We start from the raw sequence: 56,366 nt of genomic DNA, 5'->3' as shown, positions 1-56,366 counted from the left end.
CACCAACAGATACACCAGGCCGCAGCTGATCAAATGCACGGCGCCCAACGCCAGCATCTGCATCGGCACCGACCATGCGGCTCGGGCGTCGGTAAACTGCGGCAGCAGCGCCAGAAACAGCAGAAACACCTTGGGGTTCAGACCGCTGACGCACACGCCCTTGCCGGCCCAGCGCAGCCAGGAGTCGGAACGCTGATCCTCGCCGACACCCGGCACCGGCGGGTACAGCAGCATGTTGAAACCGATCCACAGCAGGTAAGCCGCCCCCAGCAAGGTGAGCGCCGTCAGCGCCAGCGGGTTGCCGACCAGCAGCGCACCAACGCCCGCCACCACGATCGCAATCATCAGCAGGTGGCCGAACAGCAAACCGGCGACGGCGGGTACCACCACCCGGCCGCGAATACCCGCCGAGATCACATAAGCCCAATCCATACCCGGCGTGATCACCAACAGAATCGACACCGCCCAAAACGCGGCGAACAACGCAAGCGTCATGCCGACACCCTCTCAAACGCGCCGCGCCACACCGAACAAAGAACCATTGCGCTTTCCTCGTGGAAGAAGAGCGGCCTCCGCCTGCCGCGGTGGCCATCAAAACCGTTCAACAGATGGCAAGAATATCCTCAAGGCGTTAAAATGTGCTTTCAATTACTTGCCTGAAATCGGTGCAAACGGGGAAATTCTTCCAAATGGATAAGATTGATCGCAAGATTCTTGCTGAACTGCAGGTTGACGGCCGTTTGTCGGTGACCGAGCTGGCCGAGCGGATCGGGTTGAGCGTCTCCCCCTGCCACCGCCGGGTGCGCGCGTTAGAGGAGTCCGGCGTGATCAGGGGTTACCGCGCCCAGCTCGATCCCGGCAGCCTGGGCTATAACTTTTCTGCTCTGGTGTTCGTCACCATGCGCGAAGGCGATCGCCGCGCCGTCGAAACCTTCGAAAATGCCATGGTGGACATTCCCCAGGTGGTACAGGCACAGCGGCTGTTCGGCGATCCGGACTATCTGCTGCACGTCATCGCCCGCGATCTCCCCGCGTTTCAGCAGCTTTACGACGAGAAGCTCTCCGCCCTGCCTGGCGTGCAGCGCCTGAGCTCGACGCTGGTGATGAAAACCGTGGTGCCGGAGCGTTCGTTCCTGCCGCTGGGCAAATGACTACGGGAGCGCTGCCGCTCCCGTTTTTACTTCCCTTTAAGGCACAATCACGAAATCCGGATTGGCGACGGCAAACAATGCCTCGCGATCCGCCGCCGGTGGGTAAATCCACTGCGTGTTGATCTCCTGCTTAATCTTTTTGCCTTCCTGGCGGGTAAAGCGCACTTGGCGCTGCCAGCCTTCGGTATAGAGCGCGCCCCAGGGCCCCAGATCCAGGCAGGTCACATACTTCGGCTGGCTGTACGGATGCGTCGGCAACCCCGCCAGCTCCGCCGCCGCATTGTGGCCGGCGACGCGGCCAAGGCTCAGCGCATGCTGGCAGGTCATCAGGTTGTGATTGCCAAGATCGTCGGTCGCCGCTTTCACCGTATCACCGGTCACGAAAATACCCGCCGCCGCCGGCGCGCGCAGGAAGGCGTCGCCGATCACCCGGCCGCTGCCGTCGCGCTCGCCGGGGATCTGCTCGGTCAGCGGATGCGCCCGCACGCCCGCCGCCAGGATCACCGTGTTGGCGGCGATGCGTTCGCCGTTCGACAGCGTGGTTCCCTCGGCGTCGATAGCCGAGACGCGCAGGCCGGCCCGCATTTCCACGCCGCACTCGGTCAGCGCCTGCCGTATCACCGCCCCCGGCTCTTCGCCCATTCCGGCGCCCACTTCCGGTGCGGTATCGACGATCACCACGCGCACCTTCTCATCTTTGCCCAGCACATCGCGCAACCTTTGCGGCATCTCCGCCGCGCTCTCCAGGCCGGTCAGCCCCGCGCCCACCACCACGGCGGTGTTGCGCGCCGGCGTCGAAGGTTTGGCCGCCAGCGCTTTGATATGGGCGTCCAAACGCTGCGCGCTTGCCAGCGTATCGACGTTGAACCCGTATTCGGCAAAGCCCGGCACCGCAGGAACGGCAAGCCGGCTGCCGGTGGCCCACACCAGGCGGTCGTAGGCCAATTCAAGGCGTTCTCCCACCACCGGCGCCACCGTGAGCGTTTTGGCGGCGGCATCGATGCTTTCGACCGTTCCGGCCAGATGCCGCACGCCAACGGCGGCGAGCTGAGTGGAAATGTCCGGGTTCATGTTTTCCAACACCGCTTCATACAGGCGCGGGCGGATGGTGACCGTTGGTGTCGGCGAGACCATGAGCACCTCGATATCGTCATGCTTACCGGCGAGAGTAATGGCGCGCATGGCGGACACGGCGGCCCAAAAACCGGCAAAACCGGAACCGGCAATCACTATTTTCTGCGTCATGGGATGACTCCTTCATACAGGGTTAACCGGGCGATAAGGCTTGCCCGCAGTTTTTTCGGATGAACGATGCCGTTCCGCTCCCGTAACAGGGTGCAGAAGGCCCGCCCGCCCCTTCCGAGGAGGCGGGAATAAGTGTGTTTGCTTTAAGGAAAGGCGGAGCTTAGGTCTTGGCGCGCGCCGTTTTGCCGCTGCGCGCGGTGCGCTCCGTCATGCGCTCGTCGAGCCAGACGTTGACTTCACCGAAGAAGCCCTGCGGCGCCTTGCGGCCAAAGCGGGCGGCGACGTCGCCGAGAGTCTGCGCCGCCAGCGCATCGCGCATCGCCTTCTCCGCCTGCAGCATCACCGCATGAATAGCGCATTTGCCGGAGACAGCCCAATCCGGCGGGGAATCATCGAACACCGCGCAGCGCCCGCGCACCTCCTGGCAATCGAACAGCGGCTTGTGCCCCTCGATGGCGTCGATGATCGCCAGAAAGCTGATCTCGTCCGCCGGACGCGCCAGCCGGTAACCGCCGCGCACCCCTTCGCTGGCGGCGACGATCCCCGCCTTTTCCAGCTTGGGGAAAATCTTGGCCAGAAAGCTGGGGGAGATGCCCTGCAGCTCAGCGAGTTCGCGGCTGCTGAGCGCGCGCTGGTTATCGCCGACCAGCCACAGCAGGCAGTGGATGCCATATTCAACGCTGGTTGTGATGTACGCCATATGTCCGTTTCGATCGTCAGTGAATCTTCAATAACGCAGACTATATGAGTCTGCGTTTATCTTGTCAATAAAACACAGATCAACTTTGTCCGCGTTTTATTGGAAATTCGTTCGGCTGACGGCGAAGAAAACGTCCTTCGAAATGAAAAATAAAACATTTTTGCCCGATTCGCGCCCGGCTAACGTTTCCTTGTCGGCGGCGGCTGACTATGATGTGATGAGCGCCGCCGCCGCGGTTTGTGAGCCGCCGCACTTTCATGCGGATTGCGCGGTGGGAATAAAGAACTCTTGTCTGCTGCTGACGTCTTAGAAATGATTATTTAAGGGAAACGCCTGACTATGACCAACCGGTTGACCAAAACCGCGTTAGCGGTGCTGCTGCTCGGCACGCTGAACGCCACCGCCCTGGCGCCAGCACAGGCGGAAAGCCAGGACCAGTTGCCGGACATGGGCACCTCCGCCGGAGGCACCCTGAGCATCGGACAAGAGCTGGCGATGGGTGATTTCTACGTGCGCCAACTGCGCGCCAGCGCCCCGCTGATCAACGATCCGCTGCTGAGTCAGTACATCAATCAGCTTGGCAACCGGCTGGTGGCCAGCGCCTATTCGGTGCGCACGCCGTTCCATTTCTATCTGGTGCGCAACGATGAGATCAACGCCTTCGCCTTCTTCGGCGGCAACGTGGTGCTGCACTCCGCGCTGTTCCGCGTCAGCGACAACGAAAGCCAGCTGGCTTCGGTGCTGGCGCACGAAATCTCGCACGTCACCCAACGCCACCTGGCGCGCGCCATGGAAGATCAGCAGCGCAACGCCCCCCTGACCTGGGTGGGTGCGCTCGGTTCCATCCTGCTGGCGATGGCCAACCCGACCATGGGCATGGCGGCGCTGAGCGGCACCCTGGCCGGCACCCAGCAAGGCATGATCAGCTTTACCCAATCGAACGAACAGGAAGCCGACCGCATCGGCATTCAGGTGCTGCAGCGCGCCGGTTTCGATCCGGAAGCGATGCCCGACTTCCTGCAGAAGCTTTCGGATCAGTCGCGCTACGCTTCCAAGCCGCCGGAAATGTTGCTGACCCACCCGTTGCCGGACAGCCGCCTCTCCGACGCGCGCAACCGCGCCAACCAGATGCCGAAACACATCGTGCAGTCTTCGCAAGACTACCTGATGGCCAAGGTGCGCTCCCTGGGCATGTACAGCTCGGAAGGTTACGGCCTGAACGAAGAGCTGCTCGGCTCGCTCAGCAGAGGCAATGTGCGTGAACAGGCAGCCGCCAAATACGGCCGCGCCATTCTGTTCTATGAAGCGAAAAAATACGACGACGCGCGCAACATCATTCAGCCGATGCTGGCGCAGGATGCGAAAAACGTCTGGCTGATCGACCTGATGACCGATATCGATCTCGGCCAGAAACGCGCACCGCAGGCCATCGCCCGCCTGCAGGCGGCCAACGCCGCCCAGAACAACAATCCGGTGCTGCAGCTCAACCTGGCCAACGCCTATGTCGAAGGCAATCAGCCGGCGCAGGCGTCGAAGATCCTGAACCGCTACACCTTTGCCCATCCGGACGATCCAAACGGATGGGATCTGCTGGCGCAGGCCAGCGCCGCTCAGGGGCTGCGCGATGAGGAGCTGTCGGCCCGCGCGGAAAGCCTGGCGCTGACCGGCCGGCTCGATCAGGCCATCGGCCTGCTCAGCAACGCCAGCTCGCTGCAGAAACTCGGCAGCCTGAAACAGGCGCGCTACGATGCGCGCATCGACCAGCTGCGCCAACTGCAACAGCGCTTCCGCCAATACCAGCGCAGCTGATTCAACAAGGAATGAACGCCATGAAAAACGTCACGATTTACCACAACCCGCGCTGCTCCAAGAGCCGTGAAACCCTGGCGCTGCTGGAGCAGCACGGCGTCGAGCCCAAGGTGGTGCTGTACCTCGATACGCCCCCTACGGTCGATGAGCTGAAAAAGCTGTTGAAGGAACTGGGCTTCGCATCGGCGCGCGATCTGATGCGTAAAAAAGAAGACCTGTACAAGGAGTTGAAGCTGGCGGACGAAAGCCTGAGCGAAGAGCAGCTGCTGGCGGCGATGACGGCGAATCCGAAACTGATCGAGCGCCCGATTGTGGTGAAAGGCAGCAAGGCGCGCATCGGCCGCCCGCCGGAGCAGGTGCTGGAGATTTTGTAATCGTCCGGCAAGTCTCTTATTGAACCGCAAAATACCAATAGCCCTGAACAGGGCTATTTTTAATTTCTTGTTATATAAATATTTTTCGTCATCATCGCCCTCTCCTGCTGCTATGCTGCGCAAACGCCAAGTCTCACGGTGAAACAAGCGTTGACAACCGTCAACACCCCATCTACCCTGATCGCATCACTGGACGAGCGATGAAAAAACACCCAGACAAGCACATCCAGGCGGCGTTAGCTTACGCCCTTTCTCAGGGCTGGCATTTTCGCCCAGGCAGGGGACATGCTTTTGGCCGGCTGCATTGTGCCTTTGCCGGGCACCAAGAACATATGATGAGCATCTGGAGCACGCCGAAAAACCCAGAGCTGCATGCCAAACAGATCCGGCGTAAAGTCGATCACTGCCTGGCGCTGCCACAGAAAAAATAGCCGGAGAATCACCATGACGCTCTATCACTTCTCATTGACGTTGAGCGGGGTCAACGCCGACACCGCCGGGCTGGAGGATGCGCTGTTTGCGGCAGGATGCGATGACGCGCTAATCTGTTTCTACGGTAAAGCCGTCTATCTGGAATTTGATCGAGAAAGCGATAACTTTGCCCACGCCATTTGCAGCGCCATCAGCGATATTGAATCGGCAAATATTGGCGCCAACGTGATATCGGTGGATTCCAGCCTGGTAGGGGTAAGCGATATTGCCGAGCTTACTGAACTGTCTCGTCAGGCAATCGCCATGTTAAAAGACGGTACTCGCGGCCCCGGCGGTTTCCCTTCCCCGGTTCAACGGCTCGGCGGTACCTCACCGCTATGGCGCTGGGCTGATGTGGCGGCCTGGTTGGCACAACAGGGGAAAATCGACCCAAGGCTCGCAGACAATGCGCAGTGTCTGGAACACATCAACCTCGCTTTGCAACTGCGCGGCGATCGGCAACGCCAGCAGGTTGAGCACTACTGCTCCCTGCTGGAACACGCAGAAAAACAGGCTTGATGGCTCGTTACAGCCCCAGAATCTCTTTAACGAACGGGATGGTCAGCTTGCGCTGGGCGGTGATCGAGGCGCGATCGAGCTGATCGAGGGTCATAAACAGCGTGCGCATCTCGCGATCCAGCCGCTTCAGCAGGAAGCGACCCACGTCTTCCGGCAGCTCGAAGCCGCGCAGCTTGCCGCGCAGCTGCAGCGCCAGCAGTTTCTCTTCGTCCGACAGCGGCTGCAGCTTGTAGATCTGCCCCCAGTCCAGACGCGAAGCCAGATCCGGCAAACGCAGGTTCAGTTGGCGCGGCGGGCGATCCCCGGTGATGAACAGACGGGTGCGGCCGGTTTCCAGAATGCGGTTATAGAGGTTGAAGATCGCCATCTCCCACTCTTCATCGCCGGCGATGCACTCGATGTTATCGATGCAGACCAGCGCCAGCTGCTCCATGCCGTCCAACACTTCAGGCACGAAGTAAGCGCGCTTGTCGAGCGGCACATAGCCCACCGCTTCCCCTTTCTGCGAAAGCTCGGCGCAGGCCGCATGCAGCAAATGGCTGCGCCCGCCGCCTTCACGCGACCAAAAATAGATATAGCTGCCATGTTCCTGACGGACGGCGGATTGGATCGCGGCTAATAGGGATGGGTTCTCGCCCGGATAAAAACTGGCGAAAGTTTCATCATCGGGAAGATAAAGTGGCAGTGAAAGCTGTGCCGGCGTATTCAGAGAAGCACCTCAACCAAAACTGGCAGAAAAACGCGGGCAGTTTAACACAGAAAACGGTCGCTGTTGAACCGGCAGGATCTTATGCCGCAATAGTGAGCAATGCCTTAGCGTCGTTTAATCGATTGCGGCTCCCTCACCGGCAAGAATAGTCTGATATCAAACCCTAACCCCATGCCTACGCAGGTTAAATTTGTAATTTAAGTAAAACCTGACCTAGTATAGGTAGGCAAAACGCAATCACCATCAACAAGGTTTCTGCAAGGATATAGACGATGAAAGTATGGAATAAAGTGCTGTTAGCCTCCTTTATCGGGTTGTTGGTTGCCGGCTGTGATGACTCCTCCAAGGTTGACGCCAACCTAGATAAAGCCAAAGACAGTGCCGAGCAGATGAAAGACGCCGCCCAGAAAAAAGCGGACGATCTGACGGACAAGGCAAAAGCGACGGCGGATGAAATCAAAAAAGAGGCCGCCACGCAGGCTGACCAGCTGAAGGACAAAGCCTCGGCGATTAAAGATGAAGCCGCCAAGCAAGCGGACGCCATCACCAACGACGCCAAGGCCAAAGCCGCCGCGCTCAAAGATGACGCCGGCAAGCAGAGCCAGCAGTTGGTGGATCAGGCCAAGGCCATCAAGAATGACGCCATCAACGGCGCCAACGATCTGACCGAGCAGGCCAAGGCGAAAACCGAAGCCATCAAGAACAGCGCCGAAAACAAAGCGCAAGAGTTGAAACAAGAGACCGATGCGGCGGTGAACGGCAATACACAGCCGGCCACCCAGCAGTAAGCCATACTCAGCCACCAAGAGAGGAGCAGTAAATGGGGATTATTTCCTGGATTATCTTCGGCCTGATCGCCGGTATTTTGGCTAAGTGGATCATGCCCGGCAAAGACGGCGGCGGCTTTATCCTGACCGTTGTGCTGGGGATCGTCGGCGCCGTGGTCGGCGGCTATATCAGCACCTTCTTCGGCTACGGCAAGGTTGACGGCTTCAACTTCGGCAGCTTCGTGGTGGCGGTCATCGGCGCCATCGTGGTGCTGTTCGTGTACCGCAAAATTCGCAGCTAAGGCGAATGACCTATCAAAAGGGCAGCCCACGGGCTGCCCTTTTCGTTACTTCTGCTCGGCCGGTTCGTCCGGCGCGTCAAGCACCTCTTCTTCCTTGCGGAACAGGCTGATGACCTTGAACAGCAGGCTCAGGCCGATGCCGACGATGGTCGCCAGCGCCATGCCTTTCAGCTCCGCCGCGCCGATATGCACCTTGGCGCCGCTCACGCCGATGATCAGGATCACCGAGGTCAAAATCAGGTTTTGCGCTTTGTTGTAATCCACTTTGGATTCGATCAGCACGCGAATGCCCGAGGCGCCGATCACGCCGTACAGCAGCAGGGAAACGCCGCCCATCACCGGCACCGGCACCGCCTGGATCGCCGCCGCCAGCTTGCCGATGCAAGACAGCAGGATAGCCAACACCGCCGCGCCGCCGATCACCCAGGTGCTGTAAACCTTGGTGATGGCCATCACGCCGATGTTCTCGCCGTAGGTGGTGTTCGGCGTGGAGCCGAAGAAACCGGAGAATACCGTCGAGATGCCGTTGGCGAACATCGAGCGGTGCAGTCCCGGATCGCGGATCAGATCTTTTTTCACAATGTTGGCGGTCACCACCAGATGCCCGACGTGCTCGGCGATCACCACCAGCGCCGCCGGGAGGATGGTGAAGATGGCGAACCACTCAAAGCGCGGGGTGTAGAAGGTCGGCAGTGCGAACCAGTGCGCCTCGCGGATCGGGGTCAAATCCACCACGCCCATGAAGAACGACAGCGCATAGCCCACCAGCACGCCGATCAGGATCGGAATAATCGCCAGGAAGCCGCGGAACAGCACCGAGCCGAGCACCGTGACCGCCAGCGTCACCAGAGAAATGGTGATGGTGGTCGAGTCGGCGCTGGCGCCTTCCGCCGGCAGCAGCCCCGCCATGTTGGCCGCCACGCCCGCCAACTCCAGGCCGATGACGGCAACGATCGCCCCCATCGCCGCTGGCGGGAACATCACGTCCAGCCAGCCGGTGCCGGCCTTTTTCACGATCAGCGCCACCAGGCAGAACAGCACGCCGCACATGATGAAACCGCCCAACGCCACTTCGTAACCGAGCGGCAACAGCAGCAGCACCGGCGAGATAAACGCGAAGCTGGAACCGAGATAGGCCGGGATCTTGCCTTTACAGATGAACAGATACAGCAGCGTGCCGATACCGTTGAACAGCAGTACGGTCGCCGGGTTGATCTTGAACAAGATAGGCACCAGCACGGTGGCGCCGAACATGGCGAACAGGTGCTGGAAGCTGAGCGGAATGGTCTGGAGCAGCGGCGGGCGCTCGCTGACGCCGATGGCGCGACGGGTCATGTGTGCTTTTCCTCTGAGTCATTAATCGTTATGCAAGCTGAATTGTCTATGCTCAATGGATTTCAGGTTACAGCCAGGCGGCCAGGGCAATAATCCCCAGGAGCTTATATCAAATAAGTGACTGGGGTTATTGCCTGCAGCCAACAACGCTGTAGCTTGAAGGACGAAGAGCATAAAAAAGCCGACTCGTTAAGTCGGCTCAAATGTTTACTTGGTACCAAATATCTTGTCGCCCGCATCGCCCAGGCCAGGCACGATGTAGCCCTTGTCGTTCAGGCACTGATCGATGGAAGCGGTGTACAGCTCAACGTCCGGGTGCGCTTTCTCCAGCGCGGCGATGCCTTCCGGCGCCGCCACCAGCACCAGCACCTTGATGCTGTGGCAGCCGGCTTTTTTCAGCAGATCGATAGTGGCGATCATCGAACCGCCGGTGGCCAGCATCGGGTCGACGACCAGCGCCATGCGCTCTTCGATGTTGGAAACCAGCTTCTGGAAGTACGGCACCGGCTCCAGGGTTTCTTCGTCGCGGTAAACGCCCACCACGCTGATGCGCGCGCTCGGCACGTGCTCCAGCACCCCTTCCATCATGCCCAGGCCTGCGCGCAGGATAGGCACCACGGTAATCTTTTTCCCTTTGATCTGTTCCACTTCAACTGGCCCGCACCAGCCTTCGATGGTGACTTTTTCCGTCTCCAGATCGGCGGTCGCTTCATAGGTCAGTAAACTACCCACTTCTGAGGCCAGCTCACGGAAGCGTTTGGTGCTGATGTCATTTTCGCGCATCAGGCCAAGCTTGTGTTTTACCAGCGGGTGTTTCACCTCAACGATCTTCATCATTTTTCTCCTATTAAGGTGGTTGCGGCCAAAAAAATCGCGGGATTATACCTCCTTTTTTTCGCCGCGCCACCCACAATAGCCCGATCGGGATCAACAAAAGTTTGAATATCAGTATAGATGACGAAAAAGCGGAGCCGGTTCACAAGCCGCTCGCAAACGTTTGCCTGCGCTGTTAGAATTGCCGCGCCTTATTCCGGAATCAACATCGGAAGCACAGTTTTCAAACCGCAAATCGTCGTGGGGAATCGCGCAGTGACCGACAAAACCTCTCTCAGCTATAAAGACGCAGGTGTCGATATCGATGCAGGCAACGCATTGGTAGACCGCATCAAAGGTGTAGTTAAACAGACCCGTCGCCCGGAAGTGATGGGCGGTCTGGGCGGGTTTGGCGCCCTGTGTGCGTTGCCGCAGAAATACCGCGAGCCGGTGCTGGTTTCCGGTACCGACGGCGTGGGCACCAAGCTGCGTCTGGCGATGGATCTGAAACGCCACGACACTATCGGCATCGATCTGGTGGCGATGTGCGTCAACGATCTGGTGGTTCAGGGCGCCGAGCCGCTGTTCTTCCTCGACTACTACGCCACCGGCAAACTGGACGTAGACACTGCGGCCAGCGTGATCACCGGCATCGCCGAAGGCTGCAAACAGTCCGGCTGTGCGTTGGTGGGCGGCGAAACCGCTGAAATGCCGGGCATGTACCACGGCGAAGACTACGACGTGGCCGGTTTCTGCGTCGGCGTGGTCGAAAAATCCGAGATCATCGACGGCAGCAAAGTGCAGTCCGGCGACGCGCTGATCGCTCTGGGCGCTTCCGGCCCGCACTCCAACGGTTACTCGCTGGTGCGCAAGATCCTGGAAGTGAGCAACACCGATCCGACCGCCACCCAGCTGGAAGGCAAGCCGCTGGCCGACCACCTGCTGGCACCGACCAAGATTTACGTGAAGTCCGTGCTGGAGCTGATCGAGAAGGCGGACGTCCACGCCATCGCTCACCTCACCGGCGGCGGCTTCTGGGAAAACATTCCGCGCGTGCTGCCGGAAGGCATGCAGGCGGTGATCGACGAAGCCAGCTGGCAGTGGCCGGCGGTGTTCACCTGGCTGCAGCAGGCCGGCAACGTCAGCCGTCATGAAATGTACCGCACCTTCAACTGCGGCGTAGGCATGGTTATCGCCCTGCCGGAAGCCGAAGTGGAAGCGGCCATCACGCTGCTGACCGCGGCAGGTGAAAAAGCGTGGAAAATCGGTAAACTGACCGCCTCTTCCGACGAACAACAAGTGGTCATCAACTGATGAAAAAGATCGTGGTGTTGGTCTCCGGCCAGGGGAGCAATCTCCAGGCGCTGATTGACGCCTGCCAGCAGGGCCGCATCGCCGCCGAAATCGTGGCGGTGTTCAGCAACAAGGCGCAGGCTTACGGCCTGCAACGCGCCGAAGCGGCGGGCATCGCCGCCCAGGCGCTGGATGCCAAGGCTTACGCCGATCGCGCGGCGTTCGACGCCGCGCTGGCGGACGCTATCGACCAACATCAGCCCGATCTGGTGGTGCTGGCCGGTTATATGCGCATCCTCAGCCCGCAGTTCGTGCAGCGTTATGCCGGCCGCATGCTGAACATCCACCCTTCCCTGCTGCCGAAATACCCAGGGCTGCATACGCATCGTCAGGCCATCGACAACGGCGACAGCGAACACGGCACCTCGGTGCACTTCGTGACCGAACAGCTCGACGGCGGCCCGGTGATCTTGCAGGCCAAGGTGCCGATTTTCGCTGACGATGAAGAGGATGACGTGGTTGAACGGGTGCAAACCCAGGAACACACGATCTATCCACTGGTAGTGAGCTGGTTCGTCGACGGCCGCCTGGCGATGCGCGATGGCGCCGCCTGGCTGGACGGCGAACGCCTGCCTGAGCAGGGTCACGCCGCCGACTGATGCGCGCAGCCTGAACCTTGCCTAAACGGCGCCCGTGCGGCGCCGTTTTTTTTCGCCTTCCCCCTTCCCGGGACGTTATACTTTGCACAATTTCACGGCACAGAGGAGCCCACATGTCCAGCACTGCCAGCGTCAGGTTACGCCCATTGGAACGGGACGATCTGTCGTTCGTCCACCAGATGGACAACAACGCCAGCGTTATGCGCTATTGGTTTGAAGAACCCTACGAAGCCTTTGTCGAGCTTTCCGATCTCTACGACAAACACATCCACGATCAGAGCGAGCGTCGCTTTATCATCGAGCACGAAGGCGCCAAGGTCGGCCTGGTGGAACTGGTGGAGATCGATCACATCCACCGCCGCGCTGAGTTCCAGATCATCATCGATCCCGCCCACCAGGGCAAAGGTTACGCCAGCACCGCCGCCCGCCTGGCAATGGACTACGGCTTCTCGGTGCTGAATCTGTACAAGCTGTACCTGATCGTCGACAAGGAGAACCCGAAGGCGATCCACATCTACAGCAAGCTGGGCTTCAACGTGGAAGGCGAGCTGATCGACGAGTTCTTCGTCAACGGCGAATACCGCACCGTGCTGCGCATGTGCATTTTCCAGCCGCAATATCTGGCGAAGTTCAAAACACCCAATGATAAGCCGCTGGTGAAGTGACGCTTAGCGAGAAAAAAGTGAAAACCCGCCCAGGTGGGTTTTTTATTGTGAAATAAGTGGCTAGTATTAAGGCATGCTATTTTATCGCCAGGAAATAGCCTGATGAATACGGAAATAAATAATATTTCCCGAGATAATTAATCGAACAATAATTAATAGTGATAGTAAGAGTTACCCTCTGCCTCTACAAAGGAAAAATACCATGACAACCGTCTCAAACCTGCTGCTTTTTATCGGCCTGACGATGCTCGCCATCGCCGCCGGTCTGAATACCTATAGCGGTTACGCCCCTGCAGATCCCAATAACACCCCGCTGTTTTCCCCGCTCTGGTGGACGCGCTGGTTCCCGCTCTATGCCTCGGGCGCTGCGTTGCTGCTGGTGGGGGTGGTGCTGCGGGTTACGGGTAAAGGTCGCCTACACTCATAATGCTGATCCTCCGAGTCCACAGCAGCCGTTCCCTACATAAACAGTAAGCTATCCATACTGTTGGTCATCACTGGCAACATAGATTGTGGTTGATAATAAATCGCAGCAAATTTATCGGATTCTGCATAATGAAAAATAAAGAAGGCAAATTCAGTGACAATAGGCTTTACGCCACATATTAATCTTTACCTCCTTAATGCGCCTGCGAGATAGAATTACAGGCGCAGTCTGGCTATATCGGTAATTCCAAGCGACGGAGATCAAAAACCTCCGTCGCTCATCCCTCACCCATACCGCCCGGTAATATAATCCTCGGTGCGGCGCTGGCGCGGCGAGGTGAAAATCGCGTCGGTGTCGTTGTACTCCACCAGCCGGCCCTGATGAATAAAGGCAGTGTAGTCGGAAACCCGCGCCGCCTGCTGCATGTTGTGCGTCACCAGCACCACGCTGTAGCGCTGTTTCAGCGCCGAAATCAGTTCCTCAATGGTCAGCGTGGAGATCGGATCCAGCGCCGAGGTCGGCTCGTCGAGCAGCAACACCTCCGGCTCGATGGCAATGGCGCGCGCGATCACCAGGCGCTGCTGCTGGCCGCTGGACAAGCGGAACGCATTTTCGCGCAGCCGGTCCTTCACCTCATGCCACAGCGCGGCGGCGCGCAGCGAACGCTCCACCGCTTCATCCAGCAAGCGCCGGTCGCGCACGCCCTGCAGCCGCAGGCCGTACACCACGTTTTCATAGATCGATTTCGGGAACGGGTTCGGCCGCTGGAACACCATGCCCACTCGCCGCCGCAGCGCCGCTACGTCGATCTGCGCGCCGGAGATCGCCGCGCCGTTCAGCTGCAGATCGCCCTCGATCCGGCAGTTGTCCACCAGATCGTTCATGCGGTTGAAACAGCGCAGCAGCGTCGATTTACCGCAGCCCGAAGGGCCGATCAGCGCCGTCACCCGGTGTTTCGGGATGCGCAGCGAAATATCGTGCAGCACCTGTTTGTCGCCATAAAACAGGTTCAGGCCGTTGACCGCCAATGCGGTCTGTTCATCGTCGAGATGCTGGACATCCAGCCGGGGCAAACTGCCTGGCGTCATCAAACCCATTACGCACTCCCCAAAAATAGCGTCATTGTTACTGCGACCATGCTCGGTACCGCTCCCTCAACGAATGGCGGATGCCCATCGCCGCCAGATTCAAACTCACCACGATCGTCACCAGCAGGAAAGCGGTGGCGAACACCAGAGGCCGCGCCGCCTCTACGCTCGGGCTCTGGAACGCCATATCGTAGATCTGGAAGCTCAGGTGCATAAACTTCCGCTCCAGGTGCAGATACGGGAAAATCTCGTCCACCGGCAGCACCGGCACCGATTTAACTACCCCCACCAGCATCAGCGGCGCCGTTTCCCCGGCGGCGCGCGCCACCGCCAGAATCAAGCCGGTCATCATCGCCGGTGCCGCCATCGGCAGCACGATGCGCCACAGCGTCTCGGCCCGGCTGGCGCCCAGCGCCATCGAGCCCTGCCGCAGCGAGGTGGGAATGCGCGACAGCCCTTCCTCGGTGGCGACGATCACCACCGGCAGCGTCAGCAGCGCCAGCGTCAGCGCCGCCCACAGCACGCCGGGCGTACCGAAGGTCGGGTTGGGCAAGGACTCAGGATAGAACAGCTGATCGAGCGTGCCGCCAATCATGTAAACAAAAAAGCCGAGGCCAAAAACGCCGTAGACGATCGAAGGTACGCCGGCCAGGTTGACCACCGCGATGCGGATCACCCGCGTCAGCAGATTGTTGCCGGCATATTCGTGAAGATATACCGCCGCAATTACGCCAAACGGCATCACCACTATCGACATCAGGATCACCATCAACACCGTGCCGAAAATGGCCGGGAACACCCCGCCTTCGGTGTTCGCCTCGCGCGGGCTGTCGGTGAGGAACTTCTTCACCTGATCGCCCCAGTGCGCCAGTTTCTCGGTGGTGCTCATGGCGTTCGGGTACCAGGCATCGCGCACCTGGCTGAGCGGAATGGTCAACGTCTGGCCGTGCATGTCGCGCAACAGCAGCGCGTCACGCTGGCGATCGCGGTTCAGCCCCGCCAGGCGTTCGGACAGCTGCTGGTACTGCCGCTGCAGCTCCAGCCGCTCGGCCTTGATGCCGTCCTGCGCGCGGGCGTCCAGCTTATCGTCGCGCTGCAAACGCTTTTCCCGCAGCCGCAGCGCGTCAAACTGTTGATTGATGCGCGCCATATCGCGGAATTGAATGTCATGCGCCTGGCGCGAGAGCGCGGCGATCTGCGGCAGCCGCTGCTGCAACGCCTGCCCCAGATTGCGGCCGGTCAGCGGTTGCCCATCCTCCAGCAGCCCCGCCAGATAGCCGTAGGCGGTGCCGTGGCTGTCGCGCTCCAGCACCAGCAGGCTGCGGGGCGTGCTCTGGCTGCGGATATCGCTGGCCAGCAAAGTGCGGAAATCTTGCCCCTCGCGCTCGCGGTTGCCGACTTTGATCAGGTAACGCTCGACGTTCTGCGCCTCGCCCGGTGGCGTCACGCCCGCCTCCGTCAGCTGGCGGCGCGAAATGCTTTGCTGCTGATACAGCTCGCCGATCACCGTCACCGGCCCGGCGCCGTTCTGATTCAGCTCAAACTGATAGACCGGGCTCGGCCAGAAATAGCGCATCCCTTGCCCGGCCAGCAGCAGCAGGATGCCGATCAGCGCCAACAGGCTGACGGCGACCGAACCGGCGGTCAGCCATATCCACGGCGACCCGCTCTTCACCCAGTTCTTCATGGCGCCTCCTGATTCGGCGTGTAGCGTTTGCGCAGCCGCAGGCGCACCGCCTCCGCCAGCGTGTTGAACACGAAGGTGAAGACAAACAGCACCAGCGCGGTCAGGAACAGCACGCGGTAATGGCTGCTGCCGGAAACCGCCTCCGGCATCTCGATGGCGATGTTGGCCGCCAGCGCCCGCAGCCCCTGGAACAGGCTGCCGTCAATGATCGGCGTGTTGCCGGTGGCCATCAGCACGATCATGGTTTCCCCCACCGCGCGGCCAAAGCCGATCATCAGCGCGGAGAAAATGCCGGCGCTGGCGGAAGGCAGCACCACCTTGATCACCGTCTGCCATTGAGTGGCGCCCAGAGCCAGCGAGCCCTGGCTCAAGGTGGCTGGCACGCTGAACAACGCGTCCTCCGCCAGCGAGAAGATGATCGGCACCAGCGCGAAGCCCATCGCCACGCCCACCACCAGCGCATTGCGCTGATCGTAATTATCTCCCAACCAGAAGTGCAGCGGCTCGCCGAACAGCGCTACCTCCAGCCACGGCCCCAGGCTGAACGCCAGCCACACCGTCAACGCCAGCAGCGGCAACAGCAGCAGCAGATCGACGCCCGGCCGACAGCGCGGCATCAGGCGATGAGTCAACGCGCCGCACAGCAGCACCGCCGCCGCCAACAGCAGCGGCAACGCCAGCACCGCCAACAGATACTGCTCGATGATCGGCGCCAGCCAAATGCCGGCCACCAGGCCGATCACCACCGTCGGCAGCGCGCCCATTACTTCGATGGCCGGTTTGATCACCCGCCGCAACCCCGGCGTCATAAAGTAAGCGGTATAGATGGCGCCGGCCAATGCCAGCGGAATGGCGAACAGCATCGCGTAAGCCGCCGCCTTGAAGGTGCCGAAGATCACCGGCATCAGGCTGAATTTGGGTTGGTAGCTGTCTTCGCCGGAGGTCGACTGCCAGACGTAGGCCGGCTGCGGGTAATTCTCATACCACACCTTGCCCCACAGCGAACGCCAGGTGACGTCCGGGTACGGGTTGTCGAGCGCATAGCGCTGCCAGCCCTTGTCGCTCTCCAGCAGCAGGCCATCGCCGCGCGGCGCGAACGCCATCTGCCGCACCTCGGCGCCCAAACGCGTATTCAGCAGCGGCTGCGGTTGAATGGTGGAAAATAGCGAGAAACCGCCATCGGGCCGCAGGGTGGCGAACACCCGGCGGTAAGGCTCGGCTACCGTCAGCTCTTGCCCGTCGGCGCCGTGGTCGAAATGCTGCACCGGCGTCAGGCGCCAGCGCCGATCTTTTTCCACCTCGAACCACTCGCGCAGATTGCCGTCGGCACCCTTGATCAGCAGCGCGCTGCCGCCGGGCAGCGCCGTCATTTGATACGGAGCATGTTCGCCCAAGGTGCGCGTTTCACGCAGCTGCAGCTGCGCGCCGTCGATTTCATAACGCGCCAACCGGTTGCCGGTCAGCAGGTATAGCTGGCGGCCATCCGGCGTCAGCACCAGTTGCTCTCCGCCTTGCTCCAGCGGGCGCTCGCTGAACTGCGGCGGCCGATCGGGGCTGAAGCGGCCGAATACCAGGCGCCGATCGTCGGTCACCCCGGCCAGCAGGTACTGCCCGCGATGCGCATCCGCCAACGATAACAGCTTCAGCGACTTACGCTGCGGATCCAGCGCCAACGGCTGTTGCCCGAGCGGGAACAGCCACTGCGGCCGACCATTTTCCGCCGTGGCGAAATCCGCGCGCGCCACCACCAACCGGCCGTCGGCCTGCGCCAGCGCAAACAGCTCGCGCTCACCGGCAGCCTGCGCGAGCAGCGCCGGTTTGGCCAGCAGAGTTTGCTGCGCCAGCGGCGTCTGAGCCTGCTCGCCCTGTCTCGGCGTCAGGCGATAAAACTGCCCCGCGCCCTGCGCGTCGATGCGATAACCCACGCGCTGCTGTACGTCCATACCCAGCGCCAACGCCGGGGCCGACACTGCGATCGGCAGCGGCTGCGCCTGGCCGAGCGAGGCCGGTTTGAACAGCGGCAGCACGGCAAACAGCAGATAAACGAAGATCAGCATCAACGTCATCAACACCATCAGCCCGCTGGCGGTCACTGCCGCCTGCACGCCACGGTCGATGCGCCCGCGCAGGCGATCTCGGGGATGTTGATTTGCCGTCGTCTGTGTCATGTCTCTCGCTGTCGCTGAAGTAATCGGGCTTGCGCCGTAAGATAACCGGGCATCTTATGTCAGTTTTATGACGTTTGCATGACAAAGTTATCCGGCACAATTCAGGTTTTTTACACTGCAAACAGACAATATGACGTTGATATATTGCTAAAAAATGACCATTAACACGCTTGATAACGCCAAAAATAAGCCAGCTAACCATCATTTCATGCTGTTCACATCGCCGTTGCGCGTCCCGCCTCAACGAAAATTTATTGCCGCCGAAAAACACCGCGCGCCAACGCAATGGATATGTTGGACTTTCCTGTCAATCTCTCGCAATAATGATGAAGGACACTAGAGCGGCATCCGGGCGCTGCGTCCCGGATCCTATTCTAAAATTGAACTGGAGTGGCAATGGGTCAGGAAAAGCTCTACATCGAAAAAGAACTAAGCTGGTTATCCTTTAATGAACGCGTGTTGCAGGAAGCCGCAGATAAGAGCAATCCCCTGATTGAACGTATGCGTTTTCTGGGCATTTACTCCAACAACCTCGACGAGTTCTATAAAGTCCGCTTCGCCGATCTCAAACGGCGCATCCTGATCAGTGAAGAGCAAGGCTCCGCCGGCGCCTCACGCCACCTGCTGAAAAAGATCCAGGCCAAGGTGCTGAAAACCGATCAGGAGTTCGATGGCCTGTATAACGATCTGCTGCTGGAAATGGCGCGCAATCAGATCTTCCTGATCAACGAACGCCAGGTGTCCGAAAACCAGCAAATCTGGCTGCGGCAATATTTCAAGCAGCATCTGCGCCAACACATCACGCCGATCCTGATCAACCACGACACCAATCTGGTGCAGTTCCTGAAAGACGATTACACCTACCTGGCGGTGGAGATCATTCGCGGGGCGCGCATCGACTATGCGCTGCTGGAAATCCCGTCCGACAAGGTGCCGCGCTTCGTCAATCTGCCGCCGGAAGCGCCGCGCCGCCGCAAGCCGATGATCCTGCTCGACAACATTCTGCGCTACTGCCTGGACGATATTTTCAAGGGCTTCTTCGACTACGACGCGCTCAACGCCTATTCGATGAAGATGACCCGCGACGCAGAGTACGATCTGGTGACCGAAATGGAATCCAGCCTGCTGGAACTGATGTCTTCCAGCCTGAAACAACGCCTGACCGCCGAGCCGGTGCGCTTCGTTTATCAGCGCGACATGCCGAATGAAATGGTGGAACTGCTGCGCGGCAAGCTGGGCATCTCCAACTACGATTCGGTGATCGCCGGCGGCCGCTACCACAATTTCAAAGATTTCATCAGTTTCCCGAACGTCGGCAAGGCCAATCTGGTCAACAAGCCGCTGCCGCGCCTGCGCCACATCTGGTTCGACGGTTTCCGCAACGGCTTCGACGCCATTCGCGAAAAGGACGTGCTGCTCTACTACCCGTATCACACCTTCGAACACGTGCTGGAGCTGCTGCGCCAGGCATCGTTCGATCCGAGCGTGTTGGCTATCAAGATCAACATCTACCGGGTGGCGAAAGATTCGCGCATCATCGAATCGATGATCCACGCCGCGCACAACGGCAAAAAGGTCACGGTGGTGGTCGAGCTGCAGGCGCGCTTCGACGAAGAGGCCAATATCCACTGGGCGAAACGCCTGACCGAAGCCGGCGTGCACGTAATCTTCTCGGCGCCGGGGCTGAAAATCCACGCCAAACTGTTCCTGATTTCGCGCCGTGAAGGCGATGAAATTGTGCGCTATGCTCATATCGGTACCGGCAACTTTAACGAAAAAACCGCGCGCATCTACACCGACTATTCGCTGTTGACCGCCGACTCACGCATCACCAACGAGGTGCGCCGGGTATTCAACTTTATCGAGAACCCCTACCGGCCGGTCACCTTCGACAACCTGATGGTGTCGCCGCAGAACTCGCGCCTGAAGCTGTATGAGCTGATCGACAACGAAATCGCCAACGCCCAGGCCGGGGAACAGGCCGGCATTATGTTGAAAATAAATAATCTGGTGGATAAAGGGCTGGTAGATCGGTTATATACCGCGTCCGGCGCCGGCGTGAAGATCCGCCTGCTGGTGCGCGGCATGTGTTCCCTGATTCCCAACCTGCCGGGGATCAGCGACAATATTCAGGTGATCAGCATCGTCGATCGCTTTTTGGAACACGATCGGGTTTACGTTTTCGACAATAAAGGTGACAAACGGGTGTATCTGTCCTCCGCCGACTGGATGACCCGCAACATAGATTACCGTATCGAAGTGGCGGTATCGCTGCTGGATCCGGCGCTGAAACAGCGCGTTCTGGACATTCTGGAGATCCTGTTCAGCGATACGGTCAAAGCCCGCTATGTGGATAAAGAACTGAGCAACCAGTACGTGCCGCGCGGCAATCGCCGCAAAGTGCGCGCCCAGGTGGCTATTTACGAGTACTTAAAAGCTCTGGAACAACCAGGACAGTAGGCCAGCAACTATGCCGCTAAAAAACACTGCAACGAACAAACCGCAGGAAATCGCCGCCATCGACCTCGGGTCGAACAGTTTCCACATGGTGATCGCCCGCGTCGTCAACGGCGCCTTACAGGTATTGGGCCGTTTAAAACAGCGGGTGCATCTCGCCGACGGATTGGACAGCAACAACGTACTCAGTGAAGAGGCGATAGAACGCGGCCTGGCCTGCCTGGCACTGTTTGCCGAGCGGCTGCAGGGCTTCCCGGCGGATAACGTCACCATCGTCGGGACCCACACCCTGCGTCAGGCGGTGAACGCCGAAGTGTTCCTCAAGCGCGCAGCCAAAGTGATCCCCTACCCGATCGAAATCATCGCCGGCCAGGAAGAGGCGCGTCTGATCTTCATGGGCGTGGAGCACACTCAGCCGGAGAAAGGCCGCAAGCTGGTAATCGACATCGGCGGCGGCTCCACCGAGCTGGTGATCGGCGAAGACTTCGAGCCGCTGCTGGCGGAAAGCCGCCGCATGGGCTGCGTCAGCTTCGCCCAGCTGTTCTTCCCGGGCGGCGAGATCAGCAAAAACAACTTCCGCCGCGCGCGCTTGGCGGCGGCGCAGAAGCTGGAAACGCTGGCCTGGCAGTACCGCATTCAGGGCTGGCAGTATGCGCTGGGCGCCTCGGGCACCATCAAGGCCGCCCATGAAGTGCTGGTCGCGATGGGGGAAAAAGACGGTCTTATCACCCTGGAGCGTCTGGAAATGCTCGCCGAGCAGGTGCTGCAGTTTAAAAGCTTCAGTTCGCTGAGCCTGCCGGGGCTGTCGGAAGATCGCCAGTCGGTATTCGTGCCGGGGCTGGCTATCCTGTGCGGCGTGTTCGACGCGCTGGCGATCCGCGATCTGCGCCTGTCCGACGGCGCGCTGCGCGAAGGCGTGCTGTATGAAATGGAAGGCCGTTTCCGCCACCAGGACATCCGCAGCCGCACCGCCAAAAGCCTGGCCGATCACTACAACATCGACCGCGAGCAGGCCAAGCGGGTGCTGGAAACCACCGAGCTGCTCTACTCGCAGTGGATGGCGCAAAACACCAAGCTGGCGCATCCACAGCTGGAGGCCCTGCTGAAATGGGCCGCCATGTTGCACGAGGTGGGGCTGAGCATCAACCACAGCGGCATGCACCGCCATTCGGCCTACATTCTGCAAAACTCCAACCTGCCTGGCTTTAACCAGGAACAGCAGCTGCTGCTGGCGGCGCTGGTGCGCTTCCACCGCAAGGCGATCAAGCTGGAAGAGCTGCCGCGCCTCAACCTGTTCAAGAAGAAACACTACCTGCCGCTGATCCAGCTGCTGCGTCTGAGCACCCTGCTCAACAACCAGCGTCAGTCGACCACCACGCCGGAAACGCTGCGTCTGACCACCGACGACAACCACTGGACGCTGCGCTTCCCGGCCGGCTACCTGGCGCAGAACAACCTGGTGCAGCTGGATTTCGAACGCGAGCAGGCCTACTGGAACGACGTCGTCGGCTGGAAGCTGCTGATCGACGAAGAAGGTTCGCAAGACGAACAGCGCTCCGCCTGATCCCCCGCCCCCTGCCAGACAGGGGGTTTTTCTTTCCGCCTTCGCCCCGCCAACCTAAACGAAACCCTAATACGCCACGCCGCACGCCGGAAAAAAATGGACAACTTTTGTCATCAGCGCCTAAAATCCGGTTACAAATTCTCGAGCGAATAACACAGGACACCGGCATACCGAGTGATATATGCGCAAGAAAACCACCGGACAGATGACGAAGATAGTGTTGTTTATCAGCTTTATCATTTTAGTCGGCCGACTGCTGTACGCCGCCGTGGTGGCGGTGCCTCATCATCAGGAAAAAAAGCAGGCCGCTGCGCAAAACGCCGCCGAAGTCAGCGCGCCGCAACAGGACGCCTCCTCTGAATAACCGCCGCGCCCCGTCCGTTTCATAAAAATGACTCCGGCACTCGCTATGCTCTATCTTTTAATGAGCCTGCGTCAGGAACGCCGAGCGCCCGTTAAGGAACACCATGTCAGCCGCAACCCATAACGTCAAAAAAGTCGCTGAACATCGCCAGCGCATTCTCACTTTGCTGTTGAACAATAAGGAATTGGTCGACGGCATCCTCGGCCGGCCAGGGGATGAACACGCCCTCAGCCAAAGCGAACTGCTGAACCAGACGGCGGAAATTACCGGCCTGCTGGACGACATGCACGCTGCCGACCTGGCGGACCTGCTGGAAGCCTTGCCGCAGGACGAGCGCATGGCGCTGTGGCGGCTGGTGGGCAACAGCAAGCGCGGCCAGACGCTGGTGGAAGTCGCCGAACCGGTCTGGGACAGCCTGATCGAGGAGATGAGCGACAAAGACCTGCTCAAAGCGATCAAAACGCTGGACGTCGACGAACAGGCCTATCTGGCGCAATACCTGCCGCGTAACCTGATGGGCCGGCTGCTGACCTCGCTGGAGCCGGAGCAGCGCGCCCAGGTGCGCGAGATGAGCCAATACGCCAAAGACAGCGTCGGCTGGATGATGGATTTCGAACTGGTGACGGTGCGGCCGGACGTTACGCTCGGCGCGGTGCACCGCTTTTTGCGCATGCGCAAAACCATTCCCGATGCCACCGATAAACTGTTCGTCACCGACCGCAAAAACACCCTGCTGGGCGAGCTGCCGCTCACTGCGGTGCTGCTGAATGACCCGGAGATCCCGGTGCGCGAGGTGATGGACAGCGATCCCGCCACCTTTCAGCCCGAAGACAAGGCCGATGAAGCGGCCGGCGCGTTCGAACGCTACGACCTGATCAGCGCCCCGGTGGTTGACGCCAAGGGCAAACTGATGGGCCGTTTGACCATCGAAGAGATCGTCGACGCCGTCAACGAAGAGAGCGATACCAATCTGCGCCGCATGGGCGGTTTGAGCCCGGAAGAAGACGTGTTCGCCCCGGTCAGCAAAGCGGTCAAGACCCGCTGGGCGTGGTTGGCGATCAACCTTTGCACCGCGTTCGTCGCCTCGCGAGTGATCGGCCTGTTCGAACACACCATTTCCCAACTGGTGGCGCTGGCGGCGCTGATGCCGATCGTCGCCGGCATCGGCGGCAACACCGGCAACCAGACCATCACCATGATCGTGCGCGCGCTGGCGCTGCACCAGATCGAAGTCGGCAACATCTCGCGCCTGATGCTCAGAGAGCTGGGGGTGGCCATCATCAACGGCGTGGTGTGGGGCGGCATCATGGGCGTGATCACCTGGTTGCTGTATGGCGACGCGGCGATGGGCGGCGTGATGACGCTGGCGATGCTGCTCAATCTGCTGCTGGCGGCGCTGATGGGCGTGGTGATCCCGATGACCATGCTCAAGATGGGCCGCGATCCGGCGGTCGGCTCGAGCGTGCTCATCACCGCGCTGACCGATACCGGCGGCTTCTTCATCTTCCTTGGCCTCGCCACCCTGTTCTTGCTGTAATACGCTAAAAGCCGGCTCCGCGCCGGCTTTTTCGCCATTCTGTCGCCGGGCTTGCGTTAACGCAGTAAAGTCGGCCTTCCCGGTAGGTTTTCCTCGCGCGCTGTACTACCCTTTGCCAATAAATCGCCTTAATTCATCCATGTGATGAATCAATTACTGACAGAGGCCCCACCGGTAGGGATGTCTATGGATATCAGCGCACCGAGCTATTTCGGCACACACAAAGGCACCATGCTGACGCATTCCCTGCTGGTGGCGCTGGCGACGTTTCTGCTCGCCTTGCTGAGCCTGTCGCTGTCCAGCGAAGCGCATCATTTTACGCCGCTGTGGTTCCCAACCGCCGCCGCCATCGCGGTGCTGTACCGGCATCCTCCCCGCCATTGGGGCCTGCCGCTGCTGGCCAGCGGTCTGGGCATCGTGCTGGCCAGCTTCGCGCTGCTCGGCATCAGTATCCTGCCCGTCAAACTGGCCGCCATCAATCTGTTGGAGGCGGCGGTTTGCGCCCAGTTGCTGCGCCGATCGCTGCCGGCGAGCGATCCGCTGAGCGATCTGAGCAGTTGGCTACGCTTCGTGGTGTGCGCGGTGATTTTTACCCCGCTGTTCAGCGCATTGCTGGCCACCGTTGCGGCGCCGGCGCCAGACCAGCCATTTTGGCAGCCTTTCGGCACCTGGTTCATTTCCGAGGCGATCGGCGTACTGTCGCTGGCGCCGCTCGGCCTCAGCTATCGCCGCCGCACGCTGGCGACGTTAAACCTCTACCCGCTATTGCTGACGCTGATGCTCACGCTGGTCTTCAGCTATCTGGCGTTAATCTACCTGCCGTTCCCGTTCACCTTCGTCATCCTGCCCCTGCTGTGGGCGGCTATCGCCCTGCCGCGCTTCGAGGCGTTTACCGTCTGCTTTTGCACTATTTTGCTGATCACCGTGATGATTTCTCTGGGGCTGGCGCATTTTCAGACCGCCAATAGCCGCCTTGGCGATCTCGGCCTCTATCTGCCAATGCTGCTGATCCTGGTGCCGGCGCATGCGATGGCGATGGTGATGCACACCTTCCGGGTGGAGAAACAGCACATCGTCGAGAGCGAAAGCCGCTTTCGCAGCGCGCTGGAGTATTCCGCCATCGGCATGGCGCTGGTGTCGCCGGAAGGGAAATGGCTGCAGGTCAATCAGGCGCTGTGCAAACTGCTCGGCTACACGCCCGAACGACTGCATCGCCTGACGTTCCAGGCGATCACCCATCCGGACGACCTCAACGCCGATCTGAGCCAGTTGCACGATCTGCTCGACGGCCATATCAGCAGCTATACCATGGAGAAACGTTATATCCGCAGCGACGGTCAGACCGTTTGGGCGCTGCTGGCGGTATCGCTGGTGCGCGACGCCGAGGGCCAGCCGCTGTACTTCATCTCCCAGGTGGAAGACATCAGCGGCCTCAAACGCAGCGAGGCGGAGAACAACCGGCTGGTGGAGCGCATTACGCTGGCCAACCAGGTGGGCGGCGTCGGCATCTGGGAATGGGTGATGAACCAGGAAAACTTCACCTGGGATCAGCGCATGTTCGAACTCTACGATCTCAGCCCTGACCAAGCGCCGACGCTGGCGCTGTGGCGCACCCTGCTGGTGCCGGAGGATCGCGATCGCACCGACCGTGAACTGGCCGAGATCCTGGCGCAGCCGCGGCCGTTCGTCATGGAATTTCGCATCATCACGCGCAGCGGCAAACTGCGCCATATTCGTGGTCAGGGCAACGTGATCCTCGACGACCAGGGCCGCCCGCTGCGCCTGATCGGCACCAATATCGACATGACCGAACTCAAGAGCCTCGCCGAGGCGCTGCACGAAGAGAAAGAGCGGCTGCACATTACCCTCGACGCCATCGGCGAAGGGGTGATCTCCACCGACAGCCACCAGCGCATCACCTTTATGAACCCGGTGGCTGAGCAGATGTGCGGCTGGCCGCTCGACCTGGCGATCGGCATGCCCGTCGCTGGCGTGGTGCGCCTGACCAACGGCAAAGAAGGCCCGGAAATCGAAAACCTCACGCAATATCCGCGCCAGTGGCCGGCGGATTACGCACTGGTGCTGCACAGCCGCGACGGACGTTATTTCGACGTGCAGCAGTCGGCCTCACCGCTCAAAACCCTCGACGGCGAAACCATGGGCGCGGTCATGGTGCTGCAGGACGTCACCGCTTCGCGCGAACTGATGAAAAAGCTCAGCTACAGCGCCTCGCACGACGCGCTGACCGGCCTGCCGAACCGCACCCGCTTCGAGAAACAGCTGAAGGCAGCGATCGTCGCCGGCGGGGAACCGTCGTCGCCGCATTCGCTGGTGTTCCTCGATCTGGATCGGTTCAAGGCGGTGAACGACACCGCCGGCCACGCGGCGGGCGATGCCTTGCTGCGGGATATCGCCCAGCTGATGCGGCACCAACTGCGCGGCAGCGACTGCCTGGCGCGTTTGGGCGGCGACGAGTTTGGTCTGATCTTGTTCGACTGCCGGCTGGAGCAGGCCAAATCGCTGATGCAGCAGGTGGTCAACCAAATCAGCCAGCACCCGTTCTATTGGGAAGGGAAGATTTATCGCGTCGGCGCCAGCGCTGGCATCACCCGCATCGACGGCGACGCCAAAAGCAGCGAACTGTTGGCGCAGGCCGATATCGCCTGCTATACCGCCAAACACCACGGGCGCGGCCAGGTTTATCTGTACGAAACGCGACAAAAACAGCTGCTGGAGCGGCAACATGAGTTGCTGAACCCGCAGGAGGTGCAGGCGATCGTCAGCGAGGGGCAGTTGCGGCTGTTGACCCGCGCGGTCGCGCCGCCGGCGACGCCGCTGTCGGCCGCGTTCCACCAGGTGAAGCTGCAGGTGATGGCGCCGGACGATCGGCCGTTGCCGCACGAGGCGTTCATCGCCGCCGCGCAGCTGTATGGTCTGATGCCGGACATCGACCGCTGGACGGTCGCACAGCTGCTGGTGAAGCACGCTGACGACATCAAACGCAAAGGGCTGTCGCTCGCGCTGCCGCTGGCCACCGACAGCCTGCTGAGCGCCGACTTCCAGCACTACCTGACGGAAACGGTGCGCGCTTCGTCGCTGCCGCCGCAGGCGCTGCTGTTTAGCGTCGATGAGGCCGTGGTGCTGGAACACGCCGCGCAGTGCCGGGCGTTTCTCCGTGGCCTGCAGCAGCGGGGCTGCCGGCTGATCGTCAACGGTTTCGGGCATAACATCAATGCCTTCGATGAGCTGAGCGATCAGAAGATCGACATCATTCGCATCGATGAACGCTTTATCACCAACGTGCACTGCAACCAGATGGATGAGCTGATGGTGTCGATGCTCAACGGCGCGGCGCATCGGATCAAGGCGCAAACGCTCGCCGGGCCGGCGCATCAGCCGGTAACGCTGCAGGCGCTGCGCGACGTCGGCGTCGATCTGGCTGACGGCGACCTGGTGGCGCTGGAGCAGCCGCTGACGGTGTTGCTCAGCGACGGCTACTTCGGCATCCGCTAACCCGTTCCCCTCTTCCACCGCCGTCTCGCGCTTCACATTCTGTTAACCGATACGAGATTAGTGATATAAATAACACCTTAAGCTTAAACGATTAAGTAAGATGAAACGCCCATGCGGACATCGGCGTATTCGTTGATTTACCTCGACATGTGATGGCTCAGAGACAAGGGACTATGGAAAAGAAATGGTTTTCCGCCAGGGAACTGATGGGTAAGGCCGGGTTGCCCTCAACCCCGCAAGGGGTCAATCTGATGGCCCGGCGCGAAGGCTGGGTCAGTCGCCGCCGCAGCGGCGTACAGGGCAAAGCGCTGGAATACCATATCGACAGCCTGCCGTTCAGCGCGCGCAGCCTGTCGGCCTTGCGCGAAGCCGACCATCCGGACTACGACGTCAAACGCCAGGATCCGGTGCGGGTCTGGATCGAGTATTACTACCACCTGACGCCGGCCGAGCGGGAAAAGCTGCTGGCGTTCCTGATGCGTGAAGGCATGAGCCGCCTGCTGCAGCTGATCGACGCCCCTCGCTAGCCCCGCCTTCAGCGCTCCCCTTCCGGCGCCCATGCGTCGTTGTGCCACAGATGCAGCGTGGCGTAAGAACGCCACGGGCGCCAGCGTTCGGCGTAACGTTCAATCTGGCGCGGCGTCATGCCGGGGAAACGCTGTTTGATCAGGTAGTCACCGGCCAGGAACACGTCAGGCCACGACCAGGCGCGCATCGCGATATAGCTGGCGGTCCAGCCGCCGATGCCCGGCAACGCGGTCAACGCCTTGATCCCCTGTTCAATATCCAGCACGTTATCGAGCTGCAACCGCCCTTCGCCCAACGCCCGAGCGATCTCGATCAGCGCCGCCGCACGCTTTAACTGTACGCCGAGCGGACGCAGCGCTTCGGGCTGCAGCTGCGCCACCCGTTCGGCGGAAGGGAAGACATGGGTGATGCCCTCATGCGGCGTGTCCAGGGCTTCTCCCCAACGCTCGGCCATTCGTCCGGCGAAGGTCGCCGCCATTTTCACGCTGACCAATTGTCCCAGCACCGCACGCACCGCCTGCTCGAAACTGTTCACGCAGCCCGGCAGACGCAGCCCCGGCGCATCGGCCGCCAGCGAGCCCAGCGCCTCATTGATGCGGTCCGGCGCGGCGTCCAGGTCGAACAGCAAGCGCACGCGGCGCAGCACCTCCGTCGTCACCAAACTGAGCGCGGGCGCGATCTCGACCCTGACCCGGTTGCGTTCTTCTTCCGGCTGCACGCTGACCCAACCGCGGTGTTCCGTGCCGCCCTGGCTGACGGCGATCGAGCGCAGATAGCGGCGCCCTGCTACCCGTTCCACGCCCTGCACGGCGCGCGCCTGCAAGAAGTTCAGCATGCGATCCCAATCATAGGGCGGCCGATAGCCCAGGTGAAACACCAGCCCGCTGGCGGCGGCCCGTTCACCGCGCGCGCCGCCGCTGCGCAGCGCCGACGGAATCAGGCGATAGCGCGCCTTGAACAGCTCATTGAAACGCCGCAGGCTGCCGAAACCGGCGGCGAACGCCACTTCGCTGAGCGGCAGGTCGGTATCCGCCAACAGGCGTTTGGCCTGCAGCAGCCGGTGCGACTGGGCGTAATCGATCGGCGAAGCGCCAAACTGTTCGGCGAAGATACGCCGCAGGTGGCGATCGGAAATACCCAGCCGCGCCGCCAGCGCTTCGCAACTGTGCTCGGACAAATAGCCCTGCTCGATGAGCTGTACCGCCACCTGCGCATAACGGTTGCCCAGATCGATCAGCGCCAGGCCGGGCGCCAGCTCTGGCCGGCATTTAAGGCAGGGGCGAAACCCCGCCAGCTCGGCCGCGGCCGCGCTCGGATAAAAGGTGCAGTTTTCCATCTTCGGTGTGCGGGCGCTGCACACCGGGCGGCAATAAATGCCGGTGGAGGAAACGCCGACAAAAAAGCGGCCGTCGAATTTTCGGTCACGCGCGCGCAGCGCGTCGTACAACGCTTGCTGTTGAGTATTCATGGCAACGCTCGGGTTCGGTTTTTTCTGCATTATGGGACTCGGCTGACGCGCTGACGTGCGGAATTCGGACATTAAGTTAAGCACGCCGCCGCCGCGCCCGCTAAATTTTTCGACACTCGCGCATCGGCGCATTGCCCGCCGGCCCCGTCTCGGGTAAAGTCGCCCCCCTTCATTGGCATGGGGACTAAAAAGAGATGTTTATTGGATTCGATTACGGGACGGCCAACTGTTCCGTTGCAGTGATGCGCGACCACGGCCCCGAGCTGCTGACGCTGGAGAACAACGCGCCGTATCTGCCTTCGATGCTGTGCGCACCGACCCGCGAAGCGGTGAGCGAATGCCTGCACCGCCATTGGCAGGTGCCGACCGGCAGCGAAGAAAACCAGCAGCTGCTGCGCCGCGCCATCAGTTACAACCGCGAAGAAGACATTCCGGTCGGCGGCGACAGCGTGCTGTTCGGCCTGCAGGCGCTGGCGCACTACATGGAAGATCCGGAAGAGGTATACTTCGTGCGCTCGCCGAAGTCCTTCCTCGGTGCCAACGGCCTGAAGCCGCAGCAGATCGCGCTGTTCGAAGATCTGGTGTGCGCCATGATGTTCCACATCAAACGCCAGGCGGAAAACGTGCTGCAAACCGGCATCGATCAGGCGGTGATCGGCCGGCCGATCAACTTCCAGGGCATCGGCGGCGAAGAGGCCAACCGGCAGGCGCAGGGCATTTTGCAGCGCGCCGCCGAACGCGCCGGTTTCAAGGAGATTGAATTCCAGTTCGAGCCGGTGGCGGCGGGATTGGACTTCGAAGCGACGCTGAGCGAAGAGCAAACCGTGCTGGTGGTGGACATCGGCGGCGGCACCACCGACTGCTCGGTGCTGCTGATGGGGCCGCAGTGGCGCGACCGCGCCGATCGCCAACAAAGCCTGCTGGGCCACAGCGGCTGCCGGGTCGGCGGTAACGATCTGGACATCATGCTGGCCTTCAAACAGCTGATGCCGCTGTTTGGCCTCGGCGGCGAAACCGGGAAAGGCATCGCCTTGCCGGCGCTGCCTTACTGGAACGCGGTGGCGACCAACGACGTGCCGGCGCAAAACGACTTCTACAGCGCCGCCAACGGCCGTGTGCTGCGCGATCTGATCCTCGACGCGGCGGAGCCGGAAAAGGTCAAACGCCTGCTGAAAGTGTACCAGCAGCGCCTGAGCTACCGACTGGTGCGTGCGGCCGAAGAGAGTAAGATAGCGTTGTCCGGCCAAACGGCCATCAGCGCGCCGCTCGGCTTCGTGCAGGCCGATCTGGCGGAAAGCATCAGCCAGGATCAGCTCGCCGACGCCATCTCGCAGCCGTTGATGCGCATTCAAGAGCAGGTCAGCGCCGCGTTGGCCAGCAGCCAGACCGCGCCGCAGGTGATCTACCTGACCGGCGGCAGCGCGCGTTCGCCGCTACTGCGCGCCGCGCTGCAACAGCAGCTGCCGGGCATTCCGATCGTCGGCGGCAACGACTTCGGCTCGGTCACCGCCGGGCTGGCACGCTGGGCGCAAACGCTGTTCCGTTGACAGCCCAAGGGCGCGGCTCGCCGCGCCCTCGTTCATTGGAGGCTATGCATCATGTCACCCCTTCTTACCCTCGACAGCGCCAGACTGCGGCTGCGCCCCTGGCGCGACGACGATCTGCCGGCCTTCGCCGCGCTGAATGCCGATCCACAAGTGATGCGCTATTTCCCGGCGACGATGACGGCCGAGGAAAGCCGCGCGCAGGCCGAGCGCATCCGCGCCGCCATGCAACAACAGGGCTGGGGGCTATGGGCGGTGGAAGTGAAAGGCGGCGCATCCTTTATCGGGTTTGTCGGCCTGGCGGTGCCGGGCGACGATCTGCCTTGCTCTCCCTGCGTGGAGATCGGCTGGCGGTTGGCGGCGGCCCACTGGGGCAACGGCTACGCCGCTGAAGCGGCGCGCGCCGCGCTGGAGTGCGCCTTCGGCACGCTGCACCTGCCGGAAGTGGTGTCCTTCACCGCCGAAGATAACCAGCCGTCGCGCCAGGTGATGACGCGCATCGGCATGCAGTTCGACGGCGAAACCTTCCTGCACCCGCGCCTGCCGGCGGGCCATCCGCTACAGAAGCATGTTTTATACCGGCTAAGCCGGCAAACATGGCGCGCACACCACGGCGATTAATACAGCGTATCCTTCAGCCGCTGCGGCAACGCGCTGTCATACTCCTCGCCGTCGAAGCGCGTTTGGCTGACCGCGGCCAAAATATGGCCGGGGCTGGGCAACGCCGAACGTTCGAGGCGGCTGCCCTCTTCCCATAATCCTGAACGCAGGATCGCCCGACTGCACTGGAAAAATACCGCTTCGACACGAATACGCAGCACCGAACGCGGCAGCTGGTTGCGGTAGGCAAAGCGCTGCAGCACCGCCGGCGCGACCACAATCTCCGCCCGCCCGTTAATCCGCAGCGTTTCGCCGATGCCGGGGATCAGCAGCAGCAGCGCCACCCGATTGTCGTGCAGGATATTGCGCAGGCTATCGATGCGGTTATTGCCGCGCCGGTCCGGCAGCAGCAGGGTATTCTCGTCTTCGATATGAATAAAACCGGCCGGATCGCCGCGCGGGGAGACATCCATGCCGTCCGGCCCAACCGTCGAGAGGGCGGCAAACGGCGCCGCCTCGATAAATGGACGGTACGCCGGGTGGATATAGCTGACTTCTTTAAAAACCGAGGGCGCGCCGGGTTTGCCGTACAGCTGTTCCAGCGTCGCGAGGTCGTTGATGGTATCACCAGTCATTGCGGTTTCCTGAATGGGCCATGTTGACCCATTCAGCATAGAGCAAAATCGCCGCCGGGTAATGCGCCTTACCAGGCGCTGGCGAGGTTCAGCGCCTGGATATCCTCCGCATCCAGCGTCAGGCGAGTGGCGCTGACCAACTCATCCAGCTGTTGCAGCGAAGTCGCGCTGACGATCGGCGCGGTGACGCTTGGGCGCGCGCTCAGCCAGGCCAACGAGACCTGCGCCGGCGAGGTGCCGTGTTTGCTCGCCACCTGATCCAGCGCCGCCAGAATGCGGAAACCACGCGGGTTAAGGTAGCGCTCGACAATGCGATCGCCGCGCTGGCTTTTACCTTCGTCCTCTTTACTGCGGTATTTGCCGGTCAGGAAACCGCTGGCCAGCGCAAAGAAGTTGATCACCCCCAGCCCGTGGCGCTGCGCCACGCCCTCCAGCTCGGCCTCATAGCCTTCGCGCGCATACAGGTTATATTCCGGCTGCAGGGTTTCATAACGTGCCAGCCCGTGGCTTTCGCTCACCCGCAGCGCTTCTTCCAGACGATCCGCCTGATAGTTGGAAGCGCCTATCGCCCGCACCTTACCGGCCTTGATCAGCGCATCGAACGCCGCCAGCGTCTCTTCCAGCGGCGTATCGCGGTCATCGTCGTGCGATTGGTAAAGGTCGATATAATCGGTTTGCAGACGGCGCAGCGAGTCTTCCACCGCCTGCCGAATATAGCGCGGCGACAGCCCCTGCTTACCCTCACCCATCGGTTTGCCCACCTTGGTGGCGATGATCACCTGGTCGCGCTTGCCGCTCTTCTTCAACCATTCGCCGATGACGGTTTCCGATTCACCGCCCCGATTGCCCGGCGCCCAGCTGGAATAGACGTCAGCGGTATCGATAAAGTTAAGCTGATTTTCCACCAGCGCATCCAACAGGCTGAAAGAGGTCGCCTGATCCGCCGTCCAGCCGAATACGTTGCCACCGAAGGTCAACGCCGGCACCTGAATGCCCGAACGGCCCAGTTGTTTCTTGCTCATGATAGAGGCTCCATGAAGTTGAATGATTTACTGGTTAATTATTAGCTTTAAAAATAGAAAGCCGTTAAAACTCATTGGCTATAAGCAAAAACCCAACGCTTATAAACATAGCAGGCGACAATCGTTAACTTATTCGGAAAATGCTGACGGTTCCTCCTTATTTCCTTCATTTTTATGCCGCTTTGACTGGCTAAACTAGTATTCTGTAAGGAGTGTCATTTTGTGGCAATGCGTGCGCACACGCTTGTCCTCTGGAGAGAATTTTCGCCGCTATGAAAGCAAAACCCCAACGTCGTTCCCTGATGCTGCGCCTGCTGGTTGCCGCCATCGCGGTCATCGCTGCCGTACTGATTTGGCGCCACTTCAACGCCGCACCGCCGGCGGCTGAAACGCCGACGGCCGCTCGCCATGCCGGTGGCGCCAAAGGAGCGGCTGCCGGTGGCAAACGGCGCGGCAATCTGTCGCCGGTTCAGGTGGCCACGGCCACCCAGCAATCGGTGCCGAGCTATCTGATCGGGCTGGGCACTGTCACCGCCGCCAACACCGTTACCGTCACCAGCCGGGTCGACGGCCAATTGATGGCCCTGCACTTCACCGAAGGGCAGCAGGTGAAGGCTGGCGATCTGCTGGCGGAGATCGATCCCCGTCCGTTCCAGGTGCAGCTGACGCAGGCCCAGGGGCAGTTGGCGAAAGACCAGGCGACGCTGGCCAACGCCCGGCGCGATCTGGCGCGCTATCAGCAACTGGTGAAAACCAACCTGGTTTCCCGCCAGGAACTGGATACCCAGGTCTCGCTGGTGCAGCAGACCGAAGGATCGATCAAGGCCGATCAGGGCGCGGTGGACAGCGCGCAGCTGCAGCTGACCTACAGCAAAATCATCGCCCCAATCTCCGGCCGCGTAGGCCTCAAGCAGGTCGATATGGGCAACTACATCACCAGCGGTTCTACGGCCATCGTGGTGATCACGCAGACGCATCCGATCGAGGTGGTGTTCACCCTGCCGGAAAGCAACATCAGCGACATCATGAAAGCGCAGAAAGCCGGGCCGGTCAGCGTCGAAGCCTGGGGGCGCACCAACAAGACCCTGCTGGCGCAGGGCAACCTGCTGAGTCTGGATAACCAGATAGACACCACCACCGGCACCATCAAGCTGAAGGCGCAGTACGCCAACCAGGACGATGCGCTGTTCCCCAACCAGTTCGTCAATGCGCGGCTGAAGGTCGCCACGCTGCAAAACGCCATCGTGGTGCCGACCGCCGCAGTGCAGATGGGCAACGAAGGCAACTTCGTCTGGACGATGGACGACGAGAATAAAGTCAGCAAACGCCTGGTCACCGTCGGCATTGAAGACAGCCAAAACGTGGTGATCGCCAGCGGCCTGAACGCCGGGCAGCGCGTGGTAACCGACGGCATCGATCAACTGACGGAGGGGATGAAGGTTGAGGTGGTGACGCCGCAAACCAAAGCGGCCGACGGCAACGCCGCGCCGCACGCCAAGCGGGAGAAAGCCTGATGCAGGTGATGACGCCGAACCCCGGCGGCGGCCCGTCCCGCCTGTTTATTCTGCGCCCGGTCGCCACCACGCTGCTGATGGTGGCGATCCTGCTGGCAGGGATTATCGGCTACCGCGCGCTGCCGGTATCCGCCCTGCCGGAAGTGGACTACCCGACCATTCAGGTGGTGACGCTGTACCCCGGCGCCAGCCCGGACGTGGTGACCTCCGCCATCACCGCGCCGTTGGAGCGCCAGTTCGGCCAGATGTCCGGCCTCAAGCAGATGCTGTCGCAAAACTCCGGCGGCGCCTCGGTGATCACCCTGCAGTTCCAACTGGCGCTGTCGCTGGATATCGCCGAGCAGGAAGTGCAGGCTGCGATCAACTCCGCCACCAACCTGCTGCCGACCGATTTGCCCTACCCGCCAATCTACAGCAAGGTTAACCCCGCCGATCCGCCGATCCTGACGCTGGCCGTCACCTCTACCGCCCTGCCGATGACGCAGGTGGAAGACATGGTGGAAACCCGCGTGGCGCAGAAAATCTCCCAGGTGACCGGCGTCGGCCTGGTCACCCTTTCCGGCGGCCAGCGCCCGGCGGTGCGCGTAAAACTCAATGCGCCGGCGATGGCGGCCAACGGGCTCGACAGCGAAACCGTGCGCACCGCCATCACGGCCGCCAACGTCAACTCCGCCAAAGGCAGCCTGGACGGCCCGACCCGTTCGGTCACCCTGTCCGCCAACGATCAGATGAAGTCCGCCGATGAGTACCGGCGGCTGATCGTCGCCTATAAAAACGGCGCGCCGATCCGCCTGCAGGACATCGCCACCGTCGAGCAAGGGGCGGAAAACACCCGGCTCGCGGCCTGGGCCAACAAGCAGCCGGCGATCGTGCTGAACATCCAACGCCAACCCGGCGTCAACGTCATCACCACCGCCGACAGCATCCGTGAGATGCTGCCGACGCTGATTAAAAGCCTGCCCAAGTCGGTCGACGTCAAGGTGTTGACCGACCGCACCACCACCATTCGTGCCTCGGTCAGCGACGTGCAGTTCGAACTGCTGCTGGCGATCGCGCTGGTGGTGATGGTGATCTATGTGTTCCTGCGCAACGTGCCGGCAACCATTATCCCCAGCGTGGCGGTGCCGCTGTCGCTGGTTGGCACCTTCGCCGCCATGTACTTCCTCGGCTTCTCGATCAACAACCTGACGCTGATGGCGCTGACCATCGCCACCGGCTTCGTGGTGGACGACGCCATCGTGGTGATCGAGAACATCTCGCGCTACATCGAGAAAGGCGAAAAACCGCTCGACGCCGCGCTGAAGGGAGCCGGCGAAATCGGCTTCACCATCATCTCGCTGACCTTCTCGCTGGTGGCGGTGCTGATCCCGCTGCTGTTCATGGGCGACATCGTTGGCCGCCTGTTCCGCGAGTTCGCCGTGACGCTGGCGGTGGCGATTCTGATCTCCGCCGTGGTGTCGCTGACGCTGACGCCGATGATGTGCGCCCGCCTGTTGAACCATGAGTCGCTGCGCAAGCAAAACCGTTTCTCCGCCGCCTCAGAACGCTTCTTCGAGCGCGTGATCGCCAGCTACGGCCGCTGGCTGAAAGTGGTGCTCGCCCACCAGTGGCTGACGCTGTGCGTAGCGTTGAGCACCCTGGCCGTCACCGTGCTGCTCTACCTGTTCATCCCCAAAGGCTTCTTCCCGATTCAGGACAACGGCCTGATCCAGGGCACGCTGGAAGCGCCGCAGTCGGTGTCGTTCAGCAAAATGGCGGTGCTGCAACAACAGGTCGCCGCCCAGGTGTTGGAGGATCCGGCGGTGGAGAGCCTGACCTCGTTTATCGGCGTCGACGGCACCAACGCCGCGCTCAACAGCGGCCGGCTGCAGATCAACCTGAAACCGCTGAGCGAACGCAGCGACAGCCTGCAAACCATCATCGATCGAATGCAAGAAAAAGCGGCGGCGCTGCCCGGCCTGAAACTCTATCTGCAGCCGGTGCAGGATCTGACCATCGATACCCAGGTCAGCCGCACGCAGTACCAGTTCACCCTGCAGGCGATGTCCCTCGAGCAGCTCAGCCAATGGGTGCCGCAACTGGTCGATGAACTGCGGCAACCCCCCGAACTGCAGGACGTCAGCAGCGACTGGCAGGATCAAGGGCTGGAAGCTTACATCAACGTCGATCGCGACTCGGCTTCGCGCCTCGGCATCCAGATGAGCGACGTGGACAGCGCGCTGTACAACGCCTTCGGCCAGCGCCTGATCTCCACCATCTACACCCAGGCCAACCAGTATCGCGTGGTGCTGGAACATGACGTGCAGGCGACGCCAGGGCTGGCGGCGCTGAACGATATCCGTCTCACCAGCAGCAGCGGCGCCGTGGTGCCGCTCAATACCATCGCCAAAATCGAGCAGCGCAACGGGCCGCTGGCGATCAATCACCTCGATCAGTTCCCGGCGACCACCGTCTCCTTCAACGTGGCGGAGGGCTACTCGCTGGAAGAAGCGGTCAACGCCATCACCCAGGTCGAGAAGACGCTGGCGATGCCGAAAGACATCACCACCAAGTTCCAGGGGGCTACCCTGGCCTTCCAGGCCGCGCTCGGCAGCACGCTGTGGCTGATCCTGGCGGCGGTGGTGGCGATGTATATCGTGCTCGGCGTGCTGTATGAAAGCTTCATCCATCCGGTCACCATTCTCTCCACCCTGCCGACCGCCGGGGTCGGCGCGCTGCTGGCGCTGATGCTGGCGGGCAGCGAGCTGGACGTGATCGCCATCATCGGCATCATCCTGCTGATCGGCATCGTGAAGAAAAACGCCATCATGATGATCGACTTCGCCCTGGCCGCCGAACGCGAGCAGGGTATGAAGCCCTATGACGCTATCTATCAGGCCTGCCTGCTGCGCTTCCGGCCGATTCTGATGACCACGCTGGCCGCCCTGCTCGGCGCGCTGCCGCTGATGCTCAGCACCGGCGTCGGCGCGGAGCTGCGCCGGCCGCTCGGCATCTGTATGGTCGGCGGCCTGATCATGAGCCAGATCCTGACGCTGTTCACCACCCCGGTAATCTACCTGCTGTTCGATAAACTGGCGCGCAATACCCACGCCAAAGAAGAAGCGCGGGAGACACCGTGAAATTCTTCTCGCTGTTTATCTTCCGGCCGGTGGCCACCACCCTGTTGACGCTGGCGATCGCGCTGGCGGGCGCGCTGGGCTTCAGCCTGCTGCCCGTCGCGCCGCTGCCGCAGGTGGATTACCCGGTGATCTCCGTCACCGCCACCCTGCCGGGCGCCGATCCGGAAACCATGGCGACCTCGGTCGCCACCCCGCTGGAGCGCGCGCTTAGCCGCATCGCCGGGGTCAACGAAATGACCTCGATGAGCTCGCTGGGCAGCACCCGGGTGATCCTGCAGTTCGATCTCAGCCGCGACATCAACGGCGCCGCGCGCGACGTGCAGGCGGCGATCAACGCCGCGCAAAGCCTGCTGCCTTCCGGCATGCCGAGCCGCCCAACCTACCGGCAGATGAACCCGTCGGACGCGCCGATCATGATCCTGACGCTCACTTCCGACACCTACAGCCAGGGCCAGCTTTACGACTTCGCCTCCACCCAGCTGGCGCAGAAGATCGCCCAGACCGAGGGCGTCGGCGACGTCACCGTCGGCGGCAGTTCGCTGCCGGCGGTGCGGGTGGAGCTGAATCCTTCCGCGCTGTTTAACCAGGGCGTGTCGCTGGACAGCGTGCGCCAGGCTATCAGCAACGCTAACCTGCGCACGCCGCTCGGCTCGACCGAAAGCCAGGACAAGCGCTGGCAGATCCAGAGCAACGATCAGATCAAAAAGGCCGAAGGCTACAAGCCGCTGATCGTGCATTACAACAACGGTTCCGCCGTCCGGCTGAGCGACGTCGCCAACGTCATCGATTCGGTGCAGGACGTGCGCAACGCCGGGATGACCAACGCCCAACCGGCGATCCTGCTGGTGGTCAGCCGTTCGCCGGACGCCAACATCATCGCCACCGTCGATCGCATCCGCGCCGAGCTGCCCGACCTGCAGGCCAGCATTCCTGCCTCGATCAAACTGAACATCGCGCAGGATCGCTCGCCGACCATTCGCGCTTCGCTGGCGGAAGTGGAGCAGTCGCTGGTCATCGCCATCGCGCTGGTGATCCTGGTGGTGTTCGCCTTCCTGCGTTCCGGCCGCGCTACGCTGATCCCCGCCGTCGCCGTGCCGGTGTCGCTGATCGGTACCTTCGCCGCCATGTACCTGTGCGGTTTCAGCCTCAACAACCTGTCGCTGATGGCGCTGACCATCGCCACCGGCTTTGTGGTGGACGACGCCATCGTGGTGCTGGAAAACATTTCCCGCCACGTGGAGGCCGGCATCAAACCGCTGCAGGCGGCGCTGCAGGGGATACGCGAGGTCGGCTTTACCGTGCTTTCGATGAGCATGTCGCTGGTAGCAGTGTTCATTCCTCTGCTGCTGATGGAGGGGCTGCCGGGGCGTTTGTTCCGCGAGTTCGCCGTCACCCTGTCGGTGTCGATCGGGCTGTCGCTGATCATCTCGCTGACGCTGACGCCGATGATGTGCGCCTACCTGCTGCGCCCGCAGCCTGAACGCGCGCAGCAGCGCGTGCGCGGCTTCGGCAAGCTGTTGATGAAACTGCAGCAGGGCTACGGCCGCTCGCTGCACTGGGTGCTCGACCACGCTCGTTGGGTGCTGGCGATCCTGCTGGCGACGGTGGCGCTCAACGTCTGGCTGTACATCAGCATCCCGAAAACGTTCTTCCCGGAGCAGGATACCGGCCGTCTGATGGGCTCCATTCAGGCCGATCAGAGCATCTCGTTCCAGGCGATGCGCCAAAAACTGCAGGACTTTATGACCATCGTGCGCGACGATCCGGCGGTGGATAACGTCACCGGCTTCACCGGCGGTTCGCGCACCAACAGCGGTTCGATGTTCATCGCGCTTAAACCGCTGTCCGAACGCAAAGAGAGCGCGCAGCAGGTGATCGCCCGCCTGCGCGCCAAGCTGGCGAAAGAGCCCGGCGCCAGCCTGTTCCTGATGGCGGTGCAGGATATCCGCGTCGGCGGCCGGCAGGCCAACGCCAGCTATCAGTACACGCTGCTGTCGGACGATTTGAGCGCCCTGCGCACCTGGGAGCCGAAAATCCGCACCGCGCTGGCCGCCCTGCCGGAGCTGGCGGACGTCAACTCGGATCAGCAGGATAAAGGCTCGGAGATGGATCTGATTTACGACCGCGACACCATGTCCCGCCTCGGCATTTCGGTGTCGGACGCCAACAACCTGTTGAACAACGCCTTCGGCCAGCGGCAGATCTCCACCATCTATCAACCGCTCAACCAATACAAGGTGGTGATGGAAGTGGCACCGCCCTATACCCAGGACGTGAGTTCGCTGGACAAAATGTTCATCATCAACAGCGAAGGCAAGGCGATACCGCTCTCCTACTTCGCACACTGGCAGCCGGCCAACACGCCGCTGGCGGTCAACCACCAGGGGCTGTCCGCCGCCTCCACCATCTCGTTCAACCTGCCGCTCGGCGCCAGCCTGGGCGACGCCACCGACGCCGTCACCCGCGCCATGACCCAGCTCGGCGTGCCGCCCACGGTGCGCGGCGCCTTCGCCGGCACCGCCCAGGTGTTCCAGGACACCCTGAAATCGCAGGTGATCCTGATCCTGGCGGCGATCGCCACGGTGTATATCGTGCTCGGCGTGCTTTACGAGAGCTATATCCACCCGCTGACCATCCTCTCCACGCTGCCTTCCGCAGGCGTGGGGGCGCTGCTGGCGCTCGAACTGTTCAGCGCGCCGTTCAGCCTGATCGCGCTGATCGGCATCATGCTGCTGATCGGCATCGTGAAGAAAAACGCCATCATGATGGTCGACTTCGCGCTCGAGGCGCAGCGCAACGGCGGCATCAGCGCCCGCGAGGCGATTTTCCAGGCCAGCCTGCTGCGTTTCCGGCCGATCATGATGACGACGCTGGCGGCGTTGTTCGGCGCGCTGCCGCTGGTGCTGGCCAGCGGTGACGGCGCGGAGCTGCGCCAGCCGCTCGGCATCACCATCGCCGGCGGCCTGGTGATGAGCCAGCTGCTGACGCTGTACACCACGCCGGTGGTCTATCTTTACTTCGACCGGCTGCAGGCGAAGTTCCGCCGTAACAAGCAACTGGCCCCGCTGCCGCACTAATGGCCGACCGATGCTGATGAAACACACCGCCACGGTACGCTGGCAACTCTGGATAGTGGCGTTCGGCTTCTTTATGCAGACGCTGGATACCACTATCGTCAACACCGCCCTGCCCTCGATGGCCGCCAGCCTGGGGGAGAACCCGCTGCGCATGCAGTCGGTGATCGTCTCCTATGTGCTGACGGTGGCGGTGACGCTGCCGGCCAGCGGCTGGCTGGCGGACAAGGTCGGCGTACAGCGGGTGTTTTTCAGCGCCATCGTGCTGTTTACCCTCGGCTCCATCCTCTGCGCCCGCTCGGAAACCCTGAACGAACTGATCGCCTCGCGCGTGATTCAGGGCGTCGGCGGCGCAATGATGGTGCCGGTCGGCCGCCTGACGGTGATGAAGATCGTACCGCGCGAGCAGTACATGGCGGCGATGACCTTCGTGACGCTGCCGGGCCAGATCGGCCCGCTGATGGGGCCGGCACTGGGCGGCTTTCTGGTGCAGTACGCCAGCTGGCACTGGATTTTCCTGATCAATATTCCGGTAGGCATCGTGGGCGCCATCGCCACGCTGCTGCTGATGCCCAACTACCAAATGCAGACCCGGCGTTTCGACCTCAGCGGCTTTATCCTGCTGGCGATCGGCATGGCGTCGCTGACGCTGGCGCTCGATGGCCACAAGGGCATGGGGCTGTCCGGCACCGCCATCGCCGGCCTGGTGGCGCTGGGCGCAGCGGCGCTGTTGGGGTATGTTTGGCATGCCTACGGCAATAGCCGCGCCCTGTTCTCGCTGCGGCTGCTGCGCACCCCGACCTACAAGATCGGGTTGCTGGCCAGCCTGTTGGGACGCATCGGCAGCGGCATGCTGCCGTTCATGACGCCGCTGTTCCTGCAGGTGGGCATGGGCTTCACGCCGTTCCACGCCGGGCTGATGATGATCCCGATGATCATCGGCAGCATGGGCATGAAGCGCATCGTGGTGCAGGTGGTCAACCGCTTCGGCTATCGCAACGTGCTGGTGGCGGCCACGCTGCTGCTGGCGCTGGTCAGCCTGAGTTTCCTGCTGGCGGCGATGCTCGGCTGGCTGTGGCTGCTGCCGGTGGTGCTGTTCTTCCAGGGGATGGTCAACTCGCTGCGCTTTTCGGCGATGAACACCCTGACGCTGAAAGACTTGCCGGACCGGCTGGCCAGCAGCGGCAACAGCCTGTTGTCGATGGTCATGCAGCTGTCGATGAGCCTTGGCGTCAGCGTCGCCGGCATCTTGATCGGCAGCTTCGCCCATCACCAGGTGGTGGCCGACAGCCCGGCCATCCACAGCGCATTTATCTACAGCTACTGCTGTATGGCGTTGATTATCGCCCTGCCCGCGCTGGCCTTCGCGCGCGTGCCGGCCGATAGCGCGCCCAACCGCACGCTGACCAAAGAGCCGGGTACCGGCTCAACGAGGTTGCAATGAAGATAGGCATTACCGGGAAACTGTTCCTGGCCATTTTCGCTACCTGCATGCTGGTGTTGATCACCATGCATTGGGGGGTGCGCGTCAGCTTTGAACGCGGCTTTATCGATTACATCAAGCACAGCAACGAGCAGCGCATCAACATGCTGAGCGAAGCGCTGGAGGAGCAGTACAGCCGCCACGGCAACTGGATATTCCTGCGCAACAACGATCAGGTTATCTACCAGATCATGCGTTCGTTCGAACAGAACAGCGACAGCAGCCACAACCTGCCGCCCAAGGGCTGGCGCACCCAGTTTTGGGTGGTGGACAGCCAGTTCAACCGGCTGGTGGGCCACTCCGGGCCGGTGCCGAAAGAGGGGCCGCGCCACCCGATCCGCTATAACAACACCATCGTCGGCTGGGTGATCACTACCCCGGTCGAACGCCTGACGCGCAACACCGATATCAACTTCGATCGCCAGCAGCGGCGCACCAGCTGGATTATCGTCGCGCTCTCCACCTTGCTGGCGGCGGCGGTGACCTGGCTGCTGTCGCGCGGCATGCTGGCGCCGGTCAAGCGCCTGGTGGCGGGCACTCATCGCCTGGCGGCGGGCGACTTCACCACCCGCGTGACGGTCAGCAGTCAGGATGAGCTGGGCAGGCTGGCGCACGACTTCAATCAGTTAGCCACCTCACTGGAGAAAAATGAGCAGATGCGCCGCGCCTTTATGGCCGACGTGTCGCATGAGCTGCGCACGCCGCTGGCGGTGCTGCGCGGCGAGCTGGAGGCGCTGCAGGACGGCGTGCGCCAGCCGACGCCGGCGTCACTCAGCTCGCTGCAGGCCGAGGTGTCCACCCTGACCAAACTGGTCGATGACCTGCACCAGCTTTCGCTTTCCGATCTCGGCGCGTTGGCCTATCGCAAGTCGTCGGTAGACTGCGTGCATCTGCTGCAGGTTGCCGTCGCCGCCTTCCGCGAACGCTTCCGCGCCAAAGGGCTGGAAATCGTCACGCATCTGCCGCCCCAGGCGCCGCTGTTCGGCGATCCCGATCGCCTGAACCAGTTGTTCAATAACCTGCTGGAAAACAGCCTGCGCTACACCGACGCCGGCGGCCGGTTGGAAATCAGCGCCGAGCTACAGCCGGGGCGGCTCTTCCTCTACTGGCAGGACAGCGCGCCGGGCATCAGCGATCAGCAACTGACGCGCATTTTCGAACGTTTCTACCGGGCGGAAGGCTCACGCAACCGCGCCAGCGGCGGTTCCGGCTTGGGTCTGGCGATCTGCCACAACATTGTGGAGGCGCACGATGGAAAAATCCGCGCCGAGCATTCGCCTTTAGGCGGCGTGCGCATTACAGTAGAATTTGCTACCCCGATAAAAAATAAGGCGCCCTGATGGACATTCAGAATCAACCTATGCAGATCATGATTGTTGAAGATGAGCCCAAGCTGGGTCAGTTGCTGGTGGATTATCTGCAGGCGGCGGGTTACGCCACCCGCTGGCTGACCAACGGCAGTGAGGTGGTGCCGACCGTGCATCAACATCCGCCGGCGCTGATTTTACTCGATCTGATGCTGCCGGGCGCCGACGGCCTGACGGTATGCCGCGAGCTGCGCCGCTTCAGCGACGTGCCGATCGTGATGGTGACGGCGAAAATCGAAGAGATCGACCGCCTGCTGGGGCTGGAGATCGGCGCCGACGATTACATCTGCAAACCCTACAGCCCGCGCGAGGTAGTGGCGCGGGTGAAAACCATCCTGCGCCGCAGCTATCGGCCGCAGGATAATGCACGGGAAGATGATCTGCTGCACATCGATGAACCGCGTTTCCAGGCCAGTTATCAGGGGCAGCTGCTGGATCTGACGCCGGCGGAGTTCCGCCTGCTGAAAACCCTGGCCAGCCAACCGGGCAACGTGTTTTCGCGCGAACAGCTGCTGAACAACCTGTATGACGACTATCGGGTAGTCACCGACCGCACCATCGACAGCCACATCAAAAATCTGCGGCGCAAGCTGGAGCTGATCGACGGGGAGAAATCCTTTATCCGCTCGGTATACGGCGTGGGCTACCGCTGGGAAGCCGACCCTTGCCGGCTGGTGAATGGGGTTTAGGGGGAAATCAGCGCGTCCAGTCCTCAACAGCCAATCCGGGCACCATGGCGAATGCGCGATCGTTGGTCACCAGCGTCGCGCCACGGCTCTGCGCATGAGCGGCGATCAGTTGATCCATCGCGCCCATGATTTTCCCCTTTCTCTCCATGTTTGCCCGCATTTCACCGTAACAGCGGGCAGCCTCGCTATCCCATGCATAGACCGTTACCGCGGCAATAAAGGCCTCGACCATGTTTTGCAACGCCTTGTTCCGCCGTTTAGCCACACCGTAAAGCAGTTCCGCCTCCGTGACGCTGGAAATACATACGGCAGAAGGCGGGAGCTTTTCCATGACGTTAAGCACCTGCGGATGCTGCCGAAACAAGTGGCTGACGGTGTTGGTATCAAACATGTACATCGCCTATTCGTCCTCTGAGAATGGATCGCGGTCTGCAACCCCTTGCTGACGATCTTCCGCGCCAAGAAACTCTTGCGGCACCGGCGTTTGGGCGATAATGCTCAGCAGCGGCGCCCAGCTGTCCGGCTTTGCTGGATATTTGGATAAAATCACGTTGCCCTCCCGATCGCGACGGATATAGACACGATCCGTATCAAATTCAAACTCCACCGGTAACCTCACCGCCTGATTTCTGCCGTTTTTAAACAGCTTTGCGATTCTTTCCATCTCGACACCTCCACAGCTGGCATAGGCCAAAGCATATGCCTGTAGCGTGTCGATGCCAAGATGTATCGCTCATTTTTCATCCACATTGACGAAACGGCCAAACACTAACGCACAATTTCACGGGTTGAAACCCTGTTCCCCTCGTTATGCGGTGCACTGCGCAATCACCGCGCCTTTCCTTAGCTTCCCGTGCGGCGGCAGCCTCACCGAATGAAAACTCCGCGCCGCCGCAAAAAAATTGCGCATTTTTTCGACTAAGCTGCGGTGAGGTTTAGCCGCCGATTTTCAAGCGATTGGCTACACTTACATCACGAATCGGAACCTACAGGAGAAGAACCATGGCAATCGGTCATTACGAGCTGAAAAAAGCAAAGAACGGACAGTACCACTTCAACCTGAAAGCCAGTAACGGCGAGATCATTCTGGCCAGCGAGATGTACGCCAGCAAAGCGTCAGCGGAGAACGGCATCGCCTCGGTGCAGACCAATTCGCCGCACGAAGCGCAGTTTGAACTGAAGCACAGCACCAGCAATCAGCCCTATTTTGTGCTGAAGGCCAAGAACCATCAGGTGATCGGCGTCAGCGAAATGTACAGCTCCGAAAGCGCGGCCAAAAACGGTATCCAGTCGGTGATAAAAAACGGCCCGACCACCGATATCCGCGATTTGAGCGCCTGATCCCTCCGTTTCGCCCGCGCGGTGGCCGCCATCGCGCGTTTTCCGTTTGACCGGGATCAATCTCCCCTGAATAAATCCGGTTAACTGCTGATTTTTTGCCGCGCCGCCGCTACAATTCCCCGCTTTTACTGCGCCATCAGGTGGCGCGGTGCTGACCTGAAATCAGACCGAGACACACTATGTTTACACCGGAACTTCTCTCCCCTGCCGGAACGCTGAAAAACATGCGTTACGCCTTCGCCTACGGCGCCGATGCGGTTTACGCCGGCCAGCCGCGCTACAGCCTGCGGGTGCGCAACAACGAATTCAACCACGAGAATCTGGCGCAGGGCATCAACGAAGCGCACGCGCTGGGCAAAAAATTCTATGTGGTGGTCAACATCGCCCCGCACAACGCCAAGTTGAAAACCTTCCTGCGCGATCTGAAGCCGGTTATCGATATGGGCCCGGATGCGCTGATCATGTCCGATCCCGGCCTTATCATGATGGTGCGCGAAGCCTTCCCGCAGATGGACATCCACCTGTCGGTTCAGGCCAACGCCGTTAACTGGGCGACGGTGAAATTCTGGAAACAAATGGGCCTGACCCGCGTGATCCTGTCGCGCGAACTGTCGCTGGAGGAGATCGCCGAGATCCGCGCCGAAGTGCCTGATATGGAGCTGGAGATCTTCGTCCACGGCGCGCTGTGCATGGCCTATTCCGGCCGCTGCCTGCTGTCCGGCTACATCAACAAGCGCGATCCCAACCAGGGCACCTGCACCAACGCCTGCCGCTGGCAATACAAGGCGGAAGAAGGCAAAGAGGACGACACCGGCAATATCGTGCACCTGCACGAGCCGATCCCGGTACAAACCGTTGAGCCGACGCTGGGCATCGGCGCGCCGACCGATAAGGTGTTCATGCTGTCTGAAGCGCAAAAGCCAGGCGAATATATGAGCGCCTTTGAGGACGAACACGGCACCTACATCATGAACTCCAAGGATCTGCGCGCCATTCAGCACGTGGAGCGTCTGACGCAGCTCGGCGTGCACTCGCTGAAGATTGAAGGCCGCACCAAGTCCTTCTACTACTGCGCGCGCACCGCCCAGGTCTACCGCCGCGCCATCGACGACGCCGCCGCCGGCAAGCCGTTCGATCCGACCCTGCTCACCACGCTGGAAGGCCTGGCGCACCGCGGTTACACCGAGGGCTTCCTGCGCCGCCATGTACACGAAGCGCAGCAGAACTACGAATACGGCTCCTCGCTCTCCGAGCGCCAGCAGTTCGTCGGCGAGTTCACCGGCGTGCGCCGCGAAGGGTGGGCGGAAGTCGACGTGAAGAATAAGTTCTCGCTCGGCGACAGCGTCGAGATGATGACGCCGGGCGGCAACGTGCTGTTTACGCTCGAAAGCATGCAAAATAAGAAAGGTGAGCCGATTGAAGTGGCGCCGGGCAACGGCCATATCGTTTATTTGCCGATCCCGCAGGATATCGATCTCAATTATGCTTTGCTGATCCGCAATTTGGCGGAAGAAAATAGCGCCCAGGCATAAAATGAATCGCCACCATACGGTGGCGATTTTTAGCAAATATTAGAATTAGATCACATCAATATGCTCGCAGCTTGGTTACTATCACGCTGCTTAAAACGAACAACGAAAATATTTGCATAGCAATACTAGGAACCACCTCCTTAGCCGGCCCAATCTCCCTTGGGCTGGCTTTTTCTTTGTGGGGCCACTCTATTTTCACCACAGCACCTATTTTCATTATCTTTTCCCGTTATCCATTTTAATAAGAATAATAACGTCACATCGATATATAAATAACGCTATAGCGATTAATCCCGCCTTCATTAAAATTTTTCTTGTTGCCCGGTAAAATTCAGATAAATTCGCACCGCTTTCATATTCACGGCGATGCGGGAAATAAGCGGAATTAGCTGAATATTCTGATGGCCTGACGGCGTCGGCTGGTTTATCTTGGGACCTTCTTGGTTTTCCGCCGGAGGATATCGGCAATGGCTCACCCCCCACATGCAACAGCCCTGCTTATTATCAACGGCAAGGGTGCCGGCAACGAAGAATTGCGCCAGGCGGTCAAACGGCTGCGCGCAGAACAGGTGACGCTGCACGTACGCGTCACCTGGGAGCACGGCGACGCCGCGCGCTACGTCGCGGAGGCCGCTCAGCTTGGCGTCGATACCGTCGTCGCCGGCGGCGGTGACGGCACCATCAACGAGGTGGCCGCCGCACTGGTGCAGTTGCCGACGCACGGCCGACCCGTGCTGGGCATTCTGCCGCTCGGCACCGCCAACGACTTCGCCATGGCCTGCAATATTCCCCCTTCGCCGGAACAGGCGCTGCAACTGGCGATCAAGGGCCGCTCGGTGCCTATCGATCTGGCCAGGGTCAACGGCGAACGCTACTTCATCAACATGGCCACCGGCGGCTTCGGCACCCGCATCACCACCGAAACGCCGGAGAAGCTGAAGGCGGCGCTGGGCGGCGTTTCCTACTTCGTCCACGGCTTACTGCGCATGGATACGCTGCAGGCCGATCGCTGTGAAATCCGCGGGCCGGACTTCCGCTGGGCCGGTGAAGCGCTGGTGATCGGCATCGGCAACGGTAAGCAGGCCGGCGGCGGTCAGGAACTGTGCCCCACTGCGCTGATCAACGACGGCCTGCTGCAGCTGCGTCTGCTGATCGCCGATGAACTGCTGCCGGCGCTGGTCGCCGCCCTGTTCAACGACGAAGAAAGCAACAGCATCCTCAGCGCGGCGCTGCCTTGGCTGGAGATCGACGCGCCGCATGAAATAACCTTCAACCTTGACGGCGAGCCGCTCAAAGGCCGCCATTTCCGCATCGAAGTGTTGCCGCAGGCCATCGAATGCCGCCTGCCGCCTAACTGCGCCCTGCTGGGCTGATTCTGTCGGGCGCAGCCGCTGCGCCCGATCGCTCTGCAGAACACCGAGTGGTTCGAGATCGAATAATCAACCGCTTGGCAAGCCGGGGGCGATCGTCCCCGCGTATTTGGCCGCGCAAATGGCATTTCTTCTCAATCGCATCTATTGTTTGTCCTTGCCGGAGCAAGTTCGGTAGCATCGCTTTACAGCTTCAATCACCGCTTTTTTACTGCGCCGGTGGTCAAAAACCCATGCATTGCCGGTGTATGAAGAAGCTTAATCGGGAGTGAATCATGACTGATATTGTGCAGTTGCTAGGAAAGGAAGCGGAAGATCTGCTGCAACACCGCTGTACCACTATCCCCGCCGAGAATCTCTACCTGCCGGGCGCCGACTTCGTCGACCGCGTAATGATCGATAACAACCGCCCGAACACGGTGTTGCGTTCGATGCAAACCCTGTTCAACCACGGCCGCCTGGCCGGCACCGGCTACCTGTCTATCCTGCCGGTCGACCAAGGCATCGAGCACTCTGCCGCCGCGTCGTTCGCCGCCAACCCGCTGTATTTCGATCCGAAGAATATCGTCGAGCTGGCGATTGAAGCCGGCTGTAACTGCGTCGCCTCCACCTACGGCGTGCTGGCGTCGGTATCGCGCCGCTACGCGCACAAGATCCCGTTCCTGGTCAAAATCAACCACAACGAAACGCTGAGCTACCCGACCCAGTACGACCAGACCCTGTACGCCAGCGTCGAGCAGGCGTTCAACATGGGTGCGGTGGCGGTCGGCGCCACCATTTACTTCGGCTCCGAGCAGTCGCGCCGCCAGATCGAAGAGATCTCTATCGCCTTTGAGCGCGCGCATGAGCTGGGCATGGTCACGGTGCTGTGGGCCTATCTGCGTAATCCGGCGTTCAACAAGGACGGCGTGGACTACCACTCCAGCGCCGATCTGACCGGCCAGGCCAACCACATCGCCGCCACCATCGGCGCCGACATCGTCAAACAGAAAATGGCGGAAAACAACGGCGGCTACCGCGCGGTGAAATTCGGCTATACCGATGACCGCGTCTACGACAAGCTGACCACCGATCACCCGATCGATCTGGTGCGCTACCAACTGGCCAACTGCTACATGGGCCGCGCTGGGCTGATCAACTCCGGCGGCGCCGCCGGTGAGAACGATCTGCAGGAATCGGTGCGCACCGCGGTGATCAACAAACGCGCCGGCGGCATGGGCCTGATCCTGGGGCGCAAGGCATTCAAGAAATCGATGAAAGACGGCGTGGCACTGATCAACGCCGTGCAAGACGCCTACCTGGACAAGAAGGTCACCATCGCCTGATGTGACAGACCACCTATCCCAAAGCCCGGCTCGCCGGGCTTTTTTGTGCCCGTCCCCCACTTTTCAAGCCGCATACCTTCTCTTTCTTTCACTTTAAACTTTCAAAATAAAATATTTATCTTTCAAATTGTGATCTGTTTAAAACAAATAGCCCAACAAAGTGACTACTGTAAGGCCCATGGCGACAGAGCCGCCGTTCGCTCCAGGCCATATAAGTCCATTACAGGAGAACATAATGATTGAGCTAATCACCCACGGCGCCGAGTGGTTTATCGGCCTGTTTCAGAAAGGCGGTGAAGTGTTTGTCGGCATGGTGACCGGCATTTTACCTTTGTTGATCAGCCTGTTGGTTATCATGAACGCACTGATCAAATTTGTTGGCCAGGAACGTATCGAACGATTGGCGCAGCGCTGCGCGGGCAACCCCGTCTCGCGTTATCTGCTGCTGCCGCTGATCGGCACCTTTGTCTTCTGCAACCCGATGACCCTCAGCCTGGGGCGTTTCATGCCGGAGAAATACAAGCCGAGCTACTACGCGGCGGCCTCTTACAGCTGCCACTCGATGAACGGTCTGTTCCCGCACATCAACCCCGGCGAGCTGTTCGTTTACCTCGGCATCGCCAGCGGCCTGACCACCCTCGGCCTGCCGCTCGGCCCGCTGGCGGTGAGCTATTTCCTGGTGGGGCTGTTCACTAACTTCTTCCGCGGCTGGGTTACCGATCTCACCACCAGCCTGTTCGAACGCAAGATGGGCATCCGTCTGGATCGCCAGGTGCAACTTTAATTCGTGGAGTGCAGCATGAGTGCTTATATCCGTATTGAAAAAGGCGCCAGCGGCTGGGGCGGCCCCCTGGAACTGCCGATCGAACCCGGCAAGAAAGTGGTGTACATCACCGCCGGTACCCGGCCTTCCATCGTCGATCGCCTCAGCGAATTGACTGGCTGGCCGGCCGTCGACGGTTTCAAAGAGGGCGAGCCGCCGGCGGACGAGATCGGCGTGGCGGTGATCGACTGCGGCGGCACCCTGCGCTGCGGCCTGTACCCGAAACGCCGCATTCCGACGGTCAACATCCACGCCACCGGCCAGTCCGGCCCGCTGGCGCAGTTTATCCTCGAAGACATCTATGTCTCCGGCGTGCGCGACCACAACATCAGCCGAATCGAAACGGCGGAAACCCCGCCCGCCGCCGCCGTGGCTGCGCCGCCCAAGGCGCGCGACTACGACACCAGCAAGAAGATCACCGAGCAAAGCGACGGGCTGCTGGCGAAGGTCGGCATGGGCATGGGCTCGGTGGTGGCGGTGTTCTTCCAGGCCGGGCGCGACACCATCGACACCGTGCTGAAGACCATTCTGCCGTTTATGGCGTTCGTCTCGGCGCTGATCGGCATCATCATGGCCTCCGGCCTCGGGGACTTTATCGCTCACGGCCTGACGCCGCTGGCCAACAGCCCGATCGGGCTGGTGACGCTGGCGCTGATCTGCTCGTTCCCGCTGCTGTCGCCGTTCCTCGGCCCCGGCGCGGTCATCGCCCAGGTGATCGGCGTGCTGGTCGGGGTGCAGATCGGCCTCGGCCATATTCCGCCGCAGCTGGCGCTGCCCGCGCTGTTCGCCATCAACGCGCAGGCCGCCTGCGACTTCATTCCGGTCGGCCTGTCGCTGGCGGAAGCCAAACAGGACACCGTGCGGGTCGGCGTGCCGTCGGTGCTGGTCGGCCGCTTCCTGACCGGCGCCCCGACGGTGTTGATCGCCTGGGCCGCCTCGGCCTTCATTTATCAATAGTGTGATTTTCAGGGAGACGTTCATGCACACCATTTTTCATACCACCATCACGCAAATCGGCGGCTGCGCCCGCGAGGCGTTGCTGGACAATATGCTGATCACCTTTCGTGAAGGCGCGCCGGCGGACATCGAAGAGTTCTGCTTTATCCACCGCCACGGCGCGACCGCCGGCGAACTGCAGGTGGGCGGCGTGATGGAGCTGGCGCAGCGGCGCTACGCCATTACCGCCGTCGGCAGCGTCGCCACGCAGAATCTGCGCGAGCTGGGCCACATCACCGTGCGCTTCGACGGCGAAGCCGAAGCCGAATTCCCCGGCTCGATCCACGTATCCGGCCCGACGCCGACCGATATCCCGTTGGGCAGCACGCTGTCATTTATCGCATAAGGAGTAGACCATGTCTGAAGTAGCTGTAGTGATTGGCGGCGGCCAAACGTTAGGTGCATTTTTGAGCCACGGGCTGGCGCAGGCCGGTTATCGGGTGGCGGTGGCCGATCTGAACGCCGACAACGCCAATCGGGTGGCGCAGCAGATCAACGAAGAGTACGGCTCAGGCAGCGCCTGCGGTTTTCAGGCCGACGCCACCGACGAGCAGAGCGTGATCGCGCTGGCGGCGGCGGTTGACCGGGCGTTCGGCCAGGCTAATCTGCTGGTGTACAGCGCCGGCATCGCCAAGGCGGCGCCGATCACCGATTTCCCGCTGGGCGACTTCGATCGCTCGCTGCAGGTGAACCTGGTGGGCTATTTCCTCTGCGCCCGCGAGTTCTCGCGGCTGATGATCCGCGACGGCATCGCCGGGCGCATCATCCAGATCAATTCTAAATCCGGCAAGGTCGGCAGCAAGCACAACTCTGGCTACAGCGCCGCCAAGTTCGGCGGCGTGGGGCTGACGCAGTCGCTGGCGCTCGATCTGGCGGAGTACGGCATCACCGTGCATTCGCTAATGCTCGGCAACCTGCTGAAATCGCCGATGTTCCAGTCGCTGCTGCCACAGTACGCGCAAAAATTGGGCATCGCGCCGGATCAGGTGGAGCAGTACTACATCGACAAGGTGCCGCTGAAACGCGGCTGCGACTACCAGGACGTGCTGAACACCCTGCTGTTCTACGCCAGCGATAAGGCCTCTTACTGCACCGGCCAATCGATCAACATCACCGGCGGCCAGGTGATGTTCTGACGCCAATCGACGCCCCCTTCAGCAGAGGGGGCTAAGGAGAACTCCATGACACAAGCTCTGATCGCCTTCGCGCTGCTGGCCTGGCTGCTGCAAATCGCCTTCGGCTGGTGGCAACTGCAGCGCTTCAACCGCGCCTTCGACGGCCTGTGCCGGCTGGGCGTCGTCGGCGTCGGCCGTTCCGGTGGCCGTTTTCGCCCGCGAGTGGTGCTGGCGCTGGCCTTCGACGCCGATCGGCGGGTGTGCGGCAGCCTGTTGCTGCGCGGCCTGACCGTTTTCGCCCGGCCCCGCCCGCTGCCTCGATTGCACGGTTTGCATCAGCAGGATTTACGCCCGGATGTGATCTTCCCCGAGGATCGCGCATGCCAGTCTGCACTATCGTTAGCGATTAAACCCAAATCGTGATATTTTCACATTAAAAGACATTACCTTTCATAGTGAATTATTCAGCGAGAGGAAATGCCCAACTCTTGTGAACGGGAATCGCGATGAAACCAAAGCAGCGGCAGGCCGCTATCCTTGAATATCTGCAGCGGCATGGCAAAACGGCAGTGGACGCCCTGGCCGAGCATTTCTCCACCACCGGCACCACCATCCGCAAGGATCTCACCCTGCTGGAAGAAGAAGGCGAGGTGATCCGCACCTACGGCGGCGTGGTGCTCAGCCGCGACGACGGCGATCAGCCGATCGACCGCAAAACCCATATCAACACCGAGAAAAAACGCCAGATCGCCAGCGCCGCCGTGGCGCTGATCGCCGACGGCGACTCGCTGATCTTCGACGCCGGCAGCACGGTGCTGCAGATGGTGCCGCACCTGGCACAGTTCAACAACATCACGGTGATGACCAACAGCCTGACCATCGTCAACGCGCTGGTGGAGCTGGACAACGATCAGACTATCCTGATGCCCGGCGGCACCTACCGCAAGAAGTCGGCCTCGTTCCACGGCAGCCTGGCGGAATCGGCGTTTCAGCAATTCAGCTTCGACAAGCTGTTTATCGGCGCGGACGGCGTCGATCTCAACGCCGGCGTCACCACCTTCAACGAAGTGCACAACGTCAGCAAGGCGATGTGCGAAGCCGCCAGCCGCATTATTCTATTGGTAGACTCCTCGAAATTCGGCCGCAAGAGCCCGAACGTGGTGTGCGAACTCAGCGCCGTCGACACGCTGATCACCGACAGAGACATCAACCCCGATTACCTCGCCGCCCTGCAGGCGAAAGGCATCAATATCTTTCTGGTAGGAGATCCCGATGAGTAACGCCAACGCCCTGCTCGCCTTCGCCCGCGAAACGCTGGAGATCGAGCTAACCGAAGCGCAGCGCCTGCTGGCGCGCCTGGATGAGAACTTCGTCTGCGCCTGCGAGCTGCTGCTGAACTGCCGTGGCAAAGCGGTGATTTCCGGCATCGGCAAGTCCGGCCATATCGGCAAGAAGATCGCCGCGTCGCTGGCCAGCACCGGCACGCCGTCGTTCTTCGTGCACCCGGCGGAAGCGCTGCACGGCGATCTCGGCATGATCGGCGCCGACGACGTGGTGGTGTTCATCTCCTACTCCGGCCGCGCCAAAGAGCTGGACCTGATCCTGCCGCTGTTGGCGGAGAACGGCATTCCGGTGATCGCCGTCACCGGCGGCAAAGAGTCGCCGCTGGCGCTGGCCGCGGCCTGCGTGCTGGATATCGGCGTCGAGCGCGAAGCCTGCCCGATGGGGCTGGCGCCGACCTCCAGCGCAGTCAACACCCTGATGATGGGCGACGCCCTGGCGATGGCGCTGATGCGCCAGCGCGGTTTCAACGCGGAAGACTTCGCCCGTTCGCACCCGGGTGGCAGCCTGGGGGCGCGCCTGCTGAACCGCGTGCATCACCTGATGCGCACCGGCGATCGCCTGCCGCGCGTGAGCGAAAGCGCCAACGTGATGGAAGCGATGCTGGAACTGAGCCGCACCGGGCTCGGGTTAGTGGCGGTCTGCGACACGCAGCAACGAGTGGTGGGGGTGTTTACCGACGGCGACCTGCGCCGCTGGCTGGTGAAAGGCAATAGCCTGCAGGATCCGCTCAGCCCGGCGATCACCCGCCCCGGCTATCGGCTGCCGGAGCAGTGGCGTGCCGGCGAAGCGCTGGAAGCGCTGCACGAACAGCACATCAGCGCAGCCCCGGTGGTCGATATGGACGGCGTACTGGTGGGGGCGCTCAACCTGCACGATCTGCATCAGGCCGGCATCGGCTGATCGGTGCCGGGGGTGCCTGCAGCGGCGCCCCCAGCCAGATTATTTCCAGTCAGGATTGTTCTCGAACTGCTGCTTCAGCAGCGCCTTCATATCTTCATCCGGCTTACCGAGCCACTGGTACTTGGCGTACTTCTTCGGGTGATCGACGGCTTCCGGCCGGTCCGCCACCTCGACCCGCACGCCCCAGGCCTGGGATTTATCCGCGCTGAACGCCACGATTAAAAAGTTGTTGCCGCAGTCGTGCGGTTTGCACAGGTTGCCGACCAGATACTCTTTGCCCTTCCAGTTCAGATTCTGCGCCGGCGTAGAGGTGCCGACGCCCTTGCGCGCCCAGCCCGGCATCCGCGCCTGGCCTTTCACCATATTTTGCCAGCTGGCCTGATACCCCGGCTGCTGAATCAAATCCGATGTGGTGACGATCTGCTGGGCCAAGCTGCCCGCGCTGAAGCTAAGCAGTACGCCGAAGAGGGCGCAACGCAGCGTCTGGTGTCCCGTCATAGTGCTTCTCCCTAGGTTAAATCAGGTTTCGCCCGTAAAACCGGGCCTGAACTAGTCAGACCACGGTTGCGGCAAAAAGTTGACTCACCACCAGGCGTGGAAATGATGCACCGGCCCGATGCCGTGCCCCACTTCCAGCGTATCCGCCTGTTGCAGCGCTTTTTGCAGGTAGCCCTTGGCGGCGGCTACCGTCGCCGCCCAGTCGGCATGGCGCGGGCGCAGCGCCGCCAGCGCGGCCGAGAGCGTGCAACCGGTGCCGTGGGTGTGGCGGGTGGCGACGCGCGGCGCGGTAAAGCGCTGCTCGCCTTCTGCGGTAAACAGCCAGTCCGGGCTCTCGCTTTCGCTCAGGTGGCCGCCCTTCATCAACACCGCCTGGCAGCCCATCGCCAGCAGCGCCCGCCCCTGTTCGCGCATCTGCGCTTCATCTTCCGCCGGCGCGCACGCCAGCAGCGCCGCCGCTTC

At 61.3% G+C, this 56,366-nt stretch carries 53 protein-coding genes (2 of these 53 running past the window's edge); 37 read left to right on the top strand and 16 right to left on the bottom strand.

Annotated elements, in window-relative coordinates; translation table 11 throughout:
- Window positions 1-495: the 5' portion of a LysE family translocator gene (locus AC6BYQ_RS15960; protein ID WP_498057198.1), read on the bottom strand. Its footprint begins 123 nt before the window's first position; 495 of the gene's 618 nt are visible here — the first part of the coding sequence; its start codon is at window positions 493-495; the stop codon falls past the left edge of the window.
- Window positions 496-689: 194 nt separating this feature from the next.
- Here AC6BYQ_RS15960 and AC6BYQ_RS15955 point away from each other — a divergent pair, with 194 nt between their 5' ends.
- Entirely contained in the window at window positions 690-1,151 is a 462-nt protein-coding gene (locus tag AC6BYQ_RS15955; RefSeq protein WP_019452433.1) for an Lrp/AsnC family transcriptional regulator, read from the top strand.
- Between the two features lie 36 nt (window positions 1,152-1,187).
- Here the strand turns inward: AC6BYQ_RS15955 and AC6BYQ_RS15950 are convergent, their stop codons facing one another.
- Both AC6BYQ_RS15950 and AC6BYQ_RS15945 read right to left on the bottom strand, forming a co-directional pair.
- Complete coding sequence (locus tag AC6BYQ_RS15950; RefSeq protein WP_498057197.1) at window positions 1,188-2,396, bottom strand: NAD(P)/FAD-dependent oxidoreductase; 1,209 nt, start codon at window positions 2,394-2,396, stop codon at window positions 1,188-1,190.
- A gap of 160 nt (window positions 2,397-2,556) precedes the next feature.
- Window positions 2,557-3,096: an RrF2 family transcriptional regulator gene (locus AC6BYQ_RS15945; protein WP_019452431.1), complete on the bottom strand. Its 540-nt coding sequence runs from the start codon at window positions 3,094-3,096 to the stop codon at window positions 2,557-2,559.
- Between the two features lie 85 nt (window positions 3,097-3,181).
- Here AC6BYQ_RS15945 and AC6BYQ_RS15940 point away from each other — a divergent pair, with 85 nt between their 5' ends.
- From AC6BYQ_RS15940 to AC6BYQ_RS15920, 5 genes are all read left to right on the top strand, one after another.
- Window positions 3,182-3,406, top strand: coding sequence for a hypothetical protein (locus AC6BYQ_RS15940; RefSeq protein ID WP_498057196.1), 225 nt, complete (start codon window positions 3,182-3,184; stop codon window positions 3,404-3,406).
- A 29-nt stretch (window positions 3,407-3,435) separates the two neighbouring features.
- On the top strand, window positions 3,436-4,905 hold the full coding sequence (gene bepA / locus AC6BYQ_RS15935) for a beta-barrel assembly-enhancing protease (RefSeq protein ID WP_063919860.1): 1,470 nt from the start codon (window positions 3,436-3,438) through the stop codon (window positions 4,903-4,905).
- A 20-nt stretch (window positions 4,906-4,925) separates the two neighbouring features.
- Entirely contained in the window at window positions 4,926-5,279 is a 354-nt protein-coding gene (arsC, locus tag AC6BYQ_RS15930) for an arsenate reductase (glutaredoxin) (RefSeq protein WP_019452429.1), read from the top strand.
- Between the two features lie 200 nt (window positions 5,280-5,479).
- On the top strand, window positions 5,480-5,710 hold the full coding sequence (locus AC6BYQ_RS15925) for a hypothetical protein (RefSeq protein ID WP_197668228.1): 231 nt from the start codon (window positions 5,480-5,482) through the stop codon (window positions 5,708-5,710).
- A gap of 13 nt (window positions 5,711-5,723) precedes the next feature.
- A complete protein-coding gene (locus tag AC6BYQ_RS15920; RefSeq protein WP_063919862.1) occupies window positions 5,724-6,269 on the top strand; it encodes a helix-turn-helix transcriptional regulator in 546 nt (181 codons plus the stop codon).
- Window positions 6,270-6,276: 7 nt separating this feature from the next.
- Here AC6BYQ_RS15920 and hda read toward each other — a convergent pair whose 3' ends face one another.
- Window positions 6,277-6,978, bottom strand: a complete 702-nt coding sequence (gene hda / locus AC6BYQ_RS15915; RefSeq protein ID WP_025159568.1) for a DnaA inactivator Hda — start codon at window positions 6,976-6,978, stop codon at window positions 6,277-6,279.
- 272 nt (window positions 6,979-7,250) lie between these two features.
- Here hda and AC6BYQ_RS15910 point away from each other — a divergent pair, with 272 nt between their 5' ends.
- Window positions 7,251-7,766 carry an E3 ubiquitin--protein ligase gene (locus AC6BYQ_RS15910; protein WP_154747545.1) on the top strand — a complete coding sequence of 172 codons (516 nt, stop codon included), beginning with the start codon at window positions 7,251-7,253 and terminating at the stop codon, window positions 7,764-7,766.
- Window positions 7,767-7,798: 32 nt separating this feature from the next.
- Window positions 7,799-8,047: a GlsB/YeaQ/YmgE family stress response membrane protein gene (locus AC6BYQ_RS15905; RefSeq protein WP_004941647.1), complete on the top strand. Its 249-nt coding sequence runs from the start codon at window positions 7,799-7,801 to the stop codon at window positions 8,045-8,047.
- A 45-nt stretch (window positions 8,048-8,092) separates the two neighbouring features.
- Here AC6BYQ_RS15905 and uraA read toward each other — a convergent pair whose 3' ends face one another.
- Both uraA and upp read right to left on the bottom strand, forming a co-directional pair.
- Complete coding sequence (gene uraA / locus AC6BYQ_RS15900; RefSeq protein WP_004941645.1) at window positions 8,093-9,382, bottom strand: uracil permease; 1,290 nt, start codon at window positions 9,380-9,382, stop codon at window positions 8,093-8,095.
- Between the two features lie 207 nt (window positions 9,383-9,589).
- Window positions 9,590-10,216, bottom strand: a complete 627-nt coding sequence (gene upp / locus AC6BYQ_RS15895) for a uracil phosphoribosyltransferase (protein WP_038873707.1) — start codon at window positions 10,214-10,216, stop codon at window positions 9,590-9,592.
- A 255-nt stretch (window positions 10,217-10,471) separates the two neighbouring features.
- Between upp and purM the strand changes: the two genes are divergently transcribed.
- The 4 genes from purM to AC6BYQ_RS15875 all read left to right on the top strand — a co-directional run bounded on the left by purM (window position 10,472) and on the right by AC6BYQ_RS15875 (window position 13,239).
- Window positions 10,472-11,509: a phosphoribosylformylglycinamidine cyclo-ligase gene (gene purM / locus AC6BYQ_RS15890; protein WP_197668226.1), complete on the top strand. Its 1,038-nt coding sequence runs from the start codon at window positions 10,472-10,474 to the stop codon at window positions 11,507-11,509.
- Complete coding sequence (gene purN, locus AC6BYQ_RS15885; protein WP_063990481.1) at window positions 11,509-12,147, top strand: phosphoribosylglycinamide formyltransferase; 639 nt, start codon at window positions 11,509-11,511, stop codon at window positions 12,145-12,147. The genes purM and purN overlap by 1 nt, the downstream gene beginning before the upstream one ends.
- Before the next feature lie 113 nt (window positions 12,148-12,260).
- Window positions 12,261-12,812, top strand: coding sequence for a spermidine N1-acetyltransferase (gene speG / locus AC6BYQ_RS15880; protein WP_004941631.1), 552 nt, complete (start codon window positions 12,261-12,263; stop codon window positions 12,810-12,812).
- A 202-nt stretch (window positions 12,813-13,014) separates the two neighbouring features.
- Window positions 13,015-13,239 carry a hypothetical protein gene (locus AC6BYQ_RS15875; protein ID WP_498057195.1) on the top strand — a complete coding sequence of 75 codons (225 nt, stop codon included), beginning with the start codon at window positions 13,015-13,017 and terminating at the stop codon, window positions 13,237-13,239.
- Window positions 13,240-13,523: 284 nt separating this feature from the next.
- Here the strand turns inward: AC6BYQ_RS15875 and pstB are convergent, their stop codons facing one another.
- The 3 genes from pstB to AC6BYQ_RS15860 are packed head-to-tail and all read right to left on the bottom strand — an operon-like array spanning window position 13,524 to window position 18,182.
- Window positions 13,524-14,336 carry a phosphate ABC transporter ATP-binding protein PstB gene (gene pstB / locus AC6BYQ_RS15870; RefSeq protein ID WP_019452422.1) on the bottom strand — a complete coding sequence of 271 codons (813 nt, stop codon included), beginning with the start codon at window positions 14,334-14,336 and terminating at the stop codon, window positions 13,524-13,526.
- A gap of 28 nt (window positions 14,337-14,364) precedes the next feature.
- Window positions 14,365-16,014 carry a phosphate ABC transporter permease PstA gene (gene pstA, locus AC6BYQ_RS15865; protein WP_019452421.1) on the bottom strand — a complete coding sequence of 550 codons (1,650 nt, stop codon included), beginning with the start codon at window positions 16,012-16,014 and terminating at the stop codon, window positions 14,365-14,367.
- Window positions 16,011-18,182 carry an ABC transporter permease subunit gene (locus AC6BYQ_RS15860; protein ID WP_498057194.1) on the bottom strand — a complete coding sequence of 724 codons (2,172 nt, stop codon included), beginning with the start codon at window positions 18,180-18,182 and terminating at the stop codon, window positions 16,011-16,013. Before AC6BYQ_RS15860 ends, pstA begins: the two co-directional genes overlap by 4 nt.
- 396 nt (window positions 18,183-18,578) lie before the next feature.
- On the opposite strand from AC6BYQ_RS15860, the gene ppk1 reads away from it, so the two are divergent.
- The 6 genes from ppk1 (at window position 18,579) to AC6BYQ_RS15830 (ending at window position 28,144) form a co-directional block, all read left to right on the top strand.
- Complete coding sequence (gene ppk1 / locus AC6BYQ_RS15855; protein ID WP_033648827.1) at window positions 18,579-20,642, top strand: polyphosphate kinase 1; 2,064 nt, start codon at window positions 18,579-18,581, stop codon at window positions 20,640-20,642.
- 10 nt (window positions 20,643-20,652) lie between these two features.
- Window positions 20,653-22,203 (top strand): exopolyphosphatase, encoded by a 1,551-nt coding sequence (ppx, locus tag AC6BYQ_RS15850; protein ID WP_019452418.1) that lies wholly within the window; start codon window positions 20,653-20,655, stop codon window positions 22,201-22,203.
- A gap of 181 nt (window positions 22,204-22,384) precedes the next feature.
- The gene (locus tag AC6BYQ_RS15845) at window positions 22,385-22,567 is read left to right on the top strand and encodes a YfgG family protein (RefSeq protein ID WP_004941600.1); all 183 of its coding nucleotides are present in this window, start codon (window positions 22,385-22,387) and stop codon (window positions 22,565-22,567) included.
- A 103-nt stretch (window positions 22,568-22,670) separates the two neighbouring features.
- Window positions 22,671-24,104, top strand: coding sequence for a magnesium transporter (mgtE, locus tag AC6BYQ_RS15840; RefSeq protein ID WP_063919865.1), 1,434 nt, complete (start codon window positions 22,671-22,673; stop codon window positions 24,102-24,104).
- Window positions 24,105-24,290: 186 nt separating this feature from the next.
- Window positions 24,291-27,617, top strand: coding sequence for a diguanylate cyclase (locus AC6BYQ_RS15835; RefSeq protein ID WP_498057193.1), 3,327 nt, complete (start codon window positions 24,291-24,293; stop codon window positions 27,615-27,617).
- Between the two features lie 173 nt (window positions 27,618-27,790).
- Complete coding sequence (locus AC6BYQ_RS15830; protein WP_025159567.1) at window positions 27,791-28,144, top strand: DNA-binding protein; 354 nt, start codon at window positions 27,791-27,793, stop codon at window positions 28,142-28,144.
- Between the two features lie 8 nt (window positions 28,145-28,152).
- On the opposite strand, the gene alkA is transcribed toward AC6BYQ_RS15830, so the two are convergent.
- Window positions 28,153-29,643: a DNA-3-methyladenine glycosylase 2 gene (gene alkA / locus AC6BYQ_RS15825; RefSeq protein WP_154747538.1), complete on the bottom strand. Its 1,491-nt coding sequence runs from the start codon at window positions 29,641-29,643 to the stop codon at window positions 28,153-28,155.
- A 164-nt stretch (window positions 29,644-29,807) separates the two neighbouring features.
- Between alkA and yegD the strand changes: the two genes are divergently transcribed.
- Together yegD and AC6BYQ_RS15815 are read left to right on the top strand one after the other, a co-directional pair.
- Window positions 29,808-31,160 (top strand): molecular chaperone, encoded by a 1,353-nt coding sequence (gene yegD, locus AC6BYQ_RS15820; protein WP_440528641.1) that lies wholly within the window; start codon window positions 29,808-29,810, stop codon window positions 31,158-31,160.
- A gap of 51 nt (window positions 31,161-31,211) precedes the next feature.
- Window positions 31,212-31,778 carry a GNAT family N-acetyltransferase gene (locus AC6BYQ_RS15815; protein ID WP_498057192.1) on the top strand — a complete coding sequence of 189 codons (567 nt, stop codon included), beginning with the start codon at window positions 31,212-31,214 and terminating at the stop codon, window positions 31,776-31,778.
- Here AC6BYQ_RS15815 and AC6BYQ_RS15810 read toward each other — a convergent pair.
- Window positions 31,775-32,392, bottom strand: coding sequence for a pyridoxamine 5'-phosphate oxidase family protein (locus tag AC6BYQ_RS15810; protein ID WP_154747536.1), 618 nt, complete (start codon window positions 32,390-32,392; stop codon window positions 31,775-31,777). The genes AC6BYQ_RS15815 and AC6BYQ_RS15810 overlap by 4 nt on opposite strands.
- 68 nt (window positions 32,393-32,460) lie before the next feature.
- Window positions 32,461-33,414 carry an aldo/keto reductase gene (locus AC6BYQ_RS15805; protein WP_498057191.1) on the bottom strand — a complete coding sequence of 318 codons (954 nt, stop codon included), beginning with the start codon at window positions 33,412-33,414 and terminating at the stop codon, window positions 32,461-32,463.
- A gap of 272 nt (window positions 33,415-33,686) precedes the next feature.
- Here AC6BYQ_RS15805 and AC6BYQ_RS15800 point away from each other — a divergent pair, with 272 nt between their 5' ends.
- From AC6BYQ_RS15800 to baeR, 6 genes are read left to right on the top strand one after another with little or no spacing between them, the layout of a single operon-like run.
- The gene (locus AC6BYQ_RS15800; protein WP_440528643.1) at window positions 33,687-34,928 is read left to right on the top strand and encodes an MdtA/MuxA family multidrug efflux RND transporter periplasmic adaptor subunit; all 1,242 of its coding nucleotides are present in this window, start codon (window positions 33,687-33,689) and stop codon (window positions 34,926-34,928) included.
- Window positions 34,928-38,047: an MdtB/MuxB family multidrug efflux RND transporter permease subunit gene (locus AC6BYQ_RS15795; RefSeq protein ID WP_498057190.1), complete on the top strand. Its 3,120-nt coding sequence runs from the start codon at window positions 34,928-34,930 to the stop codon at window positions 38,045-38,047. The genes AC6BYQ_RS15800 and AC6BYQ_RS15795 overlap by 1 nt, the downstream gene beginning before the upstream one ends.
- Window positions 38,044-41,124 carry a multidrug efflux RND transporter permease subunit MdtC gene (gene mdtC, locus AC6BYQ_RS15790; protein ID WP_019452406.1) on the top strand — a complete coding sequence of 1,027 codons (3,081 nt, stop codon included), beginning with the start codon at window positions 38,044-38,046 and terminating at the stop codon, window positions 41,122-41,124. Before AC6BYQ_RS15795 ends, mdtC begins: the two co-directional genes overlap by 4 nt.
- Before the next feature lie 10 nt (window positions 41,125-41,134).
- Complete coding sequence (mdtD, locus tag AC6BYQ_RS15785) at window positions 41,135-42,565, top strand: multidrug transporter subunit MdtD (protein ID WP_198637040.1); 1,431 nt, start codon at window positions 41,135-41,137, stop codon at window positions 42,563-42,565.
- On the top strand, window positions 42,562-43,944 hold the full coding sequence (gene baeS, locus AC6BYQ_RS15780) for an envelope stress sensor histidine kinase BaeS (protein ID WP_019452404.1): 1,383 nt from the start codon (window positions 42,562-42,564) through the stop codon (window positions 43,942-43,944). The genes mdtD and baeS overlap by 4 nt, the downstream gene beginning before the upstream one ends.
- Window positions 43,944-44,660 carry an envelope stress response regulator BaeR gene (baeR, locus tag AC6BYQ_RS15775; protein ID WP_019452403.1) on the top strand — a complete coding sequence of 239 codons (717 nt, stop codon included), beginning with the start codon at window positions 43,944-43,946 and terminating at the stop codon, window positions 44,658-44,660. The genes baeS and baeR overlap by 1 nt, the downstream gene beginning before the upstream one ends.
- A 7-nt stretch (window positions 44,661-44,667) precedes the next feature.
- On the opposite strand, the gene AC6BYQ_RS15770 is transcribed toward baeR, so the two are convergent.
- Window positions 44,668-45,057, bottom strand: coding sequence for a type II toxin-antitoxin system VapC family toxin (locus tag AC6BYQ_RS15770; RefSeq protein ID WP_498057189.1), 390 nt, complete (start codon window positions 45,055-45,057; stop codon window positions 44,668-44,670).
- Between the two features lie 3 nt (window positions 45,058-45,060).
- Window positions 45,061-45,324, bottom strand: a complete 264-nt coding sequence (locus tag AC6BYQ_RS15765; RefSeq protein ID WP_019452401.1) for an antitoxin — start codon at window positions 45,322-45,324, stop codon at window positions 45,061-45,063.
- 338 nt (window positions 45,325-45,662) lie between these two features.
- Between AC6BYQ_RS15765 and AC6BYQ_RS15760 the strand changes: the two genes are divergently transcribed.
- From AC6BYQ_RS15760 to gutQ, 11 genes are all read left to right on the top strand, one after another.
- Window positions 45,663-46,001: a YegP family protein gene (locus AC6BYQ_RS15760; RefSeq protein ID WP_033644064.1), complete on the top strand. Its 339-nt coding sequence runs from the start codon at window positions 45,663-45,665 to the stop codon at window positions 45,999-46,001.
- A gap of 179 nt (window positions 46,002-46,180) precedes the next feature.
- Entirely contained in the window at window positions 46,181-47,533 is a 1,353-nt protein-coding gene (gene trhP / locus AC6BYQ_RS15755; protein ID WP_025159564.1) for a prephenate-dependent tRNA uridine(34) hydroxylase TrhP, read from the top strand.
- A 467-nt stretch (window positions 47,534-48,000) separates the two neighbouring features.
- A complete protein-coding gene (gene yegS, locus AC6BYQ_RS15750) occupies window positions 48,001-48,906 on the top strand; it encodes a lipid kinase YegS (RefSeq protein ID WP_498057188.1) in 906 nt (301 codons plus the stop codon).
- Window positions 48,907-49,178: 272 nt separating this feature from the next.
- Entirely contained in the window at window positions 49,179-50,228 is a 1,050-nt protein-coding gene (fbaB, locus tag AC6BYQ_RS15745) for a class I fructose-bisphosphate aldolase (protein WP_019452396.1), read from the top strand.
- Between the two features lie 235 nt (window positions 50,229-50,463).
- Entirely contained in the window at window positions 50,464-51,012 is a 549-nt protein-coding gene (srlA, locus tag AC6BYQ_RS15740; protein WP_004941528.1) for a PTS glucitol/sorbitol transporter subunit IIC, read from the top strand.
- A gap of 15 nt (window positions 51,013-51,027) precedes the next feature.
- Complete coding sequence (srlE, locus tag AC6BYQ_RS15735; protein ID WP_063919872.1) at window positions 51,028-52,008, top strand: PTS glucitol/sorbitol transporter subunit IIB; 981 nt, start codon at window positions 51,028-51,030, stop codon at window positions 52,006-52,008.
- 22 nt (window positions 52,009-52,030) lie between these two features.
- Window positions 52,031-52,393: a PTS glucitol/sorbitol transporter subunit IIA gene (gene srlB / locus AC6BYQ_RS15730; protein WP_019452394.1), complete on the top strand. Its 363-nt coding sequence runs from the start codon at window positions 52,031-52,033 to the stop codon at window positions 52,391-52,393.
- A 10-nt stretch (window positions 52,394-52,403) separates the two neighbouring features.
- The gene (gene srlD / locus AC6BYQ_RS15725) at window positions 52,404-53,183 is read left to right on the top strand and encodes a sorbitol-6-phosphate dehydrogenase (protein ID WP_025159563.1); all 780 of its coding nucleotides are present in this window, start codon (window positions 52,404-52,406) and stop codon (window positions 53,181-53,183) included.
- A gap of 45 nt (window positions 53,184-53,228) precedes the next feature.
- Window positions 53,229-53,585: a transcriptional regulator GutM gene (gene gutM / locus AC6BYQ_RS15720; protein WP_498057187.1), complete on the top strand. Its 357-nt coding sequence runs from the start codon at window positions 53,229-53,231 to the stop codon at window positions 53,583-53,585.
- A gap of 83 nt (window positions 53,586-53,668) precedes the next feature.
- Complete coding sequence (gene srlR, locus AC6BYQ_RS15715) at window positions 53,669-54,442, top strand: glucitol operon DNA-binding transcriptional repressor SrlR (protein ID WP_019452391.1); 774 nt, start codon at window positions 53,669-53,671, stop codon at window positions 54,440-54,442.
- A complete protein-coding gene (gene gutQ, locus AC6BYQ_RS15710; RefSeq protein ID WP_498057186.1) occupies window positions 54,435-55,406 on the top strand; it encodes an arabinose-5-phosphate isomerase GutQ in 972 nt (323 codons plus the stop codon). Before srlR ends, gutQ begins: the two co-directional genes overlap by 8 nt.
- A gap of 39 nt (window positions 55,407-55,445) precedes the next feature.
- Here gutQ and AC6BYQ_RS15705 read toward each other — a convergent pair whose 3' ends face one another.
- Together AC6BYQ_RS15705 and thiD are read right to left on the bottom strand one after the other, a co-directional pair.
- A complete protein-coding gene (locus AC6BYQ_RS15705; protein WP_019452389.1) occupies window positions 55,446-55,904 on the bottom strand; it encodes an inhibitor of vertebrate lysozyme family protein in 459 nt (152 codons plus the stop codon).
- Between the two features lie 84 nt (window positions 55,905-55,988).
- Window positions 55,989-56,366: the end of a bifunctional hydroxymethylpyrimidine kinase/phosphomethylpyrimidine kinase gene (gene thiD, locus AC6BYQ_RS15700; RefSeq protein ID WP_498057185.1), read on the bottom strand. It continues 423 nt past the right edge of the window; only the last 378 of its 801 coding nucleotides appear in the window; its start codon lies beyond the right edge, outside the window; it ends in the stop codon at window positions 55,989-55,991.

Source organism: Serratia sp. LTN-2 (assembly GCF_059740205.1).
Note: the sequence above shows the minus strand (reverse complement) of the source record. Positions and strands in the feature narration are given on the sequence as shown.

What these genes read in the sequence shown, in the direction of transcription:
- AC6BYQ_RS15955 (WP_019452433.1), top strand. Translation starts at nt 690, where the DNA reads ATGGATAAGATTGATCGCAAGATTCTTGCTGAACTGCAGGTTGACGGC.
- AC6BYQ_RS15950 (WP_498057197.1), bottom strand. Translation starts at nt 2,396, where the DNA reads ATGACGCAGAAAATAGTGATTGCCGGTTCCGGTTTTGCCGGTTTTTGG.
- AC6BYQ_RS15945 (WP_019452431.1), bottom strand. Translation starts at nt 3,096, where the DNA reads ATGGCGTACATCACAACCAGCGTTGAATATGGCATCCACTGCCTGCTG.
- bepA (WP_063919860.1), top strand. Translation starts at nt 3,436, where the DNA reads ATGACCAACCGGTTGACCAAAACCGCGTTAGCGGTGCTGCTGCTCGGC.
- arsC (WP_019452429.1), top strand. Translation starts at nt 4,926, where the DNA reads ATGAAAAACGTCACGATTTACCACAACCCGCGCTGCTCCAAGAGCCGT.
- AC6BYQ_RS15925 (WP_197668228.1), top strand. Translation starts at nt 5,480, where the DNA reads ATGAAAAAACACCCAGACAAGCACATCCAGGCGGCGTTAGCTTACGCC.
- AC6BYQ_RS15920 (WP_063919862.1), top strand. Translation starts at nt 5,724, where the DNA reads ATGACGCTCTATCACTTCTCATTGACGTTGAGCGGGGTCAACGCCGAC.
- AC6BYQ_RS15910 (WP_154747545.1), top strand. Translation starts at nt 7,251, where the DNA reads ATGAAAGTATGGAATAAAGTGCTGTTAGCCTCCTTTATCGGGTTGTTG.
- AC6BYQ_RS15905 (WP_004941647.1), top strand. Translation starts at nt 7,799, where the DNA reads ATGGGGATTATTTCCTGGATTATCTTCGGCCTGATCGCCGGTATTTTG.
- uraA (WP_004941645.1), bottom strand. Translation starts at nt 9,382, where the DNA reads ATGACCCGTCGCGCCATCGGCGTCAGCGAGCGCCCGCCGCTGCTCCAG.
- upp (WP_038873707.1), bottom strand. Translation starts at nt 10,216, where the DNA reads ATGAAGATCGTTGAGGTGAAACACCCGCTGGTAAAACACAAGCTTGGC.
- purN (WP_063990481.1), top strand. Translation starts at nt 11,509, where the DNA reads ATGAAAAAGATCGTGGTGTTGGTCTCCGGCCAGGGGAGCAATCTCCAG.
- speG (WP_004941631.1), top strand. Translation starts at nt 12,261, where the DNA reads ATGTCCAGCACTGCCAGCGTCAGGTTACGCCCATTGGAACGGGACGAT.
- AC6BYQ_RS15875 (WP_498057195.1), top strand. Translation starts at nt 13,015, where the DNA reads ATGACAACCGTCTCAAACCTGCTGCTTTTTATCGGCCTGACGATGCTC.
- pstB (WP_019452422.1), bottom strand. Translation starts at nt 14,336, where the DNA reads ATGGGTTTGATGACGCCAGGCAGTTTGCCCCGGCTGGATGTCCAGCAT.
- pstA (WP_019452421.1), bottom strand. Translation starts at nt 16,014, where the DNA reads ATGAAGAACTGGGTGAAGAGCGGGTCGCCGTGGATATGGCTGACCGCC.
- AC6BYQ_RS15860 (WP_498057194.1), bottom strand. Translation starts at nt 18,182, where the DNA reads ATGACACAGACGACGGCAAATCAACATCCCCGAGATCGCCTGCGCGGG.
- ppk1 (WP_033648827.1), top strand. Translation starts at nt 18,579, where the DNA reads ATGGGTCAGGAAAAGCTCTACATCGAAAAAGAACTAAGCTGGTTATCC.
- ppx (WP_019452418.1), top strand. Translation starts at nt 20,653, where the DNA reads ATGCCGCTAAAAAACACTGCAACGAACAAACCGCAGGAAATCGCCGCC.
- AC6BYQ_RS15845 (WP_004941600.1), top strand. Translation starts at nt 22,385, where the DNA reads ATGCGCAAGAAAACCACCGGACAGATGACGAAGATAGTGTTGTTTATC.
- mgtE (WP_063919865.1), top strand. Translation starts at nt 22,671, where the DNA reads ATGTCAGCCGCAACCCATAACGTCAAAAAAGTCGCTGAACATCGCCAG.
- AC6BYQ_RS15835 (WP_498057193.1), top strand. Translation starts at nt 24,291, where the DNA reads ATGGATATCAGCGCACCGAGCTATTTCGGCACACACAAAGGCACCATG.
- AC6BYQ_RS15830 (WP_025159567.1), top strand. Translation starts at nt 27,791, where the DNA reads ATGGAAAAGAAATGGTTTTCCGCCAGGGAACTGATGGGTAAGGCCGGG.
- alkA (WP_154747538.1), bottom strand. Translation starts at nt 29,643, where the DNA reads ATGCAGAAAAAACCGAACCCGAGCGTTGCCATGAATACTCAACAGCAA.
- yegD (WP_440528641.1), top strand. Translation starts at nt 29,808, where the DNA reads ATGTTTATTGGATTCGATTACGGGACGGCCAACTGTTCCGTTGCAGTG.
- AC6BYQ_RS15815 (WP_498057192.1), top strand. Translation starts at nt 31,212, where the DNA reads ATGTCACCCCTTCTTACCCTCGACAGCGCCAGACTGCGGCTGCGCCCC.
- AC6BYQ_RS15810 (WP_154747536.1), bottom strand. Translation starts at nt 32,392, where the DNA reads ATGACTGGTGATACCATCAACGACCTCGCGACGCTGGAACAGCTGTAC.
- AC6BYQ_RS15805 (WP_498057191.1), bottom strand. Translation starts at nt 33,414, where the DNA reads ATGAGCAAGAAACAACTGGGCCGTTCGGGCATTCAGGTGCCGGCGTTG.
- AC6BYQ_RS15800 (WP_440528643.1), top strand. Translation starts at nt 33,687, where the DNA reads ATGAAAGCAAAACCCCAACGTCGTTCCCTGATGCTGCGCCTGCTGGTT.
- AC6BYQ_RS15795 (WP_498057190.1), top strand. Translation starts at nt 34,928, where the DNA reads ATGCAGGTGATGACGCCGAACCCCGGCGGCGGCCCGTCCCGCCTGTTT.
- mdtD (WP_198637040.1), top strand. Translation starts at nt 41,135, where the DNA reads ATGCTGATGAAACACACCGCCACGGTACGCTGGCAACTCTGGATAGTG.
- baeS (WP_019452404.1), top strand. Translation starts at nt 42,562, where the DNA reads ATGAAGATAGGCATTACCGGGAAACTGTTCCTGGCCATTTTCGCTACC.
- baeR (WP_019452403.1), top strand. Translation starts at nt 43,944, where the DNA reads ATGGACATTCAGAATCAACCTATGCAGATCATGATTGTTGAAGATGAG.
- AC6BYQ_RS15770 (WP_498057189.1), bottom strand. Translation starts at nt 45,057, where the DNA reads ATGTACATGTTTGATACCAACACCGTCAGCCACTTGTTTCGGCAGCAT.
- AC6BYQ_RS15765 (WP_019452401.1), bottom strand. Translation starts at nt 45,324, where the DNA reads ATGGAAAGAATCGCAAAGCTGTTTAAAAACGGCAGAAATCAGGCGGTG.
- AC6BYQ_RS15760 (WP_033644064.1), top strand. Translation starts at nt 45,663, where the DNA reads ATGGCAATCGGTCATTACGAGCTGAAAAAAGCAAAGAACGGACAGTAC.
- trhP (WP_025159564.1), top strand. Translation starts at nt 46,181, where the DNA reads ATGTTTACACCGGAACTTCTCTCCCCTGCCGGAACGCTGAAAAACATG.
- yegS (WP_498057188.1), top strand. Translation starts at nt 48,001, where the DNA reads ATGGCTCACCCCCCACATGCAACAGCCCTGCTTATTATCAACGGCAAG.
- fbaB (WP_019452396.1), top strand. Translation starts at nt 49,179, where the DNA reads ATGACTGATATTGTGCAGTTGCTAGGAAAGGAAGCGGAAGATCTGCTG.
- srlA (WP_004941528.1), top strand. Translation starts at nt 50,464, where the DNA reads ATGATTGAGCTAATCACCCACGGCGCCGAGTGGTTTATCGGCCTGTTT.
- srlE (WP_063919872.1), top strand. Translation starts at nt 51,028, where the DNA reads ATGAGTGCTTATATCCGTATTGAAAAAGGCGCCAGCGGCTGGGGCGGC.
- srlB (WP_019452394.1), top strand. Translation starts at nt 52,031, where the DNA reads ATGCACACCATTTTTCATACCACCATCACGCAAATCGGCGGCTGCGCC.
- srlD (WP_025159563.1), top strand. Translation starts at nt 52,404, where the DNA reads ATGTCTGAAGTAGCTGTAGTGATTGGCGGCGGCCAAACGTTAGGTGCA.
- gutM (WP_498057187.1), top strand. Translation starts at nt 53,229, where the DNA reads ATGACACAAGCTCTGATCGCCTTCGCGCTGCTGGCCTGGCTGCTGCAA.
- srlR (WP_019452391.1), top strand. Translation starts at nt 53,669, where the DNA reads ATGAAACCAAAGCAGCGGCAGGCCGCTATCCTTGAATATCTGCAGCGG.
- gutQ (WP_498057186.1), top strand. Translation starts at nt 54,435, where the DNA reads ATGAGTAACGCCAACGCCCTGCTCGCCTTCGCCCGCGAAACGCTGGAG.
- AC6BYQ_RS15705 (WP_019452389.1), bottom strand. Translation starts at nt 55,904, where the DNA reads ATGACGGGACACCAGACGCTGCGTTGCGCCCTCTTCGGCGTACTGCTT.